At 59.1% G+C, this 55,179-nt stretch carries 58 protein-coding genes, 1 tRNA gene and 1 riboswitch (2 of these 60 only partly in view); of the genes, 17 read left to right on the forward strand and 42 right to left on the reverse strand.

The window, feature by feature from the left end:
* Positions 1-447, reverse strand: the beginning of a protein-coding gene (locus ACJ8HT_RS09300; RefSeq protein WP_004940203.1) for an SPFH domain-containing protein. The gene continues 459 nt to the left of window position 1, outside the view; 447 of the gene's 906 nt are visible here — the first part of the coding sequence; the start codon lies at positions 445-447; its stop codon lies beyond the left edge, outside the window.
* Positions 448-766: 319 nt separating this feature from the next.
* On the opposite strand from ACJ8HT_RS09300, the gene cfa reads away from it, so the two are divergent.
* A complete protein-coding gene (gene cfa / locus ACJ8HT_RS09305) occupies positions 767-1,918 on the forward strand; it encodes a cyclopropane fatty acyl phospholipid synthase (RefSeq protein WP_197652275.1) in 1,152 nt (383 codons plus the stop codon).
* 125 nt (positions 1,919-2,043) lie between these two features.
* On the opposite strand, the gene ACJ8HT_RS09310 is transcribed toward cfa, so the two are convergent.
* The 3 genes from ACJ8HT_RS09310 to tesA all read right to left on the reverse strand — a co-directional run bounded on the left by ACJ8HT_RS09310 (position 2,044) and on the right by tesA (position 4,417).
* On the reverse strand, positions 2,044-2,898 hold the full coding sequence (locus tag ACJ8HT_RS09310; RefSeq protein WP_197652274.1) for a co-chaperone YbbN: 855 nt from the start codon (positions 2,896-2,898) through the stop codon (positions 2,044-2,046).
* A 77-nt stretch (positions 2,899-2,975) separates the two neighbouring features.
* A complete protein-coding gene (locus tag ACJ8HT_RS09315; protein WP_197652273.1) occupies positions 2,976-3,752 on the reverse strand; it encodes an SDR family oxidoreductase in 777 nt (258 codons plus the stop codon).
* A gap of 26 nt (positions 3,753-3,778) precedes the next feature.
* On the reverse strand, positions 3,779-4,417 hold the full coding sequence (tesA, locus tag ACJ8HT_RS09320) for a multifunctional acyl-CoA thioesterase I/protease I/lysophospholipase L1 (RefSeq protein ID WP_164268474.1): 639 nt from the start codon (positions 4,415-4,417) through the stop codon (positions 3,779-3,781).
* Between tesA and ybbA the strand changes: the two genes are divergently transcribed.
* Positions 4,388-5,074 (forward strand): putative ABC transporter ATP-binding protein YbbA, encoded by a 687-nt coding sequence (gene ybbA / locus ACJ8HT_RS09325; RefSeq protein WP_004940192.1) that lies wholly within the window; start codon positions 4,388-4,390, stop codon positions 5,072-5,074. The two genes, tesA and ybbA, sit on opposite strands and share 30 nt — an antisense overlap.
* Entirely contained in the window at positions 5,071-7,503 is a 2,433-nt protein-coding gene (gene ybbP / locus ACJ8HT_RS09330) for a putative ABC transporter permease subunit YbbP (protein ID WP_197652272.1), read from the forward strand. Before ybbA ends, ybbP begins: the two co-directional genes overlap by 4 nt.
* A 75-nt stretch (positions 7,504-7,578) precedes the next feature.
* Here ybbP and ACJ8HT_RS09335 read toward each other — a convergent pair whose 3' ends face one another.
* The 6 genes from ACJ8HT_RS09335 to ppiB form a co-directional block, all read right to left on the reverse strand.
* A complete protein-coding gene (locus ACJ8HT_RS09335; RefSeq protein ID WP_197652271.1) occupies positions 7,579-8,028 on the reverse strand; it encodes a C39 family peptidase in 450 nt (149 codons plus the stop codon).
* Between the two features lie 28 nt (positions 8,029-8,056).
* The gene (locus ACJ8HT_RS09340; RefSeq protein ID WP_197652270.1) at positions 8,057-9,100 is read right to left on the reverse strand and encodes a hypothetical protein; all 1,044 of its coding nucleotides are present in this window, start codon (positions 9,098-9,100) and stop codon (positions 8,057-8,059) included.
* A 435-nt stretch (positions 9,101-9,535) separates the two neighbouring features.
* Positions 9,536-10,603 (reverse strand): 5-(carboxyamino)imidazole ribonucleotide synthase, encoded by a 1,068-nt coding sequence (gene purK / locus ACJ8HT_RS09345; protein WP_043146773.1) that lies wholly within the window; start codon positions 10,601-10,603, stop codon positions 9,536-9,538.
* Positions 10,600-11,124, reverse strand: a complete 525-nt coding sequence (gene purE, locus ACJ8HT_RS09350; RefSeq protein WP_060423515.1) for a 5-(carboxyamino)imidazole ribonucleotide mutase — start codon at positions 11,122-11,124, stop codon at positions 10,600-10,602. The genes purK and purE overlap by 4 nt, the downstream gene beginning before the upstream one ends.
* Before the next feature lie 149 nt (positions 11,125-11,273).
* Positions 11,274-11,996, reverse strand: a complete 723-nt coding sequence (locus ACJ8HT_RS09355; RefSeq protein ID WP_049199956.1) for a UDP-2,3-diacylglucosamine diphosphatase — start codon at positions 11,994-11,996, stop codon at positions 11,274-11,276.
* A gap of 10 nt (positions 11,997-12,006) precedes the next feature.
* Complete coding sequence (gene ppiB / locus ACJ8HT_RS09360) at positions 12,007-12,501, reverse strand: peptidylprolyl isomerase B (protein ID WP_004940183.1); 495 nt, start codon at positions 12,499-12,501, stop codon at positions 12,007-12,009.
* A gap of 309 nt (positions 12,502-12,810) precedes the next feature.
* Here ppiB and cysS point away from each other — a divergent pair, with 309 nt between their 5' ends.
* Positions 12,811-14,196: a cysteine--tRNA ligase gene (gene cysS, locus ACJ8HT_RS09365; RefSeq protein ID WP_038875101.1), complete on the forward strand. Its 1,386-nt coding sequence runs from the start codon at positions 12,811-12,813 to the stop codon at positions 14,194-14,196.
* Between the two features lie 61 nt (positions 14,197-14,257).
* Here cysS and ybcJ read toward each other — a convergent pair whose 3' ends face one another.
* Both ybcJ and folD read right to left on the reverse strand, forming a co-directional pair.
* The gene (gene ybcJ / locus ACJ8HT_RS09370; protein WP_004940179.1) at positions 14,258-14,470 is read right to left on the reverse strand and encodes a ribosome-associated protein YbcJ; all 213 of its coding nucleotides are present in this window, start codon (positions 14,468-14,470) and stop codon (positions 14,258-14,260) included.
* Positions 14,471-14,480: 10 nt separating this feature from the next.
* The gene (gene folD, locus ACJ8HT_RS09375) at positions 14,481-15,347 is read right to left on the reverse strand and encodes a bifunctional methylenetetrahydrofolate dehydrogenase/methenyltetrahydrofolate cyclohydrolase FolD (protein WP_004940177.1); all 867 of its coding nucleotides are present in this window, start codon (positions 15,345-15,347) and stop codon (positions 14,481-14,483) included.
* Between the two features lie 205 nt (positions 15,348-15,552).
* Here folD and ACJ8HT_RS09380 point away from each other — a divergent pair, with 205 nt between their 5' ends.
* From ACJ8HT_RS09380 to ACJ8HT_RS09400, 5 genes are all read left to right on the forward strand, one after another.
* Positions 15,553-15,762, forward strand: a complete 210-nt coding sequence (locus ACJ8HT_RS09380; protein WP_060423714.1) for a hypothetical protein — start codon at positions 15,553-15,555, stop codon at positions 15,760-15,762.
* A 413-nt stretch (positions 15,763-16,175) separates the two neighbouring features.
* Positions 16,176-16,252, forward strand: a tRNA-Arg gene (locus tag ACJ8HT_RS09385).
* A gap of 825 nt (positions 16,253-17,077) precedes the next feature.
* Entirely contained in the window at positions 17,078-17,653 is a 576-nt protein-coding gene (locus ACJ8HT_RS09390; protein WP_376787969.1) for a hypothetical protein, read from the forward strand.
* Between the two features lie 474 nt (positions 17,654-18,127).
* Positions 18,128-18,271, forward strand: coding sequence for a hypothetical protein (locus ACJ8HT_RS09395; RefSeq protein ID WP_015376917.1), 144 nt, complete (start codon positions 18,128-18,130; stop codon positions 18,269-18,271).
* 122 nt (positions 18,272-18,393) lie between these two features.
* Positions 18,394-19,926, forward strand: a complete 1,533-nt coding sequence (locus ACJ8HT_RS09400) for a glycosyltransferase family 39 protein (protein WP_197652269.1) — start codon at positions 18,394-18,396, stop codon at positions 19,924-19,926.
* Positions 19,927-20,107: 181 nt separating this feature from the next.
* On the opposite strand, the gene ACJ8HT_RS09405 is transcribed toward ACJ8HT_RS09400, so the two are convergent.
* Complete coding sequence (locus tag ACJ8HT_RS09405; protein ID WP_197652268.1) at positions 20,108-21,172, reverse strand: aldo/keto reductase; 1,065 nt, start codon at positions 21,170-21,172, stop codon at positions 20,108-20,110.
* Positions 21,173-21,269: 97 nt separating this feature from the next.
* On the opposite strand from ACJ8HT_RS09405, the gene ACJ8HT_RS09410 reads away from it, so the two are divergent.
* The 3 genes from ACJ8HT_RS09410 to ACJ8HT_RS09420 all read left to right on the forward strand — a co-directional run bounded on the left by ACJ8HT_RS09410 (position 21,270) and on the right by ACJ8HT_RS09420 (position 24,923).
* A complete protein-coding gene (locus ACJ8HT_RS09410) occupies positions 21,270-22,175 on the forward strand; it encodes a LysR family transcriptional regulator (RefSeq protein WP_194572607.1) in 906 nt (301 codons plus the stop codon).
* A gap of 118 nt (positions 22,176-22,293) precedes the next feature.
* The gene (locus tag ACJ8HT_RS09415) at positions 22,294-22,845 is read left to right on the forward strand and encodes a flavodoxin family protein (protein WP_194572606.1); all 552 of its coding nucleotides are present in this window, start codon (positions 22,294-22,296) and stop codon (positions 22,843-22,845) included.
* 629 nt (positions 22,846-23,474) lie between these two features.
* Positions 23,475-24,923 carry a GGDEF domain-containing protein gene (locus ACJ8HT_RS09420; RefSeq protein WP_049273667.1) on the forward strand — a complete coding sequence of 483 codons (1,449 nt, stop codon included), beginning with the start codon at positions 23,475-23,477 and terminating at the stop codon, positions 24,921-24,923.
* Between the two features lie 24 nt (positions 24,924-24,947).
* Here ACJ8HT_RS09420 and ACJ8HT_RS09425 read toward each other — a convergent pair whose 3' ends face one another.
* Entirely contained in the window at positions 24,948-25,427 is a 480-nt protein-coding gene (locus ACJ8HT_RS09425; RefSeq protein WP_197652267.1) for a cold-shock protein, read from the reverse strand.
* A 166-nt stretch (positions 25,428-25,593) separates the two neighbouring features.
* Between ACJ8HT_RS09425 and ACJ8HT_RS09430 the strand changes: the two genes are divergently transcribed.
* Positions 25,594-26,103 (forward strand): VOC family protein, encoded by a 510-nt coding sequence (locus tag ACJ8HT_RS09430; protein ID WP_194572603.1) that lies wholly within the window; start codon positions 25,594-25,596, stop codon positions 26,101-26,103.
* 36 nt (positions 26,104-26,139) lie between these two features.
* Here ACJ8HT_RS09430 and ACJ8HT_RS09435 read toward each other — a convergent pair whose 3' ends face one another.
* From ACJ8HT_RS09435 to ACJ8HT_RS09460, 6 genes are all read right to left on the reverse strand, one after another.
* Positions 26,140-26,967, reverse strand: coding sequence for an amino acid ABC transporter ATP-binding protein (locus tag ACJ8HT_RS09435; RefSeq protein ID WP_015376924.1), 828 nt, complete (start codon positions 26,965-26,967; stop codon positions 26,140-26,142).
* A gap of 9 nt (positions 26,968-26,976) precedes the next feature.
* On the reverse strand, positions 26,977-27,864 hold the full coding sequence (locus tag ACJ8HT_RS09440; RefSeq protein ID WP_049199974.1) for an amino acid ABC transporter permease: 888 nt from the start codon (positions 27,862-27,864) through the stop codon (positions 26,977-26,979).
* A 30-nt stretch (positions 27,865-27,894) separates the two neighbouring features.
* Positions 27,895-28,422, reverse strand: a complete 528-nt coding sequence (locus ACJ8HT_RS09445) for a GNAT family N-acetyltransferase (protein WP_197652266.1) — start codon at positions 28,420-28,422, stop codon at positions 27,895-27,897.
* A 9-nt stretch (positions 28,423-28,431) separates the two neighbouring features.
* The gene (locus ACJ8HT_RS09450) at positions 28,432-29,352 is read right to left on the reverse strand and encodes an ABC transporter substrate-binding protein (protein WP_197652265.1); all 921 of its coding nucleotides are present in this window, start codon (positions 29,350-29,352) and stop codon (positions 28,432-28,434) included.
* A 26-nt stretch (positions 29,353-29,378) separates the two neighbouring features.
* Complete coding sequence (locus ACJ8HT_RS09455) at positions 29,379-30,704, reverse strand: LLM class flavin-dependent oxidoreductase (protein WP_049199977.1); 1,326 nt, start codon at positions 30,702-30,704, stop codon at positions 29,379-29,381.
* A gap of 188 nt (positions 30,705-30,892) precedes the next feature.
* The gene (locus tag ACJ8HT_RS09460; RefSeq protein ID WP_194572600.1) at positions 30,893-32,056 is read right to left on the reverse strand and encodes a M20 peptidase aminoacylase family protein; all 1,164 of its coding nucleotides are present in this window, start codon (positions 32,054-32,056) and stop codon (positions 30,893-30,895) included.
* Between the two features lie 346 nt (positions 32,057-32,402).
* Here ACJ8HT_RS09460 and cspE point away from each other — a divergent pair, with 346 nt between their 5' ends.
* Complete coding sequence (cspE, locus tag ACJ8HT_RS09465; RefSeq protein ID WP_004940030.1) at positions 32,403-32,612, forward strand: transcription antiterminator/RNA stability regulator CspE; 210 nt, start codon at positions 32,403-32,405, stop codon at positions 32,610-32,612.
* Positions 32,613-32,669: 57 nt separating this feature from the next.
* Here cspE and ACJ8HT_RS09470 read toward each other — a convergent pair whose 3' ends face one another.
* From ACJ8HT_RS09470 to crcB, 3 genes are all read right to left on the reverse strand, one after another.
* Positions 32,670-33,860, reverse strand: a complete 1,191-nt coding sequence (locus ACJ8HT_RS09470) for a multidrug effflux MFS transporter (protein WP_060440526.1) — start codon at positions 33,858-33,860, stop codon at positions 32,670-32,672.
* Positions 33,861-33,866: 6 nt separating this feature from the next.
* Complete coding sequence (locus tag ACJ8HT_RS09475; RefSeq protein ID WP_049273649.1) at positions 33,867-34,463, reverse strand: TetR/AcrR family transcriptional regulator; 597 nt, start codon at positions 34,461-34,463, stop codon at positions 33,867-33,869.
* Between the two features lie 289 nt (positions 34,464-34,752).
* Positions 34,753-35,136 (reverse strand): fluoride efflux transporter CrcB, encoded by a 384-nt coding sequence (gene crcB, locus ACJ8HT_RS09480; protein WP_004940022.1) that lies wholly within the window; start codon positions 35,134-35,136, stop codon positions 34,753-34,755.
* A gap of 79 nt (positions 35,137-35,215) precedes the next feature.
* Positions 35,216-35,278: riboswitch (Fluoride riboswitch) on the reverse strand.
* An 82-nt stretch (positions 35,279-35,360) separates the two neighbouring features.
* Here crcB and ACJ8HT_RS09485 point away from each other — a divergent pair.
* Positions 35,361-35,789, forward strand: coding sequence for a GNAT family N-acetyltransferase (locus tag ACJ8HT_RS09485; RefSeq protein ID WP_197652264.1), 429 nt, complete (start codon positions 35,361-35,363; stop codon positions 35,787-35,789).
* 1 nt (position 35,790) lies between these two features.
* Here the strand turns inward: ACJ8HT_RS09485 and ACJ8HT_RS09490 are convergent, their stop codons facing one another.
* Positions 35,791-36,858 carry a diguanylate cyclase gene (locus ACJ8HT_RS09490; RefSeq protein WP_197652263.1) on the reverse strand — a complete coding sequence of 356 codons (1,068 nt, stop codon included), beginning with the start codon at positions 36,856-36,858 and terminating at the stop codon, positions 35,791-35,793.
* A gap of 218 nt (positions 36,859-37,076) precedes the next feature.
* Between ACJ8HT_RS09490 and tatA the strand changes: the two genes are divergently transcribed.
* A complete protein-coding gene (tatA, locus tag ACJ8HT_RS09495) occupies positions 37,077-37,292 on the forward strand; it encodes a Sec-independent protein translocase subunit TatA (protein WP_060440524.1) in 216 nt (71 codons plus the stop codon).
* A gap of 93 nt (positions 37,293-37,385) precedes the next feature.
* Here tatA and lipA read toward each other — a convergent pair whose 3' ends face one another.
* From lipA to leuS, 13 genes are all read right to left on the reverse strand, one after another.
* Positions 37,386-38,351, reverse strand: coding sequence for a lipoyl synthase (lipA, locus tag ACJ8HT_RS09500; RefSeq protein ID WP_025301835.1), 966 nt, complete (start codon positions 38,349-38,351; stop codon positions 37,386-37,388).
* The gene (gene lipB / locus ACJ8HT_RS09505) at positions 38,344-39,012 is read right to left on the reverse strand and encodes a lipoyl(octanoyl) transferase LipB (RefSeq protein ID WP_049199992.1); all 669 of its coding nucleotides are present in this window, start codon (positions 39,010-39,012) and stop codon (positions 38,344-38,346) included. The genes lipA and lipB overlap by 8 nt, the downstream gene beginning before the upstream one ends.
* 134 nt (positions 39,013-39,146) lie before the next feature.
* Entirely contained in the window at positions 39,147-39,413 is a 267-nt protein-coding gene (gene ybeD / locus ACJ8HT_RS09510; RefSeq protein ID WP_004940012.1) for a DUF493 family protein YbeD, read from the reverse strand.
* A gap of 104 nt (positions 39,414-39,517) precedes the next feature.
* The gene (gene dacA / locus ACJ8HT_RS09515; RefSeq protein WP_004940010.1) at positions 39,518-40,729 is read right to left on the reverse strand and encodes a D-alanyl-D-alanine carboxypeptidase DacA; all 1,212 of its coding nucleotides are present in this window, start codon (positions 40,727-40,729) and stop codon (positions 39,518-39,520) included.
* 180 nt (positions 40,730-40,909) lie between these two features.
* On the reverse strand, positions 40,910-41,992 hold the full coding sequence (gene rlpA, locus ACJ8HT_RS09520) for an endolytic peptidoglycan transglycosylase RlpA (protein WP_197652262.1): 1,083 nt from the start codon (positions 41,990-41,992) through the stop codon (positions 40,910-40,912).
* A 10-nt stretch (positions 41,993-42,002) separates the two neighbouring features.
* Complete coding sequence (gene mrdB, locus ACJ8HT_RS09525; RefSeq protein WP_004940006.1) at positions 42,003-43,115, reverse strand: peptidoglycan glycosyltransferase MrdB; 1,113 nt, start codon at positions 43,113-43,115, stop codon at positions 42,003-42,005.
* 8 nt (positions 43,116-43,123) lie between these two features.
* Positions 43,124-45,019 carry a peptidoglycan DD-transpeptidase MrdA gene (mrdA, locus tag ACJ8HT_RS09530; RefSeq protein ID WP_038877446.1) on the reverse strand — a complete coding sequence of 632 codons (1,896 nt, stop codon included), beginning with the start codon at positions 45,017-45,019 and terminating at the stop codon, positions 43,124-43,126.
* Between the two features lie 38 nt (positions 45,020-45,057).
* Positions 45,058-45,528 (reverse strand): 23S rRNA (pseudouridine(1915)-N(3))-methyltransferase RlmH, encoded by a 471-nt coding sequence (rlmH, locus tag ACJ8HT_RS09535; protein ID WP_004940002.1) that lies wholly within the window; start codon positions 45,526-45,528, stop codon positions 45,058-45,060.
* A 3-nt stretch (positions 45,529-45,531) separates the two neighbouring features.
* Positions 45,532-45,849 carry a ribosome silencing factor gene (gene rsfS, locus ACJ8HT_RS09540; RefSeq protein WP_016928774.1) on the reverse strand — a complete coding sequence of 106 codons (318 nt, stop codon included), beginning with the start codon at positions 45,847-45,849 and terminating at the stop codon, positions 45,532-45,534.
* Between the two features lie 194 nt (positions 45,850-46,043).
* Positions 46,044-46,706, reverse strand: coding sequence for a nicotinate-nucleotide adenylyltransferase (nadD, locus tag ACJ8HT_RS09545; protein ID WP_015376938.1), 663 nt, complete (start codon positions 46,704-46,706; stop codon positions 46,044-46,046).
* Positions 46,696-47,730, reverse strand: a complete 1,035-nt coding sequence (gene holA, locus ACJ8HT_RS09550) for a DNA polymerase III subunit delta (protein ID WP_055316089.1) — start codon at positions 47,728-47,730, stop codon at positions 46,696-46,698. Before holA ends, nadD begins: the two co-directional genes overlap by 11 nt.
* Positions 47,727-48,287, reverse strand: a complete 561-nt coding sequence (lptE, locus tag ACJ8HT_RS09555) for an LPS assembly lipoprotein LptE (protein WP_038877452.1) — start codon at positions 48,285-48,287, stop codon at positions 47,727-47,729. The genes holA and lptE overlap by 4 nt, the downstream gene beginning before the upstream one ends.
* Before the next feature lie 14 nt (positions 48,288-48,301).
* Positions 48,302-50,884 carry a leucine--tRNA ligase gene (gene leuS, locus ACJ8HT_RS09560; protein WP_197652261.1) on the reverse strand — a complete coding sequence of 861 codons (2,583 nt, stop codon included), beginning with the start codon at positions 50,882-50,884 and terminating at the stop codon, positions 48,302-48,304.
* 285 nt (positions 50,885-51,169) lie between these two features.
* Between leuS and ACJ8HT_RS09565 the strand changes: the two genes are divergently transcribed.
* Positions 51,170-51,652, forward strand: a complete 483-nt coding sequence (locus ACJ8HT_RS09565) for a zinc ribbon-containing protein (protein WP_025301844.1) — start codon at positions 51,170-51,172, stop codon at positions 51,650-51,652.
* Positions 51,653-51,692: 40 nt separating this feature from the next.
* Here ACJ8HT_RS09565 and ACJ8HT_RS09570 read toward each other — a convergent pair whose 3' ends face one another.
* The 5 genes from ACJ8HT_RS09570 to ACJ8HT_RS09590 all read right to left on the reverse strand — a co-directional run.
* On the reverse strand, positions 51,693-52,391 hold the full coding sequence (locus tag ACJ8HT_RS09570; RefSeq protein WP_197652260.1) for an FMN-dependent NADH-azoreductase: 699 nt from the start codon (positions 52,389-52,391) through the stop codon (positions 51,693-51,695).
* Positions 52,392-52,538: 147 nt separating this feature from the next.
* A complete protein-coding gene (gene rihA, locus ACJ8HT_RS09575; protein WP_048232918.1) occupies positions 52,539-53,471 on the reverse strand; it encodes a pyrimidine-specific ribonucleoside hydrolase RihA in 933 nt (310 codons plus the stop codon).
* A gap of 115 nt (positions 53,472-53,586) precedes the next feature.
* Positions 53,587-54,312, reverse strand: a complete 726-nt coding sequence (locus ACJ8HT_RS09580) for an amino acid ABC transporter ATP-binding protein (RefSeq protein WP_019454076.1) — start codon at positions 54,310-54,312, stop codon at positions 53,587-53,589.
* Entirely contained in the window at positions 54,312-54,986 is a 675-nt protein-coding gene (gene gltK / locus ACJ8HT_RS09585) for a glutamate/aspartate ABC transporter permease GltK (protein WP_197652259.1), read from the reverse strand. The genes ACJ8HT_RS09580 and gltK overlap by 1 nt, the downstream gene beginning before the upstream one ends.
* Positions 54,986-55,179: the 3' end of an amino acid ABC transporter permease gene (locus ACJ8HT_RS09590; RefSeq protein ID WP_019454074.1), read on the reverse strand. It continues 547 nt past the right edge of the window; 194 of the gene's 741 nt are visible here — the last part of the coding sequence; its start codon lies off the right edge, out of view; the stop codon is at positions 54,986-54,988. Before ACJ8HT_RS09590 ends, gltK begins: the two co-directional genes overlap by 1 nt.

Consider the following 55,179-nt stretch of genomic DNA (forward strand, 5'->3'; position numbering starts at 1 on the left):
CGGATTGGTCGCTTCATCGACGATGTGCAGCAGGCGACTATTGATGCTGTCGCGTTGCGACAGCATTTCGTCCAGCTCCATCGAGCCGAGCACGGTACGGAAGTTGGTCATGGTCAGGTTGACGATCGCCTGTTCGAGGTTGCTGACCTCGTAGGCGGCGCGCGCCGGATCGACCACCTGGATAAAGCACACCGCGTCGATGGCGACGTTGGCGTTATCGCGGGAAATCACCTCTTGCGAGGGAATGTCCAAAACCTGTTCCATCATGTTGATTTTACGGCCGATGCGGTCCATGAACGGCACCACCAGGTTCAGGCCCGGCATCAGCGTTTTGGTGTAGCGGCCGAAGCGTTCTACCGTCCATTGGAACCCCTGCGGCACAATTTTGACGCCGGCGAACACCACAATCAGCGCGACGACGATCACGATGGGAATAAAAGTAAGCATGCAAACCTCCTGTCAGACATATGTAAACAGATATTACGTCAGCGCCGGAAAAATGCCTACCGTTACCGCGACTTAATCCAGGGCGCTGACCAAACCGGCGAACAGCGGATCTTGCGTCTGGAACAGAGTGCTATCACGACAAGTGTGGCACAGCTAAAAAATAAGTATGCCTAAATGGCATGATTTCAATAATTTTTATTCATTTCATGATGTTGCTCGCCTTGGCTAGAGTAAAAACACCTCGGTATTTACCGTCAAAAATTTGTCATTTTTATTTGCGACTATGCTTTTTGAAATGACATTTCGGCCAAGGATTGTTATGGATTCGCTCAGTGTTGATGAACTCGCCCAGAAGAAGGATCGCTGGTATCGCATTGTGGAGGAGATGTTGGCGGAAGCCGGCGTCGCCATCAACGGCCCGCGCGCCTGGGATATCCGGGTGCACAACCCGGCGCTGTTCAAACGCATTTTGCAGGAAGGTTCGCTTGGTTTCGGCGAAGGCTATATGGACGGCTGGTGGGAGTGCGAACGGCTGGACATGCTGTTCACCCGCATTCTGCAGGCCGGCGTCGATGAGCGGCTGCCGAAAAGCCTGAGCGACATCGCGCGTGTCGCCTATGCCCGGCTGTTCAACCGCCAATCGCGCAAGCGCGCCTGGCAGGTGGGCAAAGAGCACTACGACATCGGCAACGACCTGTTCCGGGTGATGCTTGACCCTTACATGCAATACTCCTGCGGCTACTGGAAAGAGGCGCAGACGCTGGAGCAGGCGCAGCAGGCCAAGCTGCGGATGATCTGCGAAAAACTGCAGCTGAAACCGGGCATGACGCTGCTGGATATCGGCTGCGGCTGGGGCGGGTTGGCGCAATTTGCGGCGCAAAACTACGGCGTCTCGGTGCACGGCGTGACCATTTCCGCCGAGCAGCAGAAGCTGGCGCAGGCACGCTGCGCGGGGCTGGACGTCGAGATCTTGCTGCAGGATTACCGCGATCTGGATCGCCAGTTCGATCGCATCGTGTCGGTCGGCATGTTCGAGCACGTCGGGCCGAAAAACTATGAGACCTATTTCAGCGTCGCGGCGCGCAACCTGAAGCCGGACGGCCTGTTCCTGCTGCACACTATCGGTTCCAATCAGACCGATCTTAACGTCGACGCCTGGATAGACAAATACATCTTCCCCAACGGCTGCCTGCCTTCGGTGCGGCATATCGCCGAGGCCAGCGAGGGGCGTTTCGTGATGGAGGATTGGCACAACTTTGGTGCCGATTACGATCGCACGCTGATGGCCTGGCTGGAGAACTTCAAACGGGCGTGGCCGGATCTGGCGGGCGGTTATTCCGAGCGCTTCGAGCGCATGTTCACTTACTACCTGAACGCCTGCGCCGGCGCGTTCCGTTCGCGCAACATTCAGCTGTGGCAGGTGTTGTTCAGCCCAACGGGCGTGGAGGGCGGGGTGCGGGTCTATCGTTGATATCCCTTCGTCTTTTCCGCCGCATCGTTGTTGGCTGCACGTTCGAACCCCTGGTCACTTAGTTATCTAAGCTCCCAGGGCTTCTCACGTTTGCCGGCTGGATGCAGCTTCAGGTATGACGGATATCAGTACAGCAGGGAGTACAGCTGGCGGCGATACTTAGCGGCCAGCGCGTCGCCGGTGCCGAGCGCGGCCAGAATGTCCATCAGGGTCTTGCGCGCGTTGCCGTTGGCGGCGGCCAGATCTTTCTTCAGATGCCCCATCAGCAGTTCCAGCGCTTCTTCGTTACGCCCGACCTGATGCAGCTGCAGCGTCAGCTGCACTGCCAGCTCAACGTTGTCCGGCTGCTGCTGCACCTGCTGTTGCAGCTGTTGGATTTCCGGCGTGTCCGCCGCCTGCTTCAACAGTTCAATCTGCGCCACCAGGCCCTGATAGCGGGTATCGCGATCCTGCAGCGGGATGGTCGCCAGCACCGCTTCGGCGTCTTCGCTGCGGCTGAGCGCGATCTGGGTTTCGGCCAGGGTCAGGCCGATGTCACTGCGCTGTTGGCTGCTCTGCCAGGCGTCTTTCAGCAGCGGCAGCGCTTCGGCGGCGTTGCCGGCGGCCAGCAGTTCCTGCGCCTGCGCCAGTTTCAGATCTTCTTCCTTCGGCAGGAAACGCTGCAGCAAGTCGCGGATCGCTTCTTCCGGCTGCGGGCCCTGGAAGCCGTCGACCGGTTGGCCGTCTTTGAACAGGTAGACCGTCGGAATGGAGCGCAGCCCGAACTGGGAGGCGATCATCTGTTCGGCGTCGCAGTCCACCTTGGCCAGAATGAACTGACCGGCGTATTCCGCCGCCAGCTTGTCCAGCACCGGCGTGAGCTGCAGGCAGTGTTGGCTGCGCTCGGACCAGAAGTAGAACAGCACCGGAATGGACATCGATTGTTCCAGCGTCTGGTGCAGGTTAGTTTCGTTAATATCAACAACAGCTTGAGCTAGCATCTTTTTTCTCTCTGATCGTGCGGAGCCATGGGGTGTAGATGGGGGCGCGCCGCCATTCTTCAACCCCGGCGGGCGAATTAAGCGTTGCTGCGCAGCAGCCAATCCAGACAGCGGCCCGGCAGAATGCGGCGCAGCACGCTCATGGCGTGCGCCAGCAGGGTCACCGGGTAGCGCAGTTTGGCGCGCGGGCTTTCCAGCGCGTGGCGCAGCTTGGGCAGAATGGCCTCCGGCGGCAGCGTCAGGCGCTTGGCGATGCCGGGATTGTGCACCGGCTTGTCGCTCTGCGCCTGGTTGACGTTCTGGCTAAAGTGGGTGGAAATCGGCCCCGGTTCGATCAGGCTGACCTGAATGCCGCTGCCGTGCAGCTCCATGCGCAGTGCGTCCGACCAGGCCTCCAACGCGAACTTGCTGGCGGCGTAGGCGCCGCGCCCGGCGCTGGAGACTAGCCCCATCACCGAGCTGGCCTGGATAATGCGCCCTTCGCCGTGCGGCAACATCGCGGGCAACAGCAGCTGGGTCAGCTGGTGGGTGCCGAACAGGTTGGTGGCGAACTGCCGCTCCAGCTGGCTGCGCGAAATGCGGCTGAGCGGGCCGTAAACGCCGAAGCCGCCGTTGTTGAACAGGCCGTACAGGCGGCCGCCGGTCAGCGCGATCACCTCGGCGGCGGCGCGCTCGACGCTGGCGCTGTCGTCCAGATCCAGCTCGATGCCTTCCAGCCCGAGCTGGCGCATGTTTTCCACGTCCTGCGGCTTGCGACAGGCGGCCAGCACCCGGTAGCCGCGATTGCGCAGATCCTGCGCCGCAATCAGTCCAATCCCGCTGGAGCAGCCGGTTATCAATACTGCTTTTTGCATAACTTTACCTAGTGTACGACCCTAATTTAGTTAGACTCATGTTTTACTAGCGGTTCCAGGCGCTCCGCCATCCAGGTGGCGATAAACGGCTGGGCGTCCCCATTGGGGTGCAATCCGTCATCCTGCATCCATTCCGGCTTCACCACCACCTGTTCCATATAGAACGGCAGCAGCGGAATGTTGAACTGCTTGGCCAGCGCCGGGTAAACGGCGCTGAACGCCTCGGTATAGCGGCGGCCGTAGTTCGGCGGGATGCGGATCTGCATCAGCAGCGGCTGTGCGCCGGCCTGCTGCACCTGTGTGATGATCTGGCCGAGATCGCGCTGTACGTCCTGCGCCGGGAAACCGCGCAGGCCGTCGTTGGCGCCCAGCTCGATCAGCACCCAGCGCGGCTGATGCTGTTTCAGCAGCGCGGGCAGACGCGCCAGCCCCTGCGCGGCGGTGTCGCCGCTGATGCTGGCGTTGACCAGCTGTGGCGCGCCCGGTTTTTTCTGCCACTGTTCGGCCAACAGCGTCGGCCAGGCCCGCTCGATCGGCAGGCGGTAGCCGGCGCTTAAACTGTCGCCCAAAATCAACAAGGTATCGGCGGCGACAGCGCGTAAACTGAATAATCCCAACAGCAAAAGGAAGGGAAGATGCCAGCGGAAAACGTTCTTGAAGTTCATCATCTTAGTAAACACGTTGGTCAAGGTGAGCATCAGCTCACCATCCTTACCGGAGTCGAGCTGCTTGTCAAACCCGCGCAGACGATCGCCCTGATCGGCGAATCCGGATCGGGGAAATCGACCCTGCTGGGCATTTTGGCCGGGCTGGATGACGGCAGCGAGGGCGAGGTGCGCCTGCTCGGCGAGTCGTTGACCGCGTTGGACGAAGAAGGCCGCGCCGCGCTGCGCGCCAGGAACGTCGGCTTCGTGTTTCAGTCGTTCATGCTGGTGCCGACGCTGAACGCGCTGGAAAACGTGCAGCTGCCGGCGCTGCTGCGCGGCGAGAGCGACAGGCAAAGCCGCGAGCAGGCGGTGCAGCTGCTGGAACAGCTGGGATTGGGGAAACGGCTCGATCACCTGCCGGCGCAGCTGTCCGGCGGCGAGCAGCAGCGGGTGGCGCTGGCGCGCGCCTTCAGCGGTCGGCCGCGGGTGCTGTTCGCCGATGAACCCACCGGCAACCTCGATCGTCAGACCGGCGATCGCATCGCCGACCTGCTGTTTTCCCTCAACCGCGATTTTGACACCACCCTGATCCTGGTGACCCACGACGAAACCCTGGCGGCGCGTTGCCAGCGGCGGCTGCGGCTGCGTGAAGGCAAGCTGTGGGAGGAAGCATGATCTGGCGCTGGTTCTGGCGCGAATGGCGCTCGCCGTCGCTGCTGATCGTTTGGCTGGCGTTGACGCTCTCCGTTGCCTGCGTGCTGGCGCTGGGCAGCATCAGCGATCGCATGGACAAAGGGCTCAGCCAACAGAGCCGCGACTTTATCGCCGGCGATCGGGTGCTGCGCAGCGCGCATCCGGTGCCCGAAGGCTGGCTGCTGGACGCGCAGCAGCAGGGGCTGAAGCTGAGCCGTCAGCTGTCGTTCACCACCATGACCTATGCCGGCGATCGGCCGCAACTGGCGGACGTGAAAGCCACCGATCTGGCCTATCCGCTGTACGGCAAGCTGGAAACGCGCCCGGCCAACATCAAGCCCGAACCGGGCAGCGTGCTGGTGGCGCCGCGTCTGCTGGCGCTGCTGAACGTGAAAGTCGGGGATTCGCTCGAGGTGGGCGACACCACGCTGCGCATCGCCGGCGAAATCATTCAGGAGCCGGACGCCGGCTTCAACCCGTTCCAGACCGCGCCGCGCATTATGATCAACCTGGCGGACGTCGATAAGACCGGCGCGGTGCAGCCGGGCAGCCGCCTGACCTACCGCTATATGTTCGCCGGCGCCGAGCCGGATATTCAACGTTACGAAGAACGGCTGACGCCGCAGTTGACGCCGGATCAGCGCTGGTTCGGGCTGCAGGAGTCCGGCAGCGCGCTCGGCAAGTCGCTGCAGCGATCCCAACAGTTCCTGCTGTTGTCGGCCCTGCTGACGCTGCTGTTGTCGATCGCCGCCGTGGCGGTGGCGATGAGCCACTATTGCCGCAGCCGCTACGATCTGATCGCGGTATTGAAAACCCTTGGTGCCGGGCGCGGCGCGCTGCGTAAGCTGATCGTCGGCCAGTGGCTGGCGGTGATGGCGCTGGCGGCGGTGTGCGGCGGGGCGATCGGGCTGGCGTTTGAAGCGCTGTTGATTCGCCTGCTGAAGCCGGTATTGCCGGCCGCGTTGCCCGCCGCCGGCGCCTGGCCGTGGCTCTGGGCGCTCGGCGCGCTGGTGCTGATTTCACTGCTGGTCGGGCTGCGGCCGTACCGTCAGCTGCTGGCTACCCAACCGCTGCGGGTGCTGCGCCGCGATGTGGTGGCCAATGTGTGGCCGCTGCGCTACTTCCTGCCGGTGACGGCTGCGGTCGTGGTGGCGCTGCTGGTGACGCTGATGGGGGCCAGCACGCTGCTGTGGGCGATCCTGGCCGGTATGGCGGTGCTGGCGCTGCTGCTGGGCGGCATCGGCTGGGGCAGCCTGCTGCTGCTGCGCCGCATCACGCTCAAGAGCCTGGCGCTGCGGCTGGCGGTTAACCGCCTGTTGCATCAGCCGTGGGTGACCATCAGCCAGCTGGCGGCATTCTCGCTGTCGTTCATGCTGTTGGCGCTGCTGTTGGTGCTGCGCGGCGATCTGCTCGAACGCTGGCAGCAACAGCTACCGCCTGACAGCCCGAACTATTTCCTGCTCAACATGACCGAGGCGCAGGTGCCGCAGGTGAAAACCTTCCTGCAGCAGCACCAGATCAAGCCGGAAACCTATTATCCGATCGTACGGGTGCGCCTGACCGAGATAAACCAGCAGCTGGCGACCGAGCGGGTGCATGAAGACGATCCGGGCGGCGAGGCGGTGAACCGCGAGCTGAACCTGACCTGGCTGGCCGATCTGCCGGATCATAATCCGCTGGTGGCGGGCAGCTGGCCGCCGAAAAGCGGCGAAGTCTCGATGGATGAAGGCATTGCCGGGCGGCTGAAGATCAAGCTGGGCGACACGCTGACCTTCAGCGGCGATACCCAGGCGTTCAGCGCCAAGGTCACCAGCCTGCGCCAGGTGGATTGGGAAAGCCTGAAGCCGAATTTTTACTTTATCTTCCCGCCGGGCGCGCTGGACGGCCAGCCGCAGACCTGGCTTACCAGCTTCCGCTACGACGGCGACGGCCAGATGCTGACTCAGCTCAACCGCCAGTTCCCGACGCTCAGCCTGCTGGACATCGGCGCGATCCTGAAACAGGTCGGCGGCGTGCTGCAGCAGGTCAGCCGCGCGCTGGAGGTGATGGTGGTGCTGGTGGTGCTGTGCGGTGGCCTGCTGCTCCTGGCGCAGGTGCAGGTCGGCATGCGTCAGCGCCGCCAGGAGCTGGTGGTGTACCGCACGCTGGGGGCCGGCAAACGGCTGCTGCGCCGCACGCTGTGGTGCGAGTTCGCCCTGCTGGGGCTGGTGGCGGGCATCGCGGCGGCGGTGGGCGCCGAGGCGGCGCTGTGGCTGCTGCAGAGCCGGGTATTCGACTTCCCGTGGACGCCGACGCCGGTGCTGTGGTGGGCGCTGCCGCTGGCCAGCGCGCTGCTGCTGTCGCTGTGCGGCGGCTGGCTGGGCGTGCGCCTGCTGCGCGGCCGGGCGCTGTTCCGCAGCTATGAGGAATAAATATTCCCAGTAATCTTTCGCCCCGTTCTTGTTGTACTGAACGGGGCGAAAGATGTTGTATAGAGTGCTGCGAAACTAAGCGGGCTGCGTGAAATAAGCCATAAACAAATTTTTTGAAAAAATGGATGAGACTATAGCTTGTGCCTGAACGAGATTGTTATCACTGTTTGAATCGAGAATGATTACTCTGTCGGGAGCCCGATAGTAACCAATAAGTAATGTGTAATGATAGTCCAAGACATTTATTCCGCTCATACAGCATATTGGTCTTCCATTGTCGATCTCAGTCATAATATCTTTGAATGGAAGAAATCCTTTTGCTTGATTGCTGTAGTTTTCATTCATAACATATTCTATGACGTATTTTTGATTTTCCAGTCCAGGATATATTGTTCTGACAATTTCCTGCTGTGTTTTGGGATCTGGGGAGTATGGGGCGTAGTAATTTCGGATGGCTTCTGTGACGGCAGCCCAACACCAATTGGTTTTTCCTTGTTGGCGCATTGTAACATTTAATATAGGCATGGTTATCTCTCATTGTATGATATTTTCGCTAATTGCAGTCCTTGGGGGTTGCCAGGCATGCGGCCAGTTTTTCATTTGCTTTAATCATTTCGCGTTCGCGGTTTGCACGATCGATTTCGTTTTGTTGCCACATTTGGGGAGTGAGTAAGTTTGCAGCGTCATTTCCTGCAATGATGGCTTCAGCTGTTTTATCTAGATTGCTATAAGAAATTGTCTCAGGTGCTACCGCTGGGGTTGTATTGAGTGTAAATGAGGTATCGCCAAACAGTGCGGCTTTTGGAACGGGGATGTAATAGATTTCATCACCAGGGACCAGAATAGTGCTTTCGGCTACGGGGCTGCCTTCATCAACTATTTGCAATGTTACCAAGTGTATTTTCTGAAGCGGTAATGCGACGGCATTTTTATTTTGCTCTTCCTCATTTGTGAATGTGACCGGTGAAATAGCATATTTGCTTTTTCTTGGGAAAGTTAGCGTTGGGTTGAAACGTCTGTCGCTGTATAAAGCGTTAAAACTTTCCACTGCTCCGGGCGGGGATAGGCTTTCTAAATAAACACTATTTGTTGTTTCGGGTGTGATATCCATTTTGTATTGGAATATTACAGATAAAGAATTATTACTTCCCATTCTTTTTACATAGTTACAAATGAGCTTTTTTTTGTTTTTCTGATTAATATCAGTGCCGCCTCCAGCTATGAGTGCGAGAGTTTTTACACTCGAAACAATAGCAGCGACGATCTCTTTGCCATGGCCATGATGAGTCATATTGATTCCTTTCAATCTATAATCAGGCGTCCAACTCATGCTGCTAGTGGTATCCGAGCCAATAGCCGTTGTTTTTTCTGCATGAAAAACTAACGGAGGTTTACTATCGTCAGCACTATAAGTGGTGACTATTTCTGGTGAGGCGATCGTCGTGATTGGAAGGGCATCTGGTGTGCAGGTTATTATCTTGGTCAGTTTTACCGAAACATTTGCTTTGGTTCTATAATATTGATAGTCCACAGGGACATGTGTGGTACAGCTGGTAATGACAATACATGCTAATATGCTGAGTTTTTTGGAAATCATGTGATTACCCGCCCATGGTGATTATTATCTGTCAGGCAATACACAACCTGAGTATCAGGTTGAGTTGTCAATTTTCATGTCCATTTATAGAGTGAATGAAAATGGCATATCACTGAAAATATCTCATCAACCGTCTTTCATTAGGTTGATTTTAATTATTTTGCTAACCTTTCTATAAAGGTGGCACCCCAAAAAGGTAGGGGGTACTCAACACCTTTAGATTATTTTTATAATAGTCAATCCAAAGCATTTTTGTTTGCTATCGCCGAAAAACATTCCATTGTTGGAGAAATAGATGAGCTGGTTTTTTCAGAGGTGGGTTTTTTATATTAATCTGATGTTTTTTAGGAGGGAACCGCTTTCTGTTCCTCAATCAAGATAACCATAAAGGGGTTAGCCTAAGGCTAACCCCTTTTACTTTCGGCGGCGTGAGCCTTAAGCCAGCTTCTGCTGTGCCCAGGCCAGCCCGCTTTGGTATTCGCCCGGCAGCAGCGGCGCCAGCGCCTGCAGCGCCTGGCGCAGATCGGCGGCGCTCGGGTCGTTCAGATTGAGGTGGCCGACCTTGCGGCCCGGGCGCACCTCTTTCTCATACCAGTGCAGATGCACCAGCGGCAGCGACAGCCACTGTTCGTTGACGGCGGTGCCGATCAGGTTGACCATCACCGACGGCGTGCTCACCACCGGCTGCGGCAACGGCAGGCCAAGGATGGCGCGCAGATGCAACTCGAACTGACTGATGGACGCGCCGTTTTGCGTCCAGTGGCCGCTGTTGTGCACGCGCGGTGCCAGTTCGTTGATCAGCAGCCGATCGCCGACGATAAAGCACTCCATCGCCATCACGCCGACGTAGTTCAGCTCGTTCAGGATCGCCGCCAGCATCTGCTCGGCCTGTTGCTGCAGCGCCGGGTTGGGCTGCGGCAGCGCCACGCTGGTGCGCAGGATGCCGTCTTCATGCAGGTTGTGGGTCAGCGGGTAGAATACCGAACGGCCGTCGTGGCCGCGCGCGCCCACCAGCGACACTTCGCCGGAGAAATTGATGCCTTGCTCGACGATGCACTCGCCATAGGCGTCGGCCGGCAGTTCGGCTTCCTGGCCCGGGCGCAAGCGCCATTGGCCGCGGCCGTCATAGCCGCCGACCCGGCGTTTGACGATCGCCAGCTCGCCCAGCGAAGCGAATACCTGCGGCCATTCGGCGGCGCTCGCCAGCAGCTGCCACGGCGCGGTCGCCAGGCCGAGCTGGTCGAGCAGCTGTTTTTGCGTCAGGCGATCGGCCAGGCGCGGGAAGATGTCGCGGTTGACGAAGGCGCTGTGGGTCGCCAGCTCGCGCGTTAGCGCGGTTTCCGGCCAGCGTTCGATCTCGGCGGTAATGACGCTGTTCTGATACGGCACCGCCTCGGGCTCGGCATCGATGCCGACGGGGTAAACGGCGATGCCCAGCGGTTCGCCGGCCTGGCGCAGCATGCGCCCCAGCTGGCCGTTGCCCAGTACGCAAACTGGCTTCATGCGTCCTCCCGCGGATCGGGGTGGTTCAATACCTCTTCGGTCTGCGCCCGACGCCAGTCCGCCAAACGCTGCGCCAGCGCGGCGTCGTGCAGCGCCAGGATCTGCATCGCCAGCAGCCCGGCGTTGGCGGCGCCAGCTTTGCCGATCGCCAGCGTGCCCACCGGAATGCCGCGCGGCATCTGTACGATGGAGTACAGGCTGTCTACGCCGCTCAGCGCGGCGCTTTGCACCGGCACACCCAGCACCGGCACCAGGGTTTTCGCCGCCAGCATGCCCGGCAGGTGCGCCGCACCGCCGGCGCCGGCGATGATCACGTCAAAGCCGTTGGCGGTAGCCTGCTCGGCGAAGCTGAACAGCTTGTCCGGCGTACGGTGGGCGGAAACGACTTCGACATGGAAGGGGACTTCGAGCTGGGTCAGGACTTCGGCGGCGAACTGCATGGTGGCCCAGTCACTTTTCGATCCCATTACAATTGCGATTTTCGCCCCGGTAGTGGCGGCTGAAGCGGCGTTGGCTCCCATGGGTGTAAGGCTCCTGTGATTTGTCTGGCGTCGGCTGAGGGCCGAATGAGGGCGTAGAGCATACCATGAGCGCACGGCGAGGAAAACGGTTGCGTCGCCGGTTTTCACCGCCGAAAGCGCGAATTTTCACTCGCGCGCCAGTCCGGGGCTCAGAATGGGAATTGGATCAGCTCGACGGCGTCGGCGCTGACTTTGACCATCGATCCTTCGACGTGCCAGGCGCCCAGCACCGCGCGATGGGCTTCGCCGTTGCTCAACGCCAGCTGGTGCACCGCCGGGCGATGGGTATGGCCGTGGATCATCCAGTGCACGTCGTGGCGCAGCATAGTCTGTTCGACTGCCTGCGGGTTGACGTCCATGATGGCTTCCGACTTGTACTGGTTGGATTGCTGGCTGCGGGCGCGCATGTTGGCGGCGATCTTCAGTCGCCAGCGCAGCGGCAGCGCCAGGAACAATTTTTGAATCAGCGGGTTGTGCACTTTACGGCGGAATTGCTGATAGGCCTGATCGTCGGTGCACAGGGTGTCGCCGTGCAGGATCAGGATCCTGCGGCCGTACAGCTCCAGCACTTTCTCTTCCGGCAGCAGCTGCATGCCGCTGGCACGGGCGAAGCGCTTGCCGAGCAGAAAATCGCGGTTGCCGTGGATGAAGTAGCAGGGCACGCCGGCCTGTTGCAGCGCTTTCAGCGCCGCGGCGATCTCCGCGTGCAGCGGCTCGGGATCGTCGTCGCCGATCCAGGCTTCAAACAGGTCGCCGAGGATGTACAGCGCGTCGGCGTGAACCGCTTCGCGCCGTAAAAAACGCAGAAAACCGGCAGTGATTGCCGGTTCCTGTGCGCACAAGTGCAGATCTGCGATGAACAGCGTACTCATGCAGCCGCGATTACTCGCTGACGGTCACGCTGTTGATCACGACGTCTTCTACCGGTACGTCCTGGTGCATGCCGCTGCGGCCGGTTTTCACGCCTTTGATCTTGTTGACCACGTCCATGCCTTCAACCACTTCAGCGAACACGCAGTAGCCCCAGCCCTGCACGTTTTCGCCGCGGAAGTTCAGGAAGTCGTTGTCAGCCACGTTGATGAAGAACTGTGCGGTGGCGGAGTGCGGATCGTTGGTGCGCGCCATTGCCAGGGTGCCGATGGTGTTTTTCAGACCGTTGTTGGCTTCGTTCTTGATGGTCGCGTTGGTCGCTTTCTGGTTCATGCCCGGCTCGAAACCGCCGCCCTGGATCATGAAGCCGTTGATCACACGGTGGAAGATGGTGTTGTCGTAGAAACCGGCGCGGCAGTAGTTCAGGAAGTTTTCAACGGTAACCGGCGCTTTGTCAGCAAAGGTCTTGATAACGATATCGCCGTGATTGGTGTGGAAAGTAACCATAGTTTTAATCCTAACAAGGTGAAGTGAGACGTCACGTAAAGCGAGTGAACATTCAGACCGCCCTTATAACATATCCGCCCCAGTGAGTCAGCAGCGGCTCAACCGCGCACTGTCTGTGGTAATTGCATTTGTGTTATATTATAACAATTTCGCCGACCGCCGAATTTCGCGCATTTTATTCGCGTGAAATCAGCAAAGCATGGCCTTAACCTTGCAATAGATCAGGCTTCAGGTTTCAATACGCTACCGGGCGGAAAACCTGAAGCCCGGTTATCTTTTTTGTTATCACGCACACCACGGAATCTCCCGATGCTAAAGATTTTTAATACCCTGAGTCGTCAAAAAGAGGAATTCAAACCCATTCATGCCGGGAAAGTGGGCATGTACGTGTGCGGGGTAACCATCTATGACTTGTGTCACATCGGCCACGGTCGTACCTTTGTCGCTTTCGACGTGGTGGCGCGTTACCTGCGCTACCTCGGCTATTCGCTGAACTACGTGCGCAACGTCACCGACGTGGACGACAAAATCATCCGCCGCGCGGCGGAAAATCATGAAACCTGCGACCAGCTGACCGAACGCATGCTGGCGGAAATGCACGCCGACTTCGACGCGCTGCTGATCGACCGCCCGGATCAAGAGCCGCGCGCGACCCAGCATATCGCCGAGATCATCGAGATCACCCAGCGCCTGATCGATCGCGATCACGCCTATGTGGCCAGCAACGGCGACGTGATGTTCTCCATCGACAGCGATCCGCAATACGGGCTGCTGTCGCGTCAGGATCTGGATCAGCTGCAGGCCGGCGCGCGCGTAGAGATCGACGACGTGAAGCGCAACCCGATGGACTTCGTGCTGTGGAAAATGTCCAAGCCGGGCGAGCCGAGCTGGCAGTCGCCGTGGGGGCCGGGCCGTCCGGGCTGGCATATCGAATGCTCCGCCATGAACTGCAAGCAACTGGGCACCCACTTCGATATCCACGGCGGCGGTTCCGATCTGATGTTCCCGCATCACGAGAACGAGATCGCACAGTCGAGCTGCGCCCACGACGGCCCGTACGTCAATTACTGGATGCACTCCGGCATGGTGATGATCGACAAAGAAAAGATGTCCAAATCGCTGGATAACTTCTTCACCATTCGCGACGTGCTCGGCCATTACGATGCGGAGACGGTGCGTTACTTCCTGATGTCCGGCCACTATCGCAGCCAGCTGAACTACAGCGAAGAGAACCTCAAGCAGGCGCGCACCGCGCTGGAGCGCCTCTATACCGCGCTGCGCGGCACCGATGCCGACGCCGCGCCGGCCGGCGGCGAAGCGTTCGAAGCCCGCTTCCGCGAAGCGATGGACGACGACTTCAACACCCCGGAAGCCTACTCGGCGCTGTTCGATCTGGCGCGCGAGGTTAACCGCCTCAAGGGGGAAGACATGGCGGCGGCCAACGGTATGGCGGCGGAACTGCGTAAGTTGGCGAACGTACTCGGCCTGCTGCAGCAGGAGCCGGAGCAGTTCCTGCAAGGGGGCGCTCAGGTTGACGACGGCGAAGTGGCGGAGATCGAAGCGCTGATCAAACAGCGTAACGAAGCGCGTGCTGCCAAGGACTGGGCGCTGGCAGATGCCGCTCGCGATCGGTTGAACGAGATGAACATCGTGCTGGAAGACGGCCCGCAGGGCACCACCTGGCGCCGCAAGTAATCCGGCCGCAGGGAAAAACAAAAAAGGCGCTGAATTCAGCGCCTTTTTCTATGGCTGCGGGTTAGGGTTTAACCATGACCTTGCCGCCGTTGAATTCCACCACCTGATCGGCGACGATCTTGCAGCGCTTGCGGGTTTCGACCTTGCCGTCGACTTTCACCCGCCCTTCGGCGATGACTTCTTTGGCGGCGCCGCCGCTTTCACACCAGCCCTGGAACTTCAGCAGATCGCACAGTTCGACGTGGGGATGATTGTCCAGATTGAAAATTTCCATACTGCCTTACTTATTTAGGTTGAACGTCGTGATATTCCTCGCAGGCCTGCAAGGTATTTTGGATCAGTGTAGCAACGGTCATCGGGCCGACGCCACCCGGCACTGGGGTGATGTAGGCGGCGCGCTCGCTGGCGGCGTCGAAATCGACATCGCCCACCACTTTACCGCTTTCCAGACGGTTGATGCCGACGTCCACCACGATGGCGCCCGGTTTGATCCAGTCGCCCGGAATGAAGCCCGGCTTACCGACCGCCACCACCAGCAGATCGGCGTTCTCGACGTGATGACGCAGATTCTTGGTGAAGCGGTGGGTGACGGTGGTGGTGCAGCCGGCCAGCAGCAGCTCCATGCTCATCGGGCGGCCGACGATGTTGGAAGCGCCGACCACCACGGCGTTCAGGCCGTAGGTATCGATGTTATAACGCTCCAGCAGGGTGACGATGCCGCGCGGCGTGCACGGGCGCAGTTTAGGCGCGCGTTGGCACAGGCGGCCGACGTTGTACGGGTGGAAGCCGTCGACGTCTTTGTCCGGGTGGATGCGTTCCAGCACCTTGACGTTATCGATGCCGGCCGGCAGCGGCAACTGCACCAGAATACCGTCGATTTCCTCATCGGCGTTCAGCTGGTCGATTAACGCCAGCAGCTCGGCTTCACTGGTGGCAGCGGGCAGGTCGTAGGAGCGGGAAAGGAAGCCGACTTCATCGCAGGCGCGGCGCTTGCTGGCGACGTAAATTTGCGAAGCCGGATTCTCGCCGACCAGCACAACCGCCAGCCCTGGGGCGCGTTTGCCGGCCGCCAGACGTTGTTTCACTTGCTCAGCCACTTCGTTTCTAACCTGCTGCGCAATCGTTTTACCATCAATAATCTTTGCTGACATCAGTGTGGAAATCCATCAATTAAGAAAAGCGGGGATGCCGCTATTCTGGCAGAAGCTGAGCGCGCTGTCAGGCGCAGAATCACCCTCGCGGCCGTTGCCGACGCCGATTTACGCTTTTTTTATGCCGGCCTCAGGATCCTCTACGTCATTTTTACCTGTATTTGGATACGCTGGGGCCGTTCACTGGGCGAAAGAGGGCAGGATCATGAGAGCGATAACCCGGCTTTACCCGTTGCATCATCAGCCTGACGAGCAACCGACGGAGCCTAAACATGTGGGGGAAACGGTGTTCGATTCTTCACTGCATCCGGCGGACAGCGCGCAACTCACCGCGTTGCACCAGCTCGGCAAGCATGAGGCGGCGCCGTCGTGGCGGGCACGCCTGAATGCGCTGTGGCGGAAGTTATGCGCATGAAGGGCTGCTTCTGGGCAGGCTGCACGCTGTTGCTGGTTTGGGCATCGGGGAGCCAGGCTTCTTTAAACAGCGCCCGCCCTGACGCCACACTGGGGGTAAGGGTGGCGGCGACCTGCAACGCGCGGGTGGTTGAGCACGCGGATTGGGGCGACATCGCCGCAGTCGTACAGTCCGCTCGCCTTTGCCGGTGGTGGGGGGACGGGCGGCGGTGGTCTGAGCGCGCGCCGATTTATGTAGGCGTAGGCCTGGTTCAGCATGGCGGCGCCCGGTTGACGGGAACCCTCGCCGCGCGGGCGCTGGCGGAAAAAACGCCATAAAGCACGGCCGCCGCCGTAACGTCATGAAAAGGCATTGACTCGCTAACCTCTGACCGTATAATCCCAACCCGCAGCCGCAGGTTGCCGCATCTCAATGCGCCCTTAGCTCAGTTGGATAGAGCAACGGCCTTCTAAGCCGTAGGTCATAGGTTCGAATCCTATAGGGCGTGCCATAACATTTCATCTGATGTCTACTACAGCCCATCTTAATGCGCTCCTAACACGACTTTGAATGTTTCCTAGTGACGTAGATAGACTCTCCATCACCTTGTTTGCTTCAGATGCTCTTAACATTCTCATCTGATATAACTACAAAGTTGCTTCCTATAGAATCATCATTAGTCGGCCTGAGTTTTTATGATTAAAATTTGAACGTGCGGTGTGTATTGTTATCGCAAGTAAGTTGCATTTTTAAGTAAAAAAGACTATAAAAATTAAATGCTTTTTTGGATGGATTGAGTTTTGAGATGGTTGACTCAATGTGTTTGAAACATAATGTCTATATTATGTAATTTTTATGTTCGGATTTAATTTAAATTTTATTGTTTAAATGAATTCGTCTAAATTTACTTGTTGAGAAAGTTGGAGCGACAGGTAATTACGATATAAATGATTGGTATGTACCAGATGTTGTGTTTAAGCCCTAATGCAGGCATGTAATTAGAGCCTGTTTGTATGTGTGTTGGTTGGTTAAATTAAGGTTTATCAAGAACTTGATGTTTATTATGTAAACTATATTGATAGTGCAGTAAAAATGAGGTGTATTGATGAGTAGCGAAGTTATTAAATAATATATAAAGAATAATCTTAAGTCACTGAAGCGAACTGTTGTTAATCTTCATAAAAAATGGAAGTACCGTAATAATTCTAACTCGGAAGTTCTTTGGATTTCAATAGGGGAAAATTGCCTTCCGGATGATATTCTTAGAAGGCACAAAAGGAAATCTTTTAGCTCTGTATTTTCTTCTGGACGTTCTAATATTGAATATGCCATTCAGATGGAAAGAGATGGATACAAGAATTTATTGAAAAGAGATTTCTTGAAGTATTTTCCTGATGGGGATAATTCTGTCTTACGTTCGATATTTTATAAGGATTGTGAAGGGGAATATAGCGAAAGGCATATGATTGGGTTTGAATTCACTCATCATGATCCTCTCAAAATTAAAGAGGATGGCCGAGCTTTCAAACGGAGAATATCTCGACAATTAAAATATCGAGGCAAGAAAGATTTTATTTTCTTTTATCATCACAGGGTTACTGAGAAAAGCGATCTTCCTCTTTTGAGGAGGAATTTAAATGACTTTTTATCTTTTTATAATATTAATGACTGCACTTGTCAAATCGTGCTTTTTCATCAAAATATAATAATGAGGAGTGAAGAGAAATATATCGATTTCACTGCCTTTGATACAGGTCTACTTGAGTTTGTATGTCATACTCATGATATGTGGGGCGGGGATGATCCGGAAATATTTTGGGCTAAAGGAGATGATGATCTTTTTACTGAGATATTTGACACTGTCGATAACTATAAATTTAAAAAGGGAGTGGGCAAAGTTGTAGGGCATTAATGCCGCGCTTTCGTTACTTATTAGGCAAGCAATATCTGCTAGCGGGAGGATGACTTCTTAAGTAATAATATAATGATTGGTTTCTCCAAAATGGAGGGGCGTTGGTCTACCCCCGATGCATTCGAAAGCAAGGGCTATCGCGGACAGTAGTCAGCGTCACCACCACCGGAGGTGAAGCATTTGAAAAGCGGCGGCAAAGCACACTTTTATCCCGAATCACGCGTGCTGAAAGCGGCGTTATGGCCAGGCAGCAGAACGCTAAGCGGCTGGATAAAGCCAATAATAAAGAGGGATCGTCGGTGGAAAAAGGAACCGGCGGACAATTCACCTTTCTCTTTTTGTTCATATAGGAGATAGCGGCGGCAGTTTTTCGCCTGATGCTGGACGCTGTCACAGAAAACGACCCGCCGGCAATTGAACCTTCGTTTATTTTGCCGCGCTACAATAGGCGAAAATTTCCCCATGGAGCCTATCGTGCGCAAATCCAGATTCTTTCTCGTGACCTTGCTGTGCCTGTGCGCCGCCGCCGTGCTGTATGTCATGGCATACCGGGCGCTGGGGCATTATCTCAGCGATGGCGAGAAGGCCTACCCGGATATCAGCGTTGAAATCCGCTGAAGGCCATGCGCCGCGGTGACTGCGCCGACTTTTTCACACTGATTTACCCGCCATTTACCCGCCGTCGGCAATGATGACGCTGCGTCTCCACACTGTGTGGTTCTCTTGGGCGGAATGCGGTTATGTCACTGCAACAGGTTTCGAATGTCTCTTTGAGCAACAACGGCTTAAAGGGCATCGGTTACAAACATTACGCGTTGGCGATCGTGGCGTTTTCGGCGGTCGTGCGGTTTATTTCCTTAACGGAGCGGTACTTTTGGTGTGATGAAGCCTCCAGCGTGCTGACCAGCCGCTATGATGTGGGCGCTTTGCTGTACCACGCTTCCTTCGATGTTCACCCGCCGCTTTATTATCTGTTGCTGCATGCCTGGATGGTACTGTTTGGCGACGGCATCATGGCGGCCCGTTCGCTGAGTCTGGTGTTCGGCGTGGCGACGGTGGCGCTGGCGATGCGCTTTACCCGGTGGTTGGCCAACGAGCGGGCGGCGCTGATAGCGGGATGGCTGATGGCAATCATGCCGATGGCGGTGCGTTACAGCCAGGAGGCGCGCATGTACGCGCTGATGGGGATGCTGGCGATCGCCGCTGCTATAGTGCTGGCGAAGTGGTTGAAAACGCCGGATAACCGCCGCTATCTGGCGCTGTATGCGCTGCTGATGACGCTGAGTTTTTATACCCATTACTTCACTATTTTCACGCTGATCGCTCACTGGCTGGTGGTGTTGGTGCTGTCGTACCGCCACGAAGGCGTAAGTTACATCAAGCAGCCGGCGTGGTGGCTCGCCAATGCGGCCATCGGTGTGGCCTACATTCCCTGGCTGCTGGTGCTGTTCAATCTGTTGGCGCATATCGCCGAACTGCGGGTCGGCGGCGACGTCGGTTGGATCCCTCAGGTTACCTGGCGCGATCTGCCGGCGATGTACTGGCGATTTTTTACCGGCGATGACGGCGGCAATTACCCGGCGGCTATTCTCTGGCTGTTGCCGGCGATGTTTGTCGCGTTGTGCGCGCTGCTGCTGAAACGGCGCGCGATGCCAAGGACATTCTCGCTGCTGCTGCTTGGCGGCATTCTGATCCCGGTGACGCTGGTATTCGCCATTTCCTGGCGCACGCCGCTGTTTGTCGATCGCTACCTCTATTCCGCCGCGCTCGGCATTCCGCTGGTGTTGGGCGTGCTGATCGCCGGAACGAAAAGCCGGGTGCGTGGGATCTCTTTGTTGCTGTTCTTCAGCCTGCTGTTCGGCTGCGGCGTGCGTAACGACTACCCGGTTGAGAAAGATGAGTTCAAGGTGATGGTGCACTATATCAACAGCCACTATCAGCCTAACGATGCGGTGGTGGTCAGCAACATGTTCAACTACCTGAGCTACGTGTATTACAACAAGAAGGGCTATCGCGCCTTGCTGTATACCCCGGCCAGGCCCAACGGCATTTCAGGTAAGCCCAATGCCTATGGCTTCGGCACCTTCTTCCACGATCGGGCGGCGCAGACCTATGTCGATAAGCTCAGCGTTTTATCGCAAGGCCATCGCCGGATCTGGCTGGTCAGCGGCGGGGATTTCAATCGGGACTTTGGCCGTTCGCCGCCGGGGTGGGTCAATACCGGCACCTTCAAGAGCGGCGGTTTCGAATCGCGCCTGTTCGTGGTGCGTTGAGCAAAATGTCATATTTCCCATTAGGCGTTACATCTGGCCGAGCAAACTTACGCGGGGATGACAGTTCTATACATTGGGATTGGTACTGTAGCTCTACCCGATGATGTTGTGTGTTATCCATTCCCTGTAGTGTATTACCCCATCCCTGTTAAGTTTATCCCGCCTTGCGCGGGATTTTTTTTTATCTGCGTCGGGCGAGATGCACGCCGCCGGTCATGATGTTGCGGGTGGCTGGCAGGGCGAGAAAATCGTGCGGGAATCCCCGCTCGATGGCGCTGAGATCGTCCAATTGTCGCCAATGATCTTCCGCCAGCGCCACCTTCAATGCGCCGAGGTTATCTTCCAATTGCGCCAGGGTTCGGGCGCCGACGATCGGCGCGGTGACCGTCGGGTGACGCAGTGTCCAGGCCAGCGCGATTTGTGATGGGGAATATCCAGTCTCATCAGCTATCTGGTTGACGGCGTCGGCGATATCAAGATTGTGTGCGTTCAATGTCCCCTTGGCGCGCACGGCTTCACGCCGAGAGCCCGCTTCGTCGGGCGACGGTTGCAGATCCTGCCGCCGGTATTTGCCGCTTAATACGCCGCCGGCCAGCGGCGACCAAGGGATCACGCCCATCCCCAATTCTTGCGCCATCGGCATCAGCTCGCGTTCGACGGTGCGCTCCAGCAGACTGTACTCGATTTGCAGAGCGATCAGCGGCGACCAGCCACGCAGGTCCGCCAGCATTTGCATTCTCGACGCCTGCCAGGCGGGAAGATCCGATACTGCCACATACAGCACTTTCCCGGCGCGTACCAAATCGTCCATGGCGCGCATGATCTCTTCCACCGACGTGGTGAAATCCCAGGCGTGCAGATAGAGCAGGTCGATGTAATCGGTATTGAGCCGTTGCAGGCTTCCCTCCACCGATCGCAGCATGCTTTTGCGATGATTGCCGCCGGAATTGGGATCGTCCGGCTGCATCGGCAGGGTGTATTTGGTGGCGATCACCAACCGATCGCGGCGCCCGGCGGCGAATTCCCCCACGAAACGTTCGGCGCTGCCTTCGGTATAGCGGTTGGCGGTATCGATAAAGTTGCCGCCGCGTTCGACATAAACGTCAAACAGACGGCGAGCCTCGGCCAGTTCGGCGCCCCAGCCCCAGTCGGCGCCGAAGGTCATGGTGCCCAGCGCCAGCGGTGAAACGCGCAGGCCGGAACGGCCCAATAAACGATAGTGATCCAGCGATAGTGACGTGTTCATAGGCATTCTCCCGTGTAGGTAGCGTCTACGGTAGCGCCCGCAGGTTGTTTAAGGAATGCGCTATAATCTTCATGAATTATTAAATAAGGAGAGCATAATGAGGGGCAGTGATTTCGCCGAGTTGCGCGCCTTTGCCGCGATTGTTGAGCACGGCGGTTTCGCTCGCGCCGCTGCACATTTGGGGATGTCCGCTTCGGCGCTCAGCCAAACGCTGCGCAACCTGGAGGAGCGTTTGGGGGTGCGTTTACTGAACCGCACCACTCGCAGCGTGGCGCTGACTGAAGCCGGAAGACAGATGTTGGCGCGCCTGACGCCCGCGATGGCCGAGATTGACGCGGCGGTAGCGCAGGCGGTCGATCAACGCCAGAACCCCTCAGGTCTTTTGCGGCTTAATGTAACCCGCGTGGCGGCGTTACATTTTCTGGCGCCTTTGATCGCGCCGTTTCATCATCAATATCCTGATATTACGCTCGATCTCAATGTTGAGGATCGGTTGGTGGATATCGTTGCCGGCGGTTTTGACGCCGGCGTGCGGCTGCACGAGAAACTGGCGAAAGATATGGTGGCGGTCAAGCTGGGCGGGGAGGTACGGATGCGCGTCGTTGCTTCACCGGCGTATTTGGCGCGTCACGGCCGGCCGTCAACACCGGGCGATCTGCATCGACATCGCTGCTTGAATTACCGCTGGCCGACCAGCGGCAGTTTGTATCGCTGGGAGTTTGAGTGCGACGGTGAAAAGCAGGAGATCGCTGTGGAAGGGCCGGTGATAGTCGATGAGCCGGAAGTCTTGGTGCGGGCTGCGATGGATGGGGCAGGCATTGCCTACCTGTTTGAGCAACAGGTTGCCGCCGGTTTGGCCGATGGCCGGTTGTTGCCGCTGCTCGATGCCTGGACGCCGCCGTTCCCCGGTTTCTATCTGTACTATCCGGCAAACCGCCAAATGCCGCGCCCGCTGCGTGCTTTTATCGACTTCGTCCGTCAACAGGCAGGACAGGGCGCATAACGCGATTTTTTTGAATAACACCGTCAGTTTTATTCGGTATTCAGCCGTTGCGCGCTTGATTAGATTGAACGCGAGAGGGGCGCCGCCGGCGCCTCTGAGCAATGAGTGGAGAATTTCTATGGCGAAGACAGTAGTGGTGTTTCATTCCGGCTACGGCCATACCGAGCGTTTGGCGAAAGTGGTGGCGGAAGGCGCCGGGGCGGCACTGATCGCCATCGATCAGAACGGTGATATCAGCGACGAAGCCTGGCAGACGCTGGATGAGGCGGACGCCATCATCTTTGGTTCGCCAACCTATATGGGCGGCCCATCCTGGCAATTCAAGAAATTCGCCGACGCCAGCTCCAAGGCCTGGTTCGGCCGCAAGTGGCAGGACAAAGTGTTCGGCGGCTTTACCAACAGCGCCAGCCTGAACGGCGACAAGCAGGTAACGTTGATCGCGCTGCAGACGCTGGCTTCGCAACATGGCGGCCTGTGGGTCAGCCTGGGGCTGCTACCGGCCAACACCAAATCGGCGCAGCGCACCGACGTCAATAACCTGGGCGGTTCGGTGGGGCTGCTGGTGCAGACCCCGGCGGATGCCGGCGTGAATGAGATGCTGTCGGGCGATCTGGCGACCGCCAAGCTCTATGGCCAGCGCGTAGCGGGTTTTGCCGCCAAACTGGCGTAAGATCTTCCGTGCGGATGGGGCGGTGATTCGGCTGAACGGATGCCGCGTTCATTTTCTCTGCACAATTGGCGTGTAAGCTGCGAAATGTTATTAGCCTGCTTGGGCTAACACTGCATTTCGTACAAATATTCCCGGTTCCTAGGCCGGGTTTTTTGTTGCTAAGGTCTGCTTAAGCTTTCACCGCTATACTGCGCGGCAGCACAGGCATGCAACGTATGGCTGTGTCGTAACTGTCGATTTGCTGTTGTTCAAGCAAGCCCGCGCTATGCGGGCTTTTTTTGGGTTGTTATTGCACGGACGGCCCAGTTGCAGGAAAATAATCGCGTAGTTATTCAAACATCATTCAACGACCAATAACCACAAACTTATTAATGTAATTAACGCTCTCGGCGGCCTATTACGCTATGCGCTATGCTGACAGCAGAGTCGGCATTATTTGCTGACGCTGTGCGGGGGATCCCGCTGCGGCCGCATGAGGCTAAGAAAAGTCTGTTAATTAAATGTTAACGTTTTTTATTATTGATTTGTCTGGCTTTTTTGGTTGAAATCCGGGTTGATTATCCCTCACTGGCCGGGCGAGAGAGTATGCACATTATTATTCTGGTTATTAGCAAAATATGGGCGAGGCGATGAACGCCAGAATAAACGCCAGGCATGGCCTGCCTCTGACGGTTCAGCTGATCAATCTTTTCATGCTGGCCTTTTTACTTTCCCTGGTGGGTATTCTTAGCCGGCCGATTGGCTCGCTTTCCTTATTTTGGCCGGTGAATGCGATTCTGCTCGGTCTGCTGCTGCGCAAACCCGTTTACGCCACGCCGCTCGGCTGGCTTACCACTTACCTGGGCATGGTCGCCGCCGATCTCAGCACCGGCGAAGGCTGGTCTCTGGCGCTGTGGCTGAACGCCTGCAACATGTCGCTGATCGCCGTCGGTTACGGCATCATGCTGATGCTGCCCCAATCTCAACGGCGCATGGGCAAACCCCAGGCGATACTCTATATGTTCAGCGCCAGTCTGGCCGGCGCGGCGGTGGCGTCGACGCTGTCGGTGCTGCGCAACGACAGCCTGTATAACAACACGGTCGTGGTTGCCTGGCTGGCCTGGTTTAGCGAACAGTTCTCGACGACCTTGCTGCTGTTGCCGGTGCTGATGGCGGCACCGCGGCTGAAGCAGCTGTTGCGCATGCAGGTGCGCTGGCGCTTGAAAGGTTGCCTGCCGCTGCTGGCGCTACTGTTATCGCTGATATTCAGCGTCTATATCGGCGGGCCAGGCGCTATCGCCTTCCCGATACCGGCATTGCTGTGGTGCGCGGTGCGCTACCAGCTGTTCCCCGTGACGTTGCTGACGCTATTGACTGGCATGACCGAGATCAGCAGCATTTCCGCCAACCTGGTGCTGTACGAAACGCCGAACAATCATAACGCCTTCCTCGATACGCTGATGTCCGCTCGATTGGGCATCGCCATGCTGGTGATGGGGCCGCTGATCCTCGCCAGCTCTATCGCCGCCAACCGCAAGCTGATGCGGCGTCTGGAGCACAGCGCCAACCACGATTTTCTGACCGGGGTGCTGGCGCGCAGCGCGATGACGCGCAAAGCGGGCGAGCTGCTGGAGCACAAGCACCGCTCCAAAGAGGCGGTGTCGCTCCTGCTGATCGATATTGACCATTTCAAGCAGATCAACGATACGCACGGCCACAGCGCCGGCGATCAGGTTTTGGCGTCGTTCGCGCACATCGTGCGGCGCGAGCTGCGCCACGATCAGCTGTTCGGCCGCTTGGGCGGGGAAGAGTTCGCCATCATGCTGCCGCGTGCGCTGGCGGCGCAGGGCGTGGCGCTGGGGGAACATCTGCGCCGGCTGGTGGAGCAGACGGAGCTGCAGGCGGAAGGTAATCAGACCTTGAAAATCACCATCAGCGTCGGCGTCGCCAGCCTGGCGATGAAAGAGGTGAAATCGCTGGAGCAGCTGATGAATATGGCGGATATCGCGCTGTATCGCGCCAAGTCGCAGGGGCGTAATCGGGTGGAGTCGTTCAACGTGGTGAACGGCAACAGCGTCGAGCATATCCTGTTCCGCTAGGGCTCGACGCTGGGCAACCGGCGCTTACAGGCTTTTCAGCGCCTTGATGGTCTCATCCATATCGATCTCGTGCTCGGAGAAGATATGGGTGGTGTTCTGGAAAGTGGTAATGGTCAGCATGCGCAGCGTTTGCATGGCCTGCGCCTGGTCTTCTGACTGCGGGCGAATGCGGTTCATCAGCAGGCCAACCGACAGCACGGTGTTCTCTTTGTCCACGTCGGCTTTGACCGGCACTTCCTTAGTGAAAGTATTGAAAGACTTGATGCTGGCGATCTTGATTCTTTCGTTGGCGATGATGATGTATTTGCTGGGCGCCAACACTTTGACCGCATAAGCCGACGGGCCTTTGGTGTTGTTGGTCGGTTCGAAGGTCACCGCCGCGTTTTTCTTAATCAGCTCCGGATTCTGCACTTTAATCACGTGAAAATAACGATTTTCTCCGTTCTCGTCGGTAATAAAGCCGAAGCCTTTGTCTTCAAAAAAAGTCGTTATCTTGCCGTTCATCGCTATTCTCACAAAAGGGTTCTATACAGCGCTTATGATAGCGCGGAATGCCTTGCAGCGACAGATTGCGCGGGCGGCATTTAGTCATGCGATAACGGCATTTAGCGGCTTTCCCCCTACATGCTATGTTCAGGCTGACTTCATTCAATGCGAAAAAGGAATATCGATGGGCATCAAACGTCTCAATCACGCCGTGCTGTATGTCAGCGACGTGCGGCAGAGCGCCGACTTTTATCATCAGGTGTTGGGGTTCAAGCTGAAGCCGTCCGACAGCCCCGATCGGGCGGTGTTTACCCAGGCCGCCGATTCGGACAACGATCACGATTTGGCGCTGTTCAGCAAGAACCTGGGCCAGCAGCGCGCCGGGATCTTTCGCGCCAACAACGAGCCGCCGGCGGAGCATGAGCCCCCGGCCGGGCTGTACCATCTGGCCTGGGAAGTGGACAGCCTGGAGGAGCTGGAGCGCATTCGTCACCAGCTGGCCGAACGCGGCATTCTCGGGCTGGAAGAGGATCACGGCGTGCACAAAAGCATTTATGGCCACGATCCGGACGGGTTGCTGTTCGAGGTGACCTGGTTTATTCCGCCGGCGTTGCTGACCGAAGAGGACAAAAACCAGCAGGGGATCCGCCCACTGGACTTCGCCGCCGAGAAACGGCGCTTCGCCGGCCGGTAAGCGGCTCGGGTACGGGGCGCCGCGGCGCCCCGACGATCACAGCACTTTGTTGAGAAAGTTGACGGTGCGCGGATGCTGCGGCTGAGCCAGCACTTGCCTGGCGTCGCCCTGCTCGACGATCTGCCCGTCGACCATAAACACCACCCGATCCGCCGCTTCGCGCGCAAAGCCGATTTCATGCGTGACCACCACCAGCGTGACGCCCAGATCCGCCAATCCCTTTATCACGTCCAGCACTTCACCGACCAGCTCGGGATCGAGCGCGGAGGTCGGTTCATCGAACAGGATCACCTTCGGGTTCAGCGCCAACGCACGCGCGATGGCGATGCGCTGCTGCTGGCCGCCGGAGAGGTGGCGCGGGTAGGCGTCCGCCTTATGGCGCAGCCCGACGGTATCAAGCAGCTCATAGGCTACCGCTTTCGCCCGTTCGCGGGAGTGGATCTTGTGCACCACCGGCGCTTCGATGATGTTTTCCAACACCGTCAGGTGCGGGAACAGGTTGAAATTCTGGAACACGTAACCGACGTTGATGCGTTGCCGAAGGATGGCCTTTTCCTTCAGCTCATACAGCCGGTTGCCCTTGCGGCGGTAGCCGACGTAGTCGCCGTCGATGCGGATAAAGCCTTCGTCCACGCGTTCCAGGTGGTTGATCGCCCGCAGCAGCGTCGATTTGCCGGAGCCGGAAGGGCCGAGGATCACGGTGACGGTGCCCGGCTGCAGCGTCAGGCTGACGTCGTCCAGCGCCTTGTGTTTGCCGAAGAACTTGCTGACGTTGCTGATTTCGATCAGGCCGCGCGCCGGCACCGGGGTGAGGTTGCGCGCCGGCTGCTCGGGCAAGGCGTAATAATCAATGGCTTCAGACATGCGGATCTCCTAACGTTTTAGCCAACCGGCCAGTTTCTGCCAGGGCGTCGGCGGCAGTTCGCGCACCGCGCCTCGGGCGAAATAGCGCTCGATATAGTATTGGATCACCGACAGCGCGGTGGTGATGAACAGATACCAGACGGTGGCGACCATCAGCAGCGGTATCACCTGCTGGGTGCGGTTATAGATAACCTGAATGGTGTAAAACAGCTCCGGCAGCGCCAGCACGTAAACGATCGAGGTGCCTTTCGCCAGGCTGATGATCTCGTTGAAGCCGGTCGGAATAATGGAGCGCAGCGCCTGCGGCAGAATGATGCGGAAGGTGCGGCGATAGCCCGGCAGGCCCAGCGCCGCCGCCGCTTCGTGCTGGCCGTAATCCACGCCGAGGATGCCGCCGCGGATGATCTCGGCGGTGTAGGCGGACTGCACCAGCGTCAGGCCCAGCACCGCCACGGCGAATTGGCCGAGAATGTCGATGGTCGGATAGCTGGCGAACACCACGGAGGTGAAGGGAATACCGAGCGAGATGGCGTCGTACAGGTAGGAAAAGTTGTACAGGATGATCAGCACCAGAATCAGCGGCAGCGAGCGAAACAGCCAGATATAACCCCAGGCCAGCGACGCCAACAGGTAAGAGCGCGACAGTCGTGCCAGCGCCAGCAGGGTACCGAACAGGATGCTGAACAGCGTGCCGAGCAGCGTCAGCAGCAGGGTTTGCCCCAGCCCCGCCAGCACCGCCGGCGCGAAGAACCACTCGGCGAACACGCCCCATTCCCAGCGCGCGTTGCCCGCCACCGATTGCACGATGGCGGCCAGAATAAACAGCGAAAACAGCGCGCCGATCAGCCGCAGCGGATAGCGGGCGGGCACCACTTTCAAGACGTCTTGTTTGGACATGTCATGTCTCCTGATACAGATAAAGGGGCCTTAGGCGATTTTCCTTTCCGACGCGCAACAACACGCGTCCTCTGCAATCAGGCTTTTGCGGAACGGCAGGCGGCCATCGTAGGGGGGGCGGCTGTAAACCTCGCTGTCGACGGTGGGATCGAACTGCGGCTGATACCCGTTGCTCAGATACAGGCCTACCGCTTCGGGCTGGCGAAAGCCGGTGGTCAGATAGAGCCGGCGATATCCCTGCGCCAGCGCCAGCGTTTCGAGCTGCTGCAACACCCGCTGTGCCAGGCCCTGGCGCCGCAGATCGCCCCGCGTCCAGATACGCTTCAGCTCGGCGGTTTGTACGTCATAGCGTTTAAAGGCGCCCATGGCGATCGGCGCACCGGCGCGCAGCAGCACGATGAAGGCCCCTTGCGGCGGTGCGTACAGATCCAGCGGTTCCGGTTCCTGGTCACCAAAATAGTCGCCGTAACGCTGGCGATATTCGCCGAACAGCCCCTCGATTACCGGGGTGATCAGCGGGTCGGTCGGCAGCGTCTGAATGAAGGTGTCTTGTGTCATCGCGCGTTCCTAATCGCCCAGGCCGGGCGGGTTGATTTCCGACTGCGCAAGGCGTTCGACGCTCTCGCCCCAGCGGTTGAGCACCCGATCGTACTGCCCGCCGCGGATCGCGCCGTTCAGCGCTTCGTTCACCGCCTGCACCAGGCCGTTGCCTTTACGGGTGGTGACGGCGATGTGTGCTGCCTTGGGCCAACCGCCTTCCACCGTGCCCGCCAGCCGGGTGCGGCCGTTCAGTGCCGCCTTATAGGCGCCCAGCACGTTCGGCCCGAAGTAGGCGTCGGCCCGGCCGGACTGGATCGCCAGCGTGGCGGCCGCATCGTCGGTCACGTAGATCGGCTGGAAGGGTTTGAGCCCCTGCTGCCGATTCTGCTTGTCCCACGCCAGCAAGATGGCTTCCTGATTGGTGCCGGAGCCGACGATAATTTTTAATCCGGCGATATCGGCAGGCTGTTTGATCGTCGCGATCTTGCCGCCGGTTTTGACATAAAAGCCGAGCGAGTCGATGCGGTAGGTGGCGAAGTCGAAGCGGGTTTTGCGTTCTTTGGTCACGGTGACGTTGGTGATGGCCGCGTCATACTTGCCGGAAACCACCCCCAGCGGCCAGTCTTCCCACGAGGTTTGCACCACGTTAAGCGTTAGACCCAGGCTGTCGGCCACCAGCTGTGCGATATCCACTTCGCTGCCGATCAGCCGCCGGTTGTCGGCGGCAAACAGCGCCAGCGGCGGCGTGTTGAGTGCGGCGATCGCGACGGTGAATTGGCCCGGCTTCACGAAGTGGAAATCGGCCGGCAGTTTGGCGATCGCCTGCGGGTTTTTCGGCGCGTGGATCGGGGTTTCATTGGCCTGCAAATCGATGTCGGTGCCCGCCAGTGCGGCGCCGGTCAGGCTCAGCAAGGCCGCCACGAGGGCGGCGGTAACGGTTTTCTGCATAGCGGGTATCCCTGAAAGCGATCTTATTATTGGGTGAATCTATTCAACGGGCGCTTCAGGCCCAGGTGCTCGCGCAGCGTGTCGCCGTGGTACGCCTGGCGGAACAGGCCACGCTGTTGCAGGACGGGCACCACCCGATCGACGAAGTGGCCGAAGGCGTTGGGCGTACCGCCGCTGATGATGAAACCGTCGGCGGCTTCGCCGTCGAACCAGCGCTGCAGACCGTCCGCCACCGCTTCCGGCGTGCCGCTGAACACCGGGCGCGGCGAGGCGGCTTCCAGCGCCACCTGGCGCAGCGTGAGGTTGCGCTCGCGGGCGCTGCGCTTGATGGCGTCGGTGGTGCTGCGGAAGCTGTTTTGCCCCAGATCGCCGATGTCCGGGAAGGGCGCGTCCAGCGGATGGCGGGCAAAGTCGTAATGCTCGAAGTAGCGGCCGAGGTAGTTGAGGGCGTTCTCGATGCTGACCAGGCGGGCGGTTTCCTGGTACTGGCGCTCGACGTCCGCGTCGTCGTCGCCGACGATTACGCTGACGCCCTGGAAGATGCGCAGATCGTCCGGTTCGCGCCCCTGTTCCACCAGCTGCCGCTTCACGTCCTGATAGAAATCCTGTGCCTGCTCCAGCGTGTCGTGATGGGTGAAGATCGCATCGGCGTGTTGGGCCGCCAGCCGTTTGCCGTCTTCAGAGGCGCCGGCCTGGAACAGGATCGGGCGCCCCTGCGGCGTGCGGCCGATGTTCAGCGGCCCCTGTACCGAGAAGAACTCTCCCTGGTGATTGAGAGTGTGCAGTTTGCCGGTGCGGAAGAATTCGCCGCTGGCCTTATTGCGCACGAAGGCGTCGTCTTCCCAGGAATCCCACAGCCCTTTGGCGACGTCGAGAAATTCGCCGGCGATGCGATAACGCAGGCTGTGTTCCGGGTGTTCTGTGCGCGAGAAGTTTTTGGCCGAGCCTTCCAGCGGCGACGTCACCACGTTCCAGCCGGCGCGGCCGTTGCTCAGGTGATCGAGGCTGGCGAACTGGCGGGCGACGGTGAACGGATCGCTGTAGGAGGTGGAGAGGGTGCCCACCAGACCGATTTTGTCGGTGGCGGCGGACAGCGCGGCCAGCAGGGTGAGTGGTTCGAAACGATTAAGAAAATGCGGAATGGATTTTTCGTTGATATATAACCCATCGGCGACGAAGACGAAATCGAATTTCCCCTGTTCGGCTTTTTTCGCCGAGGCGATATTAAATTCGAGGTTAATGCTGGCGTCGGCGGTGGCATCCGGGTGGCGCCAGGCGGACATATTTCCCGAAGCGCCATGCAGAATGGCGCCCAGGCGCAATTGCCGTTGATTATTCGCGTTGTCGCTCATCATGATTATCCTGTCATGCGCCGCAGAGGCGCGCGGTGTCTGATGTATCCACTATTGATGAGCGGCAGCGGGATGTAAAACAACAAAACAGCATATTCAAATGTTGAAAATTGCAAATATCACGGCGGGCAAAATAATAAGGCCCGACGCGGCATGTGCGGCGTCGGGGAAATAATATGTTCCGTTATTCAGGCGTTGCTGAGGACTTTTTCTGGCGCGGTGGTTAATTGTTGCAGCGTGCGTTCCGCCAGCAGCGTGAAATATTGCGCCGCCGGGAACAGAGCCCGTTCATCGGGATTGAAACGCGGATGATGCAGGCCGAACTCGCTGGCGGATCCGATGCTGACGAATACGCCCGGCACGTGATGCAGATACAGCGCGAAATCTTCACCGCCCATCTGCAACTCCGCCTCTTCGACCCGGTAGCCGGCCTCGGCGGCAACGGTTTTGCTGAACGCCGCCCAATGCGGGTCATTGATCACCGCCGGCGGCCCCGGCTGCCAGCGGAGTTCGGCCTGCGCACCCAGCGCGGCGGCTATGCCGTCGATCACCTGGCGAATCTTGTCCGGCACCTGGCGGCGCACCGCGTCGCTGTGGGTACGCACTGTGCCTTCCAGCTCCACGGTTTGCGGCAGCACGTTCCAGGTATTGCCGCCTTCGATGCGCGTTACGCTCACTACCAGCGATTCCAGCGAGCTGAAGCTGCGGCTGGGCAGCGTCTGCAGCGCGCCGACGATCTGGCTGGCGGTAACGATGGTGTCGACGCCCTGTTCCGGTTTGGCGGCGTGCGCGCCCTTGCCGGTGATGAGGATCTGGAAACGATCGACGTTGGCGTAGAACGGCCCGGCGCGGGTGGCGAAGGTGCCGGTGGGCAGCTCCGGTGCGTTATGCAGGCCAAATACCGCCGCAACGTTATCCAGTGCGCCGGCGTCGATCAGGTGCCGGGCGCCGTTGAAGGTCTCTTCCGCCGGCTGGAAGAAGATGCGTACCGTGCCGGGCAGGTCGGCCTCACGCGCTTTCAGCAGGTGTGCGGCGCCGAGCATCACCGAGGTATGAAAGTCGTGGCCGCAGGCGTGCATCACGCCGCGGTTTTGCGAGCTGAAGGGCACGTCGGCGATTTCGTCGATCGGGAGGGCGTCAATGTCACCGCGCAGCGCGATGATCGGCCCCTTGCCGCTGCCGATCTCCGCCACGACGCCGGTTTTCAGCGCCAGCGGCAGCAGACGAATGCCCGCTTCTTGCAGCCAGCGCGTCAGTCGGGCGGTGGTGGCGAACTCGTGATTGGAAAGCTCGGGGTTTTGGTGCAGCTCACGCCGATAGGCGATGATTTTGTCTGCCAACTGGCTGGTCATAGGCTTGGCTCACAGTGGGAAATAAACCCTAACCCTAGTGCAGCGGCCGCCGAAGCAAAAAGACCATCTGGTTATATTTCATAGCGATTGCGTCTGCATGGGGGCGTCAACGCTGGGGTAAGCGGGCGGGCATGGGCGTTCGCGCGTTGTTCGCCGGCGAATGGAGAGGATTGACCTGGCACGGTAACTTATCGCAACCGGTGCAATCAATTTACACCGGACAACACGGATTTTTTCACTCTTTATCGGATTTCTGTGATCGCGGTGGTGGACAAAATCTTGCCTGCTTGCTGTACTGTAATCGACACAGGTTTTGTGTCTTTCATTCACGTTAAAGGTAAGTTTGATGTCTAAGATTAAAGGTAGCGTTAAGTGGTTTAATGAATCCAAAGGCTTCGGTTTCATTACTCCGGAAGATGGTAGCAAGGACGTTTTCGTTCACTTCTCTGCCATCGTTAGCAACGGTTTCAAAACGCTTGCTGAAGGCCAGCGTGTAGAATTTGAAATCACGAACGGTGCCAAAGGCCCATCTGCCGCTAACGTTACTGCTATCTAAGCTGCGTAGCTGAATTTCTTAAAACCCGCTCATTGAGCGGGTTTTTTATTGGGTGCGTTATGCCTCGCTGCGGCGGCCTAACAGGCTGAACAGCAGGATGGCAACGGCGTAGCAGCCGACGATGGTCAGCGCCATCGACAGGCTGGACGTGCCGCCCAGCCCGGTGAGCGGCACGGCGCAGGCACCGAGCGCGAACATGCACACGCCGATCAAGGCCGACGCGCTGCCCGCTTTGTCACCCTGGCTTTGCATGGCCAGCGAAGAGGCGGTCGGGCCGACGATGCCGATCACCGCCACCGAAAAGAACAGCGGCACCAGCAACAACACCAGCGGCGCATGCAGCGCGGCGGCCAACAGCAGCAACAGCGATGCGACGGCCGCCAGCGTCAGCCCGCTCTTCAACACCCGACGCTCCCCCCAACGTGAACTGAGGCGGCTGGCCAGCTGCGCCGCAATGATCAGCCCGACGCCGTTAATGGCGAAACACAGGCTGAACATCTGCGGGCTGAGGCCGTAGATCTGCTGCAAGACGAAAGGCGAGGCGCCGATATAGGCGAACATGCCGGCCATCACGAAGCCCTGCGTCAGGCACAGGCCCATGAAATAGCGTTGGGTCAACAGACTGCCCAGCGACATCAACATCGCCAGAATGCCGCCCTGGCTGCGGCGCTCGGCCGGCAGGGACTCGCGCAGCTTCAGCGCCGACAGGCTGAACAGCAGCACGGCGATGGCCGCCAGCACGCCGAAGATGCCGCGCCAGTTCATCACCTGCAGCATGACGCCGCCCAGCACCGGCGCGACGATCGGCGCCAGGCCGTTGACCAGCATCAGCAGGGCGAAGAAGCGGGTCAGCTCATGACCGGCATACAGATCGCGGGCAATGGCGCGGGAAATCACCGCCCCGCCGGCGCCGGCGATGCCCTGCAGCAGGCGGGCGATCAGCAGCTGGTCAATGGTGGGCGCCAGCGCGCACCACAGCGAAGCGCCCAGCAGCAGGATCAGCGACAGCAACAGCGGACGCATGCGGCCCAATTTGTCGCTGTAAGGGCCGAAAATCAGCTGGCCGACGCCCAGGCCGAGCAGCCCGGCGGTCAGGCTGAGCTGCGCGGCGGCGGTGGAGGTATTCAGTTCGCCCGCCATTTCCGGCAGGGCGGGCAGATAGAGATCGGTGCACAGCGGCCCTAGCGCGGCCAACAGGCCAAGCACGACGGCGTACACCAGACGTTGTCTGGCTAAGTGTTTGGTCATGGGAGATTAGAGTTTCCTGAACAGGTGAGAAATGGCCTGCTGATACAGATCGCGCAGCAGGGACGCATCGGCTTTTTGCGTGGTAAGGATGCGGTAACCGGTGCCTTCGCTCATGACGGCGATAAACTCCACCCGCGCGGCGATCTCTTCCGCACTGAAATGGGGATACAGCCGCTGCAGGTTGTGGCACACGTGGCGAAACAGCCGCGCTTCCGCATCGCTGAGCATTTTGGCTACCACCGGGTTGCGCGTGGCCTCGGCGGTCACTTCCAGCATCAGCATGTGATCGGTTTCGCTCTCGCCCGGCTGCTGAAACAGCGTGCGCGCTGCCAGTGTGCCGGCGATCAGGTTGATGTGATCGCCAAGGTTTTCCAGCCGCTGCATCTTGCTGGCGATGATGCGGTTGACGATTTCCTCGATGATCGCGTCTTTATTGGCGAAATAGCGATAGATTTGCCCGACGCTGAGCTGCGAGCCCTGGGCGATTTCCGCCATGCTGGCGGCGTGGAAGCCGTGGCGGCGGAAGCTGGTTTTCGCCGCTTCGACGATCTGATCGCGGCGGGCTTGCACCTTGGCCTGTTTACTGTCGTTGGGGGAGAGCATCTGCCCGATCCTTTGCTACGCGTGAGCCGGGTTCACATTTTTGGGTGTGAACGTTCATTCTCAATTGTAGTGCAATCGGCCGGAAAGGCGCAAGATGAACGCGTGCTGTGGGGAAAAGGCGCTTAAGCGAACAGGTAGGATTTGATAAAGGCGGCGACGATCAGCACGCACAGCGCAACGGCAATCGCTTCGGCGGCGGTTTTCGGCAGGCTAAACATAGCGGTTTCTCATCCAGTCAGGAGTACTGGATGAGATTATGCGCATGCAAGATTAAGGAAACATTAAGGGCTTAGCGCCCGTTGACCCACATCACCAGCATGAAAGCCAGCAGCGTCATCGCCAGCGAGCCGGCCAGGTTGAGCAGCATGTTGGCCAGCGCCCAGCCGAAGCGGCCATCCTGCATCAGGTACACCACCTCCAGCGAAAAGGTGGAGAAGGTGGTCAGGCCGCCGCAGAACCCGGTGGTGATCAGTAATTTCCAGGTGGGGTCCAGATGCGTCATGCGGGTGAAAATCGCCATCGCCAGGCCGATGATAAAACCGCCGATCAGATTGACCATCAGCGTACCGAGCGGAATATGGGCGTTCAGCGGATTCATTTTCATGCTTACCGCCCAGCGCAAAACGCTGCCGACGCCGCCGCCGATAAATACGGCCAGTAAAGAGCTCAACATGGGGCAACTACCTTTCAATCAGAGAAATTCACGGGACTCGGAAAGGGACAGACGTAACGCTACGCGCCTCTCTCCGAGAGGTTACGTAGACATCATCAGCCTGTGAAGGCGGTTAGGGAGGAATGTCATCTCCAGCGTGCCGCACGGCCTTTTTTGCCGTACCCGGTGGATGTTACACCTAACGCCGCCTATTTTGTAGTATCGACAATCTGCGAGGTCACCCCATGGAAATCAGAAAGGCGCGCCTGAGCGATCGTCAGGCTATCGCCGAATTAATGGCGGCGTTGGATTATCCCGGCACCGAGGCGTTTCTGCCGCAGCGAATGCGCCAGCTGCTGGCGCATCCGGACGAGGCGCTGCTGGTGGCGATGGAGGGCGAGCGGGTGCTGGGCGTGCTGTCGCTGCATTTTCTGCCGCAGCTGGCGTTGGCCGGCGACATTGGCCGCATCAGCTATTTTTGCGTCGACGACCGGGCGCGCGGCGCGGGCGTAGGGCGGAGGCTGTTGGCGGAGGGCGAGGCGCTGGCGCACCGGCGCGGCTGCGATCGGCTTGAAGTCCATTGCCACAGCCGCCGCGAGCGGGCGCATGCGTTTTACCGGCGTGAAGGCTTTGTCGAAGCGCCGAAGTATTTTGCCAAGTTATTAAACCAGTAAGTTAGTCGCCCGTCGGCACCGACGTTTCCAGCCGGTTGCGGCCATTTTGCTTCGCCCGGTAAAGCGCGCCGTCGGCCGCTTTCAGCCAGTCCAGATAACCGCCCAGCGCGGGGTGGTAGTTGGCGATGCCGGCGCTGATCTGCAGCCGCAGCTGTGGCGCCTCTTTGAAGATAACGGCGTCCAGCCGCTGCTGGATGCGCTGCAGGACGGTTTCCGCCTGTTCGGCGCTAGTGTTCGGCAGCACCGCGCCAAACTCGTCGCCGCCGTAGCGCCCGACGATATCTACGTTGCGCAAGCCAATCAGCAGCTCTTCCGCCAGCGCCGCCAGGGCCTCATCCCCCAGCGCATGGCCGAAAGTATCGTTGATGGTTTTAAAACGATCGATATCCATCAGGATCAGCGTGGCGTTGTCCTGGTAGCGGCGGCAACTGTCGAACTGACGATGCAGCAGATGCTCCCAATGGCGGCGGTTGTACAAGCCGGTCAGCCCATCGCGGGTGCTGATGCGTTGCAGCTCCTGTTTTTTTTCCGCCAGCCGTTTGGCTGTGCGGTAGGTCACCAGGCCGAGCAGCGTCGGGTAAAGGTAGATCATCGGCAGGCACAGATAGATTTGCAGCGGCGTGCTGTGCGGGTGGAACGGGAAACCGAGCAGCGCGCCGGTCAGCGCCGCCGTGGCCAATTGAATCGCCAAGCCTTTGGCAAACAGTGCTTTACCGGCCGAAGCGATGTTGTTCATGCTCATCATCGACAGGATGACGATCGCCGGCAGCGCGTTGAACGCCATCATCGCCGCCCAGAAGCCGCCGAAGGCGGAGTCGATCAGCAGGTTGCGGATCTCGGCTTTAAACGGATCTTTGGCGCGGCAGGCCAGGCGGTAGGCGAGATGCGGCCAGAGAAAACCGTGAAAGGCCAGCAATAGCCAGACCACCGTGGGCGGAGCCAAGGGATAGAGTGCGGCGCAAACGCAGATAAAGCCGAGCCCCAGACCGGCGACGCGGGGCAGATAGGTGCGTTTGGCGAAGCTGAGGCCGGATTTTCGGGCATCGAAAATGGGTGGGGCAATATACATCCGGCATCTCCCTGATAAGTATCACGGCAGCGTATCATGCGGGTGATAAACTAAGAATAGTCTGGGATTCACGCCGTGAGGCGGCGTGACATTCCTGCGACGGATCTCACTCTGTTACATGTTGCGGTTGTGCGAGTGGGGGGAAAGTCGCTAAATATTCGCAGGCAAGGTCAGTTTTTCTCGCTGTTCACGCAGCGCTCTATGATAAGAAGGTGAGTATGGAAGGTATCAGCATTACCAAACTTCTGGTGATTGCGGTGTTGGTGATTTTACTGTTCGGCACCAGCAAACTGCGCACGCTCGGCGCCGATCTTGGCGCGGCGCTGAAAGGCTTTAAAAAAGCCGTGGGCGACGACAGCACGCCGCCGGCCGCCGGCAACAACACCGCCGAGAGCCAGTCCGCTCAGCAGAGCGTCGAGAAGAAAGACGTTTAATCCCGTCTGAGGGCGAGCAATAAAAAACGGATGCCCTGCGGACATCCGTTTTTTGGCGTTTCCGCCGTCTTTAGCGTAACAAACTATTACGCGTTATTTCACTTCCATCCCTTTGGCCTGCAGATCGGCGTGGTAAGACGAACGCACGAACGGGCCGCAGGCGGCGTGGGTGAAGCCCATCGCCATCGCTTCTTCTTTCATCTCGTCGAACTCGGCCGGGCTGACGTAGCGCTGCACCGGCAGGTGGTGGCGGCTCGGCTGCAGGTACTGGCCCAGCGTCAGCATGGTCACGCCGTGGCGGCGCAGATCGCGCATCACTTCGACGATTTCCGCGTTGGTTTCGCCCAGGCCGACCATCAGGCCGGATTTGGTCGGGATATCCGGATGCGCTTCTTTAAAGCGCTCCAGCAGCTTCAGCGACCACTCGTAGTTGGCGCCCGGGCGCACCTGGCGGTAAACGCGCGGCACGTTTTCCAGGTTGTGGTTGAACACATCCGGCGGCGTGGCGGTGAGGATCTCCAGCGCGCGATCCATACGGCCGCGGAAGTCCGGCACCAGCGTTTCAATCTTGATGTTCGGGCTCTTGGCGCGGATGGCCGAGATGCAGTCGGCAAAGTGCTGAGCACCGCCGTCGCGCAGATCGTCGCGGTCAACCGAGGTGATCACGACGTAACGCAGCGCCATGTCGGCGATGGTTTGCGCCAGCTTTTCCGGTTCGTTGGCGTCCGGTGCGATCGGACGGCCGTGGGCCACATCGCAGAACGGGCAACGACGGGTGCAGATGGCGCCGAGGATCATAAAGGTGGCGGTGCCGTGGTTGAAACACTCGGACAGGTTAGGGCACGAGGCTTCCTCACAGACGGAGTGCAGGCCGTTCTTACGCATGGCGGCTTTGATGCCCTGAATACGCGTTGAGTCGGCAGGCAGTTTGATCTTCATCCACTCGGGTTTACGCAACAGCTCCTGCCGTTCGGTGACCACCGTTTTGACCGGGATCAGCGCCATTTTGTCAGCATCGCGGTATTTGACGCCGCGTTCCATCTGAATTGGTTTACTCATAATCGTGCAGGTTCCAGTTACGAAGCTCGACCGTCTGGTAGCCGAGTAAATGAACAAATTCCTGTACCAGGATTGGGTGTATGTCTTCAATGCCAACGCCGGGTGCCAGCGCGCTGACCTGCGTCATTTGCATGCCGGCGTAACCGCAAGGGTTGATGCGTTGGAAGGGGCTGAGATCCATCGCCACATTCAGGGCCAGGCCGTGGAATGAGCTGCCTTTGCGGATCCGCAAACCCAACGAACAGATTTTCTGCTCCCCTACGTACACGCCGGGCGCATCCGGACGGGCGCGCGATTCGAGGCGGAAGTGGGCGAGGGTGTTGATAACCGTATCTTCTATCGCCGTGACCAATTGGCGTACGCCGACCTTGTTGCGTTTCAGATCGACCATCACATACATCACCTGCTGGCCCGGCCCGTGGTAGGTCACCTGGCCGCCGCGATCGCTCTGGACCACCGGGATATCGCCGGGCATCAGCACGTGTTCGGCTTTGCCGGCCTGGCCCTGGGTGAATACCGGGTGATGCTGCACCAGCCACAGTTCGTCCGGCGTAGTCTCGGTACGACTGTCGGTGAAGTTATGCATGGCTTGGGATACAGGCGCGTAGGGCTGCAACCCCAGCTGACGCAAAATGATCTTATCTGGTTGCAAAAGAGTCATCGTCAGGTTACAGAAGTGGTAAAGCCATTATACCGGGCGCTCCGTCCTGCGACCAGCCTTTCGCTGACCAAAAATGCGCAACCCGGGAAGACGCTGCGCCATCCCGGGTTGATAAGCAGGGGTTTATGCTGGAATTACAGCACCATGCGAACAATTTCAATGTTGCCCAACTCTTCGTACAGGGTTTCGACCTGCTCGATGTGAGTAGCGTTGATGGTGATGGAAACGGAGTGGTAGTTGCCTTTGCTGCTCGGCTTGACCTGCGGGTTGTAATCGCCCGGTGCATGGCGCTGCACCACTTCAACTACCTGGTCAACCAGCTCAGGCTGCGCCAGGCCCATCACCTTGTAGGTAAACGAGCAAGGGAATTCGAGCAGTTCGTTCAGTTTAGTTTTTTGCATGTGCGTGCGCTCCAGAGTGCTAGCTAATCTATAAATTATAACTCCCGCCGGGGCGGGAGTTAATGTTATTCAGTATATGGGGGCAATTTCGCCCGATTCAACCGTTAACCGAACCAGTGGTGGAACATCAGTTTGATGTAGTCCACGATGCGGCTGAAGAAACCGCCTTCTTTCACTTCGTTCATCACCACCAGCGGACGCTGGTCGATGGTTTTGCCGTCCAGCTGGAAGTTGATGCTGCCGACCACTTGGTTTTTCGCCAGCGGCGCGTGAATTTCAGGGGTGTTCAGCACGTAGCTGGCCTTCAGATCTTTCATGCGGCCGCGCGGGATGGTCAGGTAGACGTCTTTGTCCACGCCCAGCTCAACGCGGTCGGCATCGCCGAACCAGACCGGCTCGGAGGCGAACTCTTTACCGACCTTCAGCGGCGCCACGGTTTCGAAGAAGCGGAAGCCCCAGGTCAGCAGTTTCTTGCTCTCGGCTTCGCGGCCTTTGTAAGTGCGGCCGCCCATCACGGCGGAGATCAGACGCATCTGGCCTTCGGTCGCCGAAGCCACCAGGTTGTAACCCGCCGCATCGGTGTGGCCGGTTTTGATGCCGTCGACGTTCAGGCTGTTATCCCACAGCAGACCGTTGCGGTTCATCTGGCGGATGTTGTTGAAGGTGAACTCTTTTTCTTTGTAAATCGCGTACTCTTCCGGCACGTCGCGGATCAGCGCCTGGCCGATCAGCGCCATGTCGCGCGCCGAGCTGTACTGGCCCTGGGCATCCAGGCCGTGTACCGTCTGGAAGTGGGTGTTCTGCAGGCCCAGCTTGCTGACGTAGGTGTTCATCAGGTTAACGAACGCGTCCTGGCTGCCGGCGACGTAGTCGGCCATCGCCACGCAGGCGTCGTTACCGGATTGCAGGTTGATGCCGCGGGTCAGTTTGGAGACCGGCACGCGATCGCCCGGCTTCAGGAACATCAGCGAGGAGCCTTTGAACACCGGGTTGCCGGTCGCCCAAGCGTCCTGACCGACGGTCACCAGATCGTCCTGGCCGATTTTGCCCGCTTTCAGCGCCTGGCCGATGACGTAGCTGGTCATCATTTTGGTCAGGCTGGCCGGATCGCGACGCGCGTCGGCGTTCATCTCGGCCAGCACCTTGCCGGAGTTGTAATCAATCAGGATGTACGCTTCCGCATCGATCTGCGGGACACCTGGGATCATGGTTTTGATGTTAACGTCATCGGCATGTGCAACGGAGGCTGCGCTCATTGCGATAACGGTGCCGAGTGCGATGCTTTTGATTAAGCGAAAAGAAGTTACTTGTTTCATGATCGGGACTACAACATCCGTGAAAGTAAAGTTAAAAAACGAGCCACACTATAGCAGATGCGATCCCGGCAGGCATTACCCATTCATCTGACTAATTGCGGTTAGAGAACTTTTAGCTGCAAGAAAATGTTTCAGCTAAATAACCGCTTATCAGCCGCGAATGCCCGCCGGGCTTAACGCTTAGGGTGCAGCAGTAACGAAAGACTGTTGTTGCGCTTCGCTGGCCAGGCGTTGCTGCAGCTGGGCCGCCTGCTGACGGCTGCTGAACGGGCCGAGCTGGACGCGATAAACGTTGCCGTTAGCCGCCACTTTGCCCGGCACGCCAAACTGCTGGCTCAGGCTTTGCTGCCAGCTCTGGGCGCGCTCGGCACTGCTCAGCGCACCGACCTGCACCACGTAGCCGCCGGAGGAAGACGCGGCAGCCATGCTGGCAGCCGTGGCACCGGCCGCGACCGGAGCGGCCACGGCGGCGACTTCAGGTTCTGATCCTTCCAGCACGCCGGCCGGTACGGCGCTTGGCGCGCCGAGGAAACCGCTGCGGCCAGTTGCGTTGCCGCCGGCGGCTGGAGTGTTATTGTCGTCGGTGCGCAGGGTGCTGTTATCGATCGGGCGCACCGCCGCGCCGCTGGCGACCGGCACGTCCTGTTGGATCGGGGTGCCCATGCCGCTGGAGCCGAGATCCGGGCGCGCCGGCAGGGCGTAGCTCTGTTTCGCCACGATGGTGCCGATGGTGCCCGGGCCGCTCAGCGTGCCGTCCGGCGCCACGTTGATGAAATCGACTTTGACCTTGGTGTTGTTGGACAGGTTGAGGCGATCGGCGGCGGCTTTCGACAGATCGATGATGCGGCCCTTGGTGTAAGGCCCGCGATCGTTGACGCGCACCACCAACTGACGGCCGTTGGCCAGGTTGGTGACACGTACATAGCTAGGGATCGGCAAGGTCGGGTGCGCCGCGGTCAGGCCGTTCGGATCGAACTGCTCGCCCAGCGCGGTGGTGTTGCCGTTGGCTTCTTCACCATACCAGGCCGCCAGGCCGGTCTGCGAGAAGTTCTGCGGATCTTTTACGATGCGGTAAGTATCGCCATTAACCTTATAATCCTGCATGTTATTAGGGTTATAGGGTTCATATTGAGGCTCGACGCCACCGATTTCCACCACCGGGCCGTTGTACGGCTGCTGTGGCGCCTGCTGTTCCGTGGTCGGGGCGGTACAGGCGGAGAGCAACACCGCCGCGACGCCGATCCAAAGCCATTCCTTACGCATTACTCACCTCTTATAAACTTTTAGACAGCATTTTCCGATGCGTGTGGATCGACATGATGATGCCGAAACCGGCCATCAACACTATCAGCGCCGAACCCCCGTAACTGACCAGAGGCAAAGGTACGCCAACTACCGGCAAAATGCCACTGACCATACCGATGTTAACAAAGACATAAACGAACAAAATCAGCATCAAGCCGCCAACCATCACGCGGCCGAAGGTGGTTTGCGCCTTGGCGGCGATCATCAGCCCGCGAATGATCACCAGCAGGTAAAGCGCCAGCAGCACCAATACCCCGATCAGCCCCAGCTCTTCGGCCAACACGGCGAAGATAAAGTCGGTATGGCGCTCGGGCAGGAACTCCAGCTGCGACTGGGTGCCGTGCAGCCAGCCCTTGCCGGACAGGCCGCCGGAGCCGATGGCAATCTTGGATTGAATGATATGGTAGCCGGCGCCGAGCGGGTCGCTTTCCGGATCGAGCAGCATCATTACGCGGTCGCGTTGATAACCGTGCATCAGGAAGAACCACAGCACCGGGATAAAGGCCGCCAGCGCGACGGCGGCGACGGCGATCAGTTTCCAGCTCATGCCCGACAGGAACAGCACGAACAGGCCGGAGGCGGCGATCAGGATCGAGGTGCCCAGATCCGGCTGCGCGGCCACCAGCAGCGTCGGCAGGAAGATCAGCACCAGGGCGATGGCGGTGTTTTTCAGCGAAGGCGGGCAGACATCGCGGTTCATAAAGCGCGCCACCATCAGCGGCACGGCGATCTTGGCGATTTCCGACGGCTGGAAGCGCACCACGCCGAGATCCAGCCAGCGCTGCGCGCCTTTACTGATCTGCCCGAAGGCATCCACCAGGATCAGCAAAATCACGCAGAAGATATACAGATAGGGCGCCCAGCTTTCGTACACGCGCGGCGGGATTTGCGCCATGACGGCCATCACGATCAGCCCCATGACGATCTGCCCGATCTTGCGTTCCATCATGCCGATGTCCTGGCCGCTGGCGCTCCACATCACGAAGGCGCTGTAGACCAGCAGGGCCAGGATCAGCAGTAGGAACGTCGGGTCGATGTGGATTTTGGTCCAGATCGAGCCTTTTTGTTGGCTTTCAGTCATGTTCTACCTTAGTCACCTTCTACGCCAGGCGGCAGCGGGGCCTCGCTTGGCAATTGCGTATTGTTGTCGCCCAGCAGAATATGGTCGAGGATCTGGCGGGTAATGGTGCCCACCGCCGGACCGGAGCCGCCGTTTTCCAAAATGATGGCGACCGACACCGTCGGGTTGTTGAACGGCGCGAAGGCGGTCATCAGCTTGTGATCGCGCAGGTGCTCCGCCAGTTTGTGGGCGTTGTAGGTTTCGTAGCCGAATACCTGTGCGGTACCCGATTTCGCCGCGGCTTTGTAAGGGGCGTCCGCAAAGTACTTGCGCGCCGTCCCGTTCGGACGGTTGGCCACCCCGTACATGCCGTCTTTGGCGATTTCCCAGAAGCCGGAGTGAATATCGCCGATCTGCGTGTCTTCTTCCTGTTTGAACGGCACCAGCGCGCCGTTGACGCGGGTGCTCTGCAGCAGGTGCGGCGTTTTGACGGTGCCGTCGTTGATCAGGGTGTTCAGCGCCTTGGCCATCTGGATCGGCGTGGCGGTCCAGTAACCCTGGCCGATGCCCACCGGAATGGTGTCGCCCTGATACCACGGCTTTTTATAGCGCTTCAGCTTCCATTCGCGCGTCGGCATCAGGCCGGAGCGCTCTTCGGACAGATCGATGCCGGTGTACTGGCCGTAACCGAATTTGGTCAGCCAGGTCGACAGCCGGTCGATCCCCATGTCATAGGCGACCTGATAGAAGTAGGTATCTGCGGACTCTTCCAGCGCCTTGGTGACGTTCAGCCGGCCGTGGCCCCATTTTTTCCAGTCGCGGAAGCGTTTTTCCGAGCCGGGCAGTTGCCACCAGCCGGGATCGAACACCACGGTGTTTTTGGTGATCACCCCGGCGCTGAGCGCCGACACCGCGATATAAGGCTTCACCGTCGACGCGGGCGGGTAAACCCCCTGCGTGGCGCGGTTGATCAGTGGGCGATTCGGATCGTTCAGCAGCCCCTGATAGTCCTTGCTGGAAATGCCGTCCACGAACAGGTTCGGATCGTAACTCGGGTTGGACACCATCGCCAGAATGGCGCCGGTGCGCGGATCGCTCACCACCACCGCGGCGCGGCTGCCTACCAGCAACTGCTCGATATAGCGCTGCAGGTTGAGATCGAGCGTCAGGTAGACGTCCTGACCGGCGGAAGGCGGCTGCTCGTGCAATTGGCGGATCACCCGGCCGCGGTTGTTGACCTCGACCTCTTCGTAGCCGGTTTTGCCGTGCAGCGTGTCTTCGTAATAGCGTTCGATGCCCAGCTTGCCAATGTCGTGGGTCGCGGCGTAGTTGGCCAGCTTGCCGTCTTTGTCCAGGCGTTCGACGTCGCGGTCGTTGATTTTCGACACGTAGCCGGTGACGTGGGTGAGGGCGGAACCGTAAGGGTAGTAGCGGCGCTGGTAGCCTTTCACTTCCACGCCGGGGAAGCGGAACTGATTGACCGCAAAGCGGGCGACCTGCACTTCGGTCAGCGCGGTTTTCACCGGAATAGAGACGAAACGGCGCGAACGCTTGCGTTCTTTTTCGAAATTGGTGATGTCGTCGTCGGTCAGGTCGACCACCGTGCGCAGCGCCTGCAGCGTGGCCTTGAGATCGTCAACCTTCTCCGGCATCAGCTCCAGCTGATAAATGGTGCGGTTGAGCGCCAGCGGGGTGCCGTTGCGATCGTAGATAATGCCGCGGCTGGGCGCGATAGGCACCAGCTTGATGCGGTTTTCGTTGGAGCGGGTGCGGTAATCCTCGACGCGGACCACTTGCAGATTATACAGGTTGGCGATCAGGATGCCGGACAGCACCAGGATGACCAGGAACGCCACCAGGGCGCGGCGTACAAACAGGGCGGATTCAGCCGTATAGTCGCGAAAAGGGTTACGTTCTATTTTCATCCCGCTGCTTTATTTCACTCTGTCACGGTCACCACCGGCTATTCCCGGTGGTAAGGATGATTTGTAGTAATACTCCAGGCGCGGTAGAGGCTTTCGGCCACCAGGACGCGCACCAAAGGATGCGGCAATGTCAACGGAGAAAGTGACCAGCTCTGCTCGGCAGCGGCTTTGCAGGCGGGCGCCAACCCTTCCGGGCCGCCGATCAGCAAGCTGACGTTACGGCCATCCTGCTTCCAGCGCTCAAGCTGCTGCGCCAGCTGCGGCGTTTCCCACGGCGTGCCTGGGATATCCAGCGTAACGATGCGGTTGCCTTTGCCCACCGCCGCCAGCATCTGTTCGCCTTCTTTGTCCAGAATGCGCTTGATGTCGGCGTTTTTGCCGCGTTTGCCCGCCGGGATCTCGGTCAGCTCAAACGGCATATCTTTGGGAAAGCGGTGCAGGTAATCCATAAAGCCGGTTTGCACCCAGTCTGGCATTTTGGTGCCGACCGCCACCAATTGCAGTTTCACCGCTTAGCTCCAGAGTTTTTCCAGCTCGTACAGGCGACGGCTCTCTTCCTGCATCACGTGCACGATCACTTCGCCCAGATCGACCACGATCCAGTCGGAGGCTTCCTGGCCTTTCATGCCGTACAGCTCCATGCCTGCAGCACGGGATTCCTGCACCACGTGGCTGGCGATCGACATCACGTGGCGAGTCGAGGTGCCGGTGCAGATGATCATGCAATCGGTGATGCTGGATTTGCCCTGGACGTCCAGAGCGATAATGTCTTGGCCTTTCAGGTCATCGATTTTATCGATGACGAAATCTTGGAGCGCTTTACCTTGCAAAGGTTCCCCCTCGGGTGTGTTCTGTTCAGTCGGCTGCGGCGGGCAAAATGCGCGCGCCGCGGCGTAACCGGATAATGGTTTCGGCAGGCTGCCGCTGAAAGCCAGCTAACTGGTGACTGCCCGGCCAGCTAAGGTTTCCGGGGTTTTCAGCGGATACCTGAAAAATAGCGGCGCAGTATATCACGCACCTTTCGCTAGCGATATAAACCCTGCAACTCGATGTAGCGCTGCACCGGGCGTGGCAGCAGGTCGTCGCAGTTGAGGCCCTGATGGCGGCGCTGGCGAATCTCGGTGGCGGAAATTTCCAGCTCCGGCGTATCGGCCAAATAGATATGGCCGTGTGGGCGACGGCTGAGCAGCGCCGGGTCGGCGGTGCGATGGCGTTCCAGCCACTGCTGCAGCTCCGGCGTGTCCATGCGATCGTTATAGCCCGGGCGCGCCAGCACCAGCAGATGGCAGACGTCCAACAGCGCCTGCCAGCGATGCCACTTATGCAGCGTCAACAGCGAGTCCTGGCCAATAATAAACGCCAGCGGCTGGGCGGCACCACGCTCTTTACGAATCGTTTCCAACGTCTCGATGGTGTAGGAGGGAGTGGTGCGGTGCAGTTCGCGATCGTCGACCGCAAACAGCGGATTGCCGGCGATCGCCAGCTCGACCATTTTCAGGCGCTGCTGCGCATTGGCCTCCGGCTGCGGGCGGTGCGGCGGCACGTGGTTAGGCAGCAGCGTGACGCGATTCAGGCCCACTTCGGCGGCCAACGCTTCGACCGGCCGCAGGTGGCCGTAGTGGATCGGGTCAAAGGTGCCGCCGAACAGCGCGTGCAAAACGGTGGGGTGTTCCGGATTAGTGGGCATCGCTAAAACTCGTGGCCAAGGGTTTGCCGCACAGCAGCATCGACAGGGTTTCCAGTTCCGGCCAGACCGACTGGCCATAATCCTGCTTGAGAGTCAGTTCGATTTGCGTCAGCAGCTGTACCGCCTGCTGTAGCTGGGGGCCGGATAGGCGTTGCAGTGCCTGGGTTACCAGCGGGCGGCGGTTCTGCCAAACCTTGTGCTGATCGAACAGCGTGCGCAGCGGCGCGGAAGCCATGCGGCGCTGCAGCGTCAGCAGCAGCAGCAGTTCGCGCTGCAGAGTGCGCAGCAGGATCACCGGCTCCACGTCCTCTTGCTGCAGCTGTTGCAAAATATGCCAGGCGCGCTTGCTCTTGCCGGCCAGCAGGGCATCCAGCCAGTGGAACGGCGTGAAGTGGGCGGCGTCGTTCACCGCCTGCTCGACGCGCGGCAGCGTGAGTTTGCCGTCCGGGTGCAGCAGCGACAGCCGCTCCAGCGCCTGCGACAGCGCCAGCAGGTTGCCTTCGTAGCAGTAGCACAGCAGCTGATTGGCGGCGTCGTCCAGCTCCAGCTTCATCGCCTTGGCGCGCGTGGCGACCCAGCGCGGCAGCTGCGCCTGTTCCGGCGTCTGGCAACTGACGAGGGCACCGTGCGGGCTGAGCGCCTTGAACCAGGCGCTGTTTTCCTGCGCTTTGGTGAGGCGCGGGCCGCGCAGGATCAGCAGAATATCCTCGTGCAGCAGCGTGGCGAGTTTGGTCAGCTGTTCGCCGATCGGCGCCGTCGGGCCGTTTTCCGGGAAGATCAGCAGCAGCGTCTGGCGGCTGGCGAACAGGCTCATCGCCTGGCAGATGCCGAAGATGGCGTCCCAGTCGGTATGGGCGTCGAGGGAAATGCTGTAGTGCTCACTGAACTGCTGTTGTTGCGCGGCCTGCCGGAGCAAATCCTGGCTTTCCTGCAGCAGCAGCGGTTCATTGCCGCTCAATAAATAACAAGCGCGCAGCCCCTCTCGGAGCTGCGCGGCAAGTTGTTCCGGATAAATGCGGATCATTGTGCGGTTTGGCTTGCCGCTCGTTCGCCGGCGGCAGCGGCTTTCTGCCGGTTCTCTTCTTCCGCCGCATGCACGGTCAGCAGTTTGCGCACCAGCTGTTGCGCCGCCTGCTCACGCATTTCCTGGCGAATGATCTCCTGTTCGGAGTCCTTGGCCAGCGCGGTCAGCGGGTTGTCGAAGAAGGAACGGAACACTTTCACCGACAGCGGATACAGGTCATGGCCCGGGATCAGCACCTGCGCCTGCACGGTCAGCACCAGCTGGTACTCGGCGGTTTTACCGTCCTGGAAGATCGAAGCGGTATCCTGGCTTTCCGTCGCGCCGACGATACGCAGGGAAGGCACGTCTTTACGTTTCGGATCGCTGACGATAGTCACATCATTCAGACGCAGCTGCTCACGCACCGCGCGCGTCAACGGGCCGTAAGGATCCGAACTGTCCAGGATCAGCGTTTTCATTTCATTCGGCACCTGCGTGGTGCCACGCAGGTGAAAACCGCAGCCGGCGGTGACCAGCACCGCCAACCCCAGCAACAGCGTCAGAATACGTTGTCGCACAACTCCTCCTTGTGTTAACCCACAACCAGGTTAAGCAGTTTGCCCGGAACGTAGATCACTTTGCGAATCGTGACGCCGTCCAGATATTTAGCCACCAGATGCTCTTCGGCAGCGCGCGCGCGCACCTGCTCTTCGGTCGCATCGGCAGATACGGTGATTTTAGCGCGAACCTTGCCGTTTACCTGCACCACCACCAGCTTGGAGTCTTCGACCATCGCCTGCTCGTCGGCAACTGGCCATGGCGCGGTGTCCACGTCGCCTTCGCCGCCCAGCGCCTGCCACAGGGTGAAGCACACGTGCGGGGTGAACGGATACAGCATGCGAACCACGGCCAGCAGCGCTTCTTGCAGCAGCGCGCGATCCTGCTCGCTCTCTTGCGGCGCGCGGGCCAGCTTGTTCATCAGCTCCATCACGGCGGCGATCGCGGTGTTGAAGGTCTGGCGGCGGCCGATATCGTCGGTTACCTTGGCGATGGTCTTGTGCAGATCGCGGCGCAGCGCTTTCTGATCTTCGTTCAGCGTCGCTACGTCGAGCGGCTGTACCGCGCCTTTTTCCACGTGATCGTAGGCCAGTTTCCACACGCGTTTCAGGAAGCGGTTAGCCCCTTCCACGCCGGATTCCTGCCACTCCAGCGTCATTTCTGCCGGCGAAGCGAACATCATGAACAGACGCACGGTGTCCGCGCCGTATTTTTCCACCATCTCCTGCGGGTCGATGCCGTTGTTTTTCGACTTCGACATTTTGCTCATGCCAGCATAGACCAGTTCACGGCCTTGCGGATCGGTGGCCTTGATGATGCGGCCCTTGTCGTCGCGCTCGACGGTGGCGTCAACCGGAGATACCCAGACGCGCTCGCCGCTGTTGCCGGTGTAGTAGAAGGCGTCGGCCAGCACCATACCCTGACACAGCAGGCGCTTGGCCGGCTCGTCGGAATCCACCAGGCCTGCATCGCGCATCAGCTTGTGGAAGAAGCGGAAGTACATCAGGTGCATGATGGCGTGTTCGATACCGCCGATATATTGATCGACCGGCAGCCAGTAGTTGGCGGCGGCCGGATCCAGCATACCCTGGTCATACTGCGGGCAGGTGTAGCGCGCGTAGTACCAGGAAGACTCCATAAAGGTGTCGAAGGTGTCGGTTTCACGCAGCGCCGGCTGGCCGTCGACGGTGGTCTTCGCCCACTCAGGATCGGCCTTGATCGGGCTGGTAATGCCGTCCATGACCACGTCTTCCGGCAGGATCACCGGCAGCTGATCTTCCGGCGTCGGCATCACGGTGCCGTCTTCCAGCGTCACCATCGGGATTGGTGCGCCCCAGTAACGCTGACGGGAGACGCCCCAGTCGCGCAGACGGTAGTTGACCTTGCGCTGGCCCACGCCTTTGGCGACCAGTTTGTCGGCGATGGCGTTGAAGCCCGCTTCATTGTCCAGGCCGTCGAATTCGCCGGAGTTGAACAGCGCGCCTTTGTCGGTCATCGCTTCGGCGCTCACGTCAGGCTGGCTGCCGTCGAGGTTCAGGATCACCGGTTTGATCGGCAAATCGTATTTGGTGGCGAATTCCCAGTCGCGCTGGTCGTGCGCCGGTACCGCCATCACGGCGCCGGTGCCGTATTCCATCAGCACGAAGTTGGCGACCCACACCGGCAGCTTCTCGCCGCTCAGCGGATGGACAACGAACAGGCCGGTCGGCATGCCTTTCTTCTCCATCGTCGCCATTTCGGCTTCGGCAACTTTGGTATTGCGGCATTCTTCGATGAAGTCGGTCAGCGCCGGGTTATTGCGCGCGCCCTGTTGCGCCAGCGGGTGGCCCGCGGCGACCGCCACGTAGGTGGCGCCCATGAAGGTGTCGGGACGGGTAGTGTAAACCGTCAGCTTCTCTTCGCTGTCCGCCACGTTGAAGGTGATTTCCACGCCTTCGGAGCGGCCAATCCAGTTGCGCTGCATGGTTTTCACCTGCTCTGGCCAGCTTTCAAGCGTGTCCAGATCGTTCAGCAGCTGGTCGGCGTAGGCGGTGATTTTGATGAACCACTGCGGGATCTCTTTACGCTCGACCTTGGTGTCGCAGCGCCAACAGCAGCCGTCGATAACCTGTTCGTTGGCCAGCACGGTCAGATCGTGCGGGCACCAGTTCACCGCCGAGGTCTTCTTGTAGACCAGGCCTTTTTCATACAGCTTGGTGAAGAACCACTGTTCCCAGCGGTAGTATTCCGGCTGGCAGGTGGCGATTTCGCGATCCCAGTCGTAGCCGAAGCCCAGCAGTTTCAGCTGGTTCTTCATGTATTCGATGTTGTCGTAGGTCCACGGGGCCGGTGCGGTGTTGTTTTTCACCGCCGCGCCTTCCGCCGGCAGGCCGAACGCATCCCAGCCGATCGGCTGCAGTACGTTTTTGCCCAGCATGCGCTGATAGCGCGAGATCACGTCGCCGATAGTGTAGTTACGAACGTGGCCCATGTGCAGTCGGCCGGACGGGTAAGGCAGCATGGATAGGCAGTAGTACTTTTCCTTGCTGTCGTCTTCGGTAACTTTGAAAGTCTGCTTCTCTTGCCAGTGAAGCTGTACGTTCGATTCTATGTCTTCTGGACGGTATTGCTCTTGCATGGCGGCCGGTGGTCCTGTAGGTGTAAACCGTTGCCCCGGTCAGAGGCAACGCAATGAACATTTAGTATTCGTAGATCCGCATAGCATAGCTGATAAGACCTCCCGGCAACAACTCCAAGCGCCTGACTCGGCGCATTTAAAAAAAACGCCGCCATGACGCGACTCACAACCTGCGGATCCCGCGTCTTGCCAAGTGACATCAGTCATTTACGGCTAAAATAAGAACAAGTAGCTTAGGGGTATCCCTACAGCCAAGTCCGGCGCAGCGTTTATCGAGGAGAGTCTATGAACAAGGTTGCTCAGTATTACCGCGAATTGGTGGCATCGCTGACCGAACGCCTGAAAAACGGTGAACGCGATATCGACGAACTGGTGGCCAGCGCCGAGCGGCGGTTGAACGAGGCCGAAGATCTGACCCGCGACGAGGTGCGGCAGGTGACGCAGGCGGTGCGGCGCGATCTGGAAGAGTTCGCCCGCAGCTATCAGGAAAGCCGGGATGAGTTTACCGACAGTGTGTTTATGCGGGTGATCAAAGAGAGCCTGTGGCAAGAGCTGGCGGATATCACCGACAAAACCCAGCTGGAGTGGCGCGAAGTGTTCAAGGATGTCAGCCACCACGGCGTTTACCACAGCGGTGAAGTGGTGGGGCTGGGCAATCTGGTGTGTGAGCAGTGCCACTACCACCTGGCGTTCTATACGCCGGAGGTGTTGCCGCTCTGCCCGAAATGCGGTCACGACCAGTTCCAGCGCCGGCCGTTTGAACCTTGATGATGTTCCCCGCTGCGGCGGGGAACGCTAAGGCCGGCATTTAACGGAACAGTTTCTTCAGCAGGTTGCTCAGGAAACCGCCGCTGACGGCTGCCGGGGCGGCTTGCGCCGGTGCGCTGGCCGCTACGGCGATGCCGGCCGGGATTTTCTGCGCGATCGCGATGCGGCTGTCCTGGGCGGCTTTCTCTGCCGCTTCCGGGCCGTAGGCGAAGCCTTCCGCCAGCACGAACTCAACGTCGGTGATGCCGATAAAGCCCAGGAACAGCTTCACGTACGGCGTGATCAGATCCGTCGGCGTGTCGGCGTGGATGCCGCCGCGGCTGGAGATGACGATCGCTTTCTTGCCCGTCACCAGCCCTTCGGCGCCGGCGGAGGTATAGCGGAACGTCTGGCCGGCGCGGGCGATCAGATCGAAGTAGATCTTCAGCTGCGTCGGGATGTTGAAGTTGTACATTGGGGCGCTGATGATCAGCGTGTCGTGCGACTTCAGTTCGGCAATCAGCTCATCGGACAGCGCCAGGGTGCTTTGCTGGTGCGGCGTCAGCGGCTTGTCGCCGGCGGTAAAACCGGCCATCACTTCGCCATCCAGCTCCGGCAGGGTCGGGTTGGCCAAATCGCGCACGGTGAATGTGTCTTCAGGGTGAGTTTCACGCCATTGTTCAACAAAAAAATCGACTAATTTTCCAGACTGGGAATATTCACCCAGAATGCTTGATTTCAGGACCAGTACGCGGCTCATTGGCTTATCTCCAGGCGAAGTCTAATCGGTAACGATGTCAGTCGGTGTAAACGCATGGTAGAGGCAAGCCAGGAACAGTGATAGCGCAAAAATTCGCTGAGTTAAATCAAAAAACTTGAATGAGGGGCGCGAGCGCCCCCGATGGGATCAATAACGCGCTACGCGCTCGGCCAGCAGATCGATAAAGCCTTCGCGGTTGATGCCGGTCAGCACTTCCACGTTGGCCGCGTTGCCGGTTTGCTGGAAATAGTCAACCACCGTCATGCCGACGGTGTATTCCCCTTTGGTTTCCACCCCCACCCAGCGCTCTACGCCGGTAAACAGCTGCGGCGCCAGCAGCCAGGCGATGGTGCAGGGATCGTGCATCGCCGCGCCGGGCAGGCCGCGCGGATGGCTGAGGTACAGCGGCAGGTAAAAATCGAGCATCTCCGCGACCGCCTGCGCGACCGGATTGTCTATCTGGCGAATGCGCTCGATATCCTGCGGCAACACCAGAGCCTGATGGGTGACGTTCAGCCCGGCCATGGTCAGCGGCACGCCGGATTTCAGCACCATTTCGGCGGCTTCGGGATCGACGAAGATGTTGAACTCCGCGACCGGCGTGGTATTGCCGGCGTTCATGCCGCCGCCCATAAATACGATGCGCTCGATGCGGCTTTTCAGCTCGGCATGCTGGGCCAGCAGCAGGGCGATGTTGGTCATTGGGCCGGTCACCACCAGGGTCATTGGCTGCGGGCTGGCGCGCAGCAGGTCGGCGATCAGCTCGACGGCGCCGCGGGGATCGGGTTTGATGGTCGGCGTCGGCAGGTGGGTATTGCCCATGCCAGTTTTGCCGTGAACATAGTCGGCGATCACCAGTTCGCGCATTAGCGGGCCGCCGGCGCCGGCGGCGACCGGAATGTCCTCGCGCTGCATCAGGGTCAACAGGCCCAGCGCGTTATGCAGGGTTTTCTCCGGCGTCTGGTTGCCGGCGGAGGTGGTGATGGCTTTGACGTCCAGCTCCGGCGAACGCAGCGCCATAGCCAGCGCGATGGCGTCGTCGAGGCCGGGATCGCAATCGATGATAATAGGGCGGGGCATGTTCTTTCTCCTCTGTTTGTTATCCAGCGAGCATCGGATCAAAACCGGGGAGAAACAAGCGCTTTTAGTGCCGGGAGAGAGGATGCGCCCCTGACGGGGCGCATGGATGGCGTATTTAGTGCAGGATCTTGGCCAGGAAGTCCTTGGCGCGCTCGGACTCGGGGTTGTTGAAGAAATCGTCTTTGTTGCGGTCTTCGACGATTTTGCCTTCGTCCATAAAGATTACCCGATTCGCCACCTTACGGGCGAAGCCCATTTCGTGGGTCACCACCATCATGGTCATGCCTTCGTTCGCCAGTTCGACCATCACGTCCAGCACTTCGTTGATCATTTCCGGATCGAGCGCCGAAGTCGGTTCATCGAACAGCATGGCGATAGGATCCATGCACAGCGCGCGGGCGATGGCGACGCGCTGCTGCTGGCCGCCGGACAGCTGACCGGGGAACTTGTTGGCATGGGCGGAGAGGCCGACGCGTTCCAGCAGCTTCAGGCCCTTCTCGCGCGAGGCGGTCTTGTCGCGCTTGAGCACTTTCACCTGCGCCAGCGTCAGGTTGTCGATGATAGACAGGTGCGGGAACAGCTCGAAGTGTTGGAACACCATGCCGACCTTGGCACGCAGCTGCGCCAGGTTGGTTTTCTTGTCGTTGACCGGCGTGCCGTTCACCAGGATGTCGCCCTGCTGAATTGGCTCGAGACCGTTGACGGTTTTGATCAGGGTGGACTTGCCGGAACCTGAAGGACCGCAGACGACGACCACTTCGCCTTTTTTCACTTCGGTGGTGCAATCGGTCAACACCTGAAAGTGACCGTACCACTTAGAAACATTTTTCAGGGATATCATCAAACAGTCCTTTTCTTCAAATAGCTTACCAGCGCCGAGACGGCGAGGCTGATAACAAAATAGACAAAGCCGGCGAACAGGATCATTTCAACCTGGGTGCCGTCGCGTTCGCCGATGGTCGACGCGGTGCGGAAGAAGTCGGCCAGGCTCAGTACGTAAACCAGCGAGGTATCCTGGAACAGTACGATGCCCTGGGTCAGCAGCAGCGGCACCATGGCGCGGAATGCCTGCGGCAGGATCACCAGCCGCATGGATTGCCAATGGGTCATGCCCAGCGCCAGCGCGGCGGAGGATTGGCCGCGCGAGATGCTGATAATGCCGGCGCGGATGATTTCCGAGTAATAGGCCGCTTCAAACAGGGAAAAGGCTACCATAGCCGAGATCAGGCGAATATCGGTTTTCGGCGATAACCCTAGAACCTGTTGTAATAAGCTTGGAACCACCAGATAGAACCATAGCAGCACCATCACCAGCGGCACCGAGCGGAACAGGTTGACGTACAGGGTGGCGAACCAGCTGATCGGTTTGAACGGCGACAGACGCATCACCGCCAGCACGGTGCCCCACAGAATGCCGACCACGATGGCGGTCACGGTGATCTTCAGCGTGATCACCATGCCCTGCAGCAAATAAGGGAAGCTTGGGACGATCGACGCCCAGTCAAATTCGTACATTATTTACTCCCCAGGTTGCCAGGCAACTGCACTTTCTTTTCGACCAGACGCATAAACAGCATGATAACGGCGTTGATGCCGATATAAGCCAGCGTGATGGCGGTAAAGGATTCATAGGCGTGTGCGGAGTAATCCAACAGCTTGCCGGCCTGCGCGGCCATGTCCACCAGCCCGATGGTGGAGGCGATGGCGG

The sequence above is a fragment of the Serratia sp. CY44782 genome (assembly GCF_052168715.1).
Lineage (GTDB): Bacteria > Pseudomonadota > Gammaproteobacteria > Enterobacterales > Enterobacteriaceae > Serratia > Serratia nevei.

Bases quoted from the DNA above. Each gene is read 5' to 3' on its own strand.
- cfa (WP_197652275.1), top strand. From the start codon at position 767: ATGGATTCGCTCAGTGTTGATGAACTCGCCCAGAAGAAGGATCGCTGG.
- ACJ8HT_RS09310 (WP_197652274.1), bottom strand. From the start codon at position 2,898: ATGCTAGCTCAAGCTGTTGTTGATATTAACGAAACTAACCTGCACCAG.
- ACJ8HT_RS09315 (WP_197652273.1), bottom strand. From the start codon at position 3,752: ATGCAAAAAGCAGTATTGATAACCGGCTGCTCCAGCGGGATTGGACTG.
- ybbA (WP_004940192.1), top strand. From the start codon at position 4,388: ATGCCAGCGGAAAACGTTCTTGAAGTTCATCATCTTAGTAAACACGTT.
- tesA (WP_164268474.1), bottom strand. From the start codon at position 4,417: ATGAACTTCAAGAACGTTTTCCGCTGGCATCTTCCCTTCCTTTTGCTG.
- ybbP (WP_197652272.1), top strand. From the start codon at position 5,071: ATGATCTGGCGCTGGTTCTGGCGCGAATGGCGCTCGCCGTCGCTGCTG.
- ACJ8HT_RS09335 (WP_197652271.1), bottom strand. From the start codon at position 8,028: ATGCCTATATTAAATGTTACAATGCGCCAACAAGGAAAAACCAATTGG.
- ACJ8HT_RS09340 (WP_197652270.1), bottom strand. From the start codon at position 9,100: ATGATTTCCAAAAAACTCAGCATATTAGCATGTATTGTCATTACCAGC.
- purK (WP_043146773.1), bottom strand. From the start codon at position 10,603: ATGAAGCCAGTTTGCGTACTGGGCAACGGCCAGCTGGGGCGCATGCTG.
- purE (WP_060423515.1), bottom strand. From the start codon at position 11,124: ATGGGAGCCAACGCCGCTTCAGCCGCCACTACCGGGGCGAAAATCGCA.
- ACJ8HT_RS09355 (WP_049199956.1), bottom strand. From the start codon at position 11,996: ATGAGTACGCTGTTCATCGCAGATCTGCACTTGTGCGCACAGGAACCG.
- ppiB (WP_004940183.1), bottom strand. From the start codon at position 12,501: ATGGTTACTTTCCACACCAATCACGGCGATATCGTTATCAAGACCTTT.
- cysS (WP_038875101.1), top strand. From the start codon at position 12,811: ATGCTAAAGATTTTTAATACCCTGAGTCGTCAAAAAGAGGAATTCAAA.
- ybcJ (WP_004940179.1), bottom strand. From the start codon at position 14,470: ATGGAAATTTTCAATCTGGACAATCATCCCCACGTCGAACTGTGCGAT.
- folD (WP_004940177.1), bottom strand. From the start codon at position 15,347: ATGTCAGCAAAGATTATTGATGGTAAAACGATTGCGCAGCAGGTTAGA.
- ACJ8HT_RS09380 (WP_060423714.1), top strand. From the start codon at position 15,553: ATGAGAGCGATAACCCGGCTTTACCCGTTGCATCATCAGCCTGACGAG.
- ACJ8HT_RS09390 (WP_376787969.1), top strand. From the start codon at position 17,078: ATGGAAAGAGATGGATACAAGAATTTATTGAAAAGAGATTTCTTGAAG.
- ACJ8HT_RS09400 (WP_197652269.1), top strand. From the start codon at position 18,394: ATGTCACTGCAACAGGTTTCGAATGTCTCTTTGAGCAACAACGGCTTA.
- ACJ8HT_RS09405 (WP_197652268.1), bottom strand. From the start codon at position 21,172: ATGAACACGTCACTATCGCTGGATCACTATCGTTTATTGGGCCGTTCC.
- ACJ8HT_RS09410 (WP_194572607.1), top strand. From the start codon at position 21,270: ATGAGGGGCAGTGATTTCGCCGAGTTGCGCGCCTTTGCCGCGATTGTT.
- ACJ8HT_RS09415 (WP_194572606.1), top strand. From the start codon at position 22,294: ATGGCGAAGACAGTAGTGGTGTTTCATTCCGGCTACGGCCATACCGAG.
- ACJ8HT_RS09420 (WP_049273667.1), top strand. From the start codon at position 23,475: ATGAACGCCAGAATAAACGCCAGGCATGGCCTGCCTCTGACGGTTCAG.
- ACJ8HT_RS09425 (WP_197652267.1), bottom strand. From the start codon at position 25,427: ATGAACGGCAAGATAACGACTTTTTTTGAAGACAAAGGCTTCGGCTTT.
- ACJ8HT_RS09430 (WP_194572603.1), top strand. From the start codon at position 25,594: ATGGGCATCAAACGTCTCAATCACGCCGTGCTGTATGTCAGCGACGTG.
- ACJ8HT_RS09435 (WP_015376924.1), bottom strand. From the start codon at position 26,967: ATGTCTGAAGCCATTGATTATTACGCCTTGCCCGAGCAGCCGGCGCGC.
- ACJ8HT_RS09440 (WP_049199974.1), bottom strand. From the start codon at position 27,864: ATGTCCAAACAAGACGTCTTGAAAGTGGTGCCCGCCCGCTATCCGCTG.
- ACJ8HT_RS09445 (WP_197652266.1), bottom strand. From the start codon at position 28,422: ATGACACAAGACACCTTCATTCAGACGCTGCCGACCGACCCGCTGATC.
- ACJ8HT_RS09450 (WP_197652265.1), bottom strand. From the start codon at position 29,352: ATGCAGAAAACCGTTACCGCCGCCCTCGTGGCGGCCTTGCTGAGCCTG.
- ACJ8HT_RS09455 (WP_049199977.1), bottom strand. From the start codon at position 30,704: ATGAGCGACAACGCGAATAATCAACGGCAATTGCGCCTGGGCGCCATT.
- ACJ8HT_RS09460 (WP_194572600.1), bottom strand. From the start codon at position 32,056: ATGACCAGCCAGTTGGCAGACAAAATCATCGCCTATCGGCGTGAGCTG.
- cspE (WP_004940030.1), top strand. From the start codon at position 32,403: ATGTCTAAGATTAAAGGTAGCGTTAAGTGGTTTAATGAATCCAAAGGC.
- ACJ8HT_RS09470 (WP_060440526.1), bottom strand. From the start codon at position 33,860: ATGACCAAACACTTAGCCAGACAACGTCTGGTGTACGCCGTCGTGCTT.
- ACJ8HT_RS09475 (WP_049273649.1), bottom strand. From the start codon at position 34,463: ATGCTCTCCCCCAACGACAGTAAACAGGCCAAGGTGCAAGCCCGCCGC.
- crcB (WP_004940022.1), bottom strand. From the start codon at position 35,136: ATGTTGAGCTCTTTACTGGCCGTATTTATCGGCGGCGGCGTCGGCAGC.
- ACJ8HT_RS09485 (WP_197652264.1), top strand. From the start codon at position 35,361: ATGGAAATCAGAAAGGCGCGCCTGAGCGATCGTCAGGCTATCGCCGAA.
- ACJ8HT_RS09490 (WP_197652263.1), bottom strand. From the start codon at position 36,858: ATGTATATTGCCCCACCCATTTTCGATGCCCGAAAATCCGGCCTCAGC.
- tatA (WP_060440524.1), top strand. From the start codon at position 37,077: ATGGAAGGTATCAGCATTACCAAACTTCTGGTGATTGCGGTGTTGGTG.
- lipA (WP_025301835.1), bottom strand. From the start codon at position 38,351: ATGAGTAAACCAATTCAGATGGAACGCGGCGTCAAATACCGCGATGCT.
- lipB (WP_049199992.1), bottom strand. From the start codon at position 39,012: ATGACTCTTTTGCAACCAGATAAGATCATTTTGCGTCAGCTGGGGTTG.
- ybeD (WP_004940012.1), bottom strand. From the start codon at position 39,413: ATGCAAAAAACTAAACTGAACGAACTGCTCGAATTCCCTTGCTCGTTT.
- dacA (WP_004940010.1), bottom strand. From the start codon at position 40,729: ATGAAACAAGTAACTTCTTTTCGCTTAATCAAAAGCATCGCACTCGGC.
- rlpA (WP_197652262.1), bottom strand. From the start codon at position 41,992: ATGCGTAAGGAATGGCTTTGGATCGGCGTCGCGGCGGTGTTGCTCTCC.
- mrdB (WP_004940006.1), bottom strand. From the start codon at position 43,115: ATGACTGAAAGCCAACAAAAAGGCTCGATCTGGACCAAAATCCACATC.
- mrdA (WP_038877446.1), bottom strand. From the start codon at position 45,019: ATGAAAATAGAACGTAACCCTTTTCGCGACTATACGGCTGAATCCGCC.
- nadD (WP_015376938.1), bottom strand. From the start codon at position 46,706: ATGCCCACTAATCCGGAACACCCCACCGTTTTGCACGCGCTGTTCGGC.
- holA (WP_055316089.1), bottom strand. From the start codon at position 47,730: ATGATCCGCATTTATCCGGAACAACTTGCCGCGCAGCTCCGAGAGGGG.
- leuS (WP_197652261.1), bottom strand. From the start codon at position 50,884: ATGCAAGAGCAATACCGTCCAGAAGACATAGAATCGAACGTACAGCTT.
- ACJ8HT_RS09565 (WP_025301844.1), top strand. From the start codon at position 51,170: ATGAACAAGGTTGCTCAGTATTACCGCGAATTGGTGGCATCGCTGACC.
- ACJ8HT_RS09570 (WP_197652260.1), bottom strand. From the start codon at position 52,391: ATGAGCCGCGTACTGGTCCTGAAATCAAGCATTCTGGGTGAATATTCC.
- rihA (WP_048232918.1), bottom strand. From the start codon at position 53,471: ATGCCCCGCCCTATTATCATCGATTGCGATCCCGGCCTCGACGACGCC.
- ACJ8HT_RS09580 (WP_019454076.1), bottom strand. From the start codon at position 54,312: ATGATATCCCTGAAAAATGTTTCTAAGTGGTACGGTCACTTTCAGGTG.
- gltK (WP_197652259.1), bottom strand. From the start codon at position 54,986: ATGTACGAATTTGACTGGGCGTCGATCGTCCCAAGCTTCCCTTATTTG.